This is a genomic window from Acinetobacter sp. XS-4 (genome assembly GCF_023920705.1).
Taxonomy (GTDB): domain Bacteria; phylum Pseudomonadota; class Gammaproteobacteria; order Pseudomonadales; family Moraxellaceae; genus Acinetobacter.
The window spans coordinates 3,285,981-3,343,651 of sequence record NZ_CP094657.1 but is presented as its reverse complement, the minus strand read 5'-3'; the positions used below and the strand labels follow the sequence as shown (position 1 = coordinate 3,343,651).

General features: G+C 38.7%; 54 protein-coding genes, 4 tRNA genes and 1 riboswitch (2 of these 59 cut by a window edge). Of the genes, 31 read left to right on the top strand and 27 right to left on the bottom strand.

Annotated features, from left to right (window positions below; translation table 11 throughout):
• Positions 1–564: the 3' portion of a 5'-methylthioadenosine/S-adenosylhomocysteine nucleosidase gene (locus tag MMY79_RS15525; RefSeq protein WP_252610048.1), read on the top strand. It extends 312 nt beyond the left edge of the window; 564 of the gene's 876 nt are visible here — the last part of the coding sequence; its start codon lies off the left edge, out of view; it ends in the stop codon at positions 562–564.
• A gap of 31 nt (positions 565–595) precedes the next feature.
• On the opposite strand, the gene MMY79_RS15520 is transcribed toward MMY79_RS15525, so the two are convergent.
• Positions 596–1,165 (bottom strand): DUF2062 domain-containing protein, encoded by a 570-nt coding sequence (locus MMY79_RS15520; RefSeq protein WP_003653419.1) that lies wholly within the window; start codon positions 1,163–1,165, stop codon positions 596–598.
• Between the two features lie 361 nt (positions 1,166–1,526).
• Here MMY79_RS15520 and MMY79_RS15515 point away from each other — a divergent pair, with 361 nt between their 5' ends.
• From MMY79_RS15515 to MMY79_RS15485, 7 genes are all read left to right on the top strand, one after another.
• Positions 1,527–2,120: a LysE family transporter gene (locus tag MMY79_RS15515; RefSeq protein WP_252610045.1), complete on the top strand. Its 594-nt coding sequence runs from the start codon at positions 1,527–1,529 to the stop codon at positions 2,118–2,120.
• 114 nt (positions 2,121–2,234) lie between these two features.
• Positions 2,235–2,804: a dCTP deaminase gene (gene dcd, locus MMY79_RS15510; protein ID WP_003653416.1), complete on the top strand. Its 570-nt coding sequence runs from the start codon at positions 2,235–2,237 to the stop codon at positions 2,802–2,804.
• Between the two features lie 305 nt (positions 2,805–3,109).
• Complete coding sequence (locus tag MMY79_RS15505) at positions 3,110–4,585, top strand: hypothetical protein (protein WP_252610043.1); 1,476 nt, start codon at positions 3,110–3,112, stop codon at positions 4,583–4,585.
• 231 nt (positions 4,586–4,816) lie between these two features.
• Entirely contained in the window at positions 4,817–6,859 is a 2,043-nt protein-coding gene (locus MMY79_RS15500) for a hypothetical protein (RefSeq protein ID WP_252610041.1), read from the top strand.
• Positions 6,860–6,874: 15 nt separating this feature from the next.
• On the top strand, positions 6,875–7,600 hold the full coding sequence (locus tag MMY79_RS15495; protein WP_252610039.1) for a DUF6160 family protein: 726 nt from the start codon (positions 6,875–6,877) through the stop codon (positions 7,598–7,600).
• A 32-nt stretch (positions 7,601–7,632) separates the two neighbouring features.
• Positions 7,633–10,044, top strand: a complete 2,412-nt coding sequence (locus MMY79_RS15490) for a DUF6160 family protein (RefSeq protein WP_252610037.1) — start codon at positions 7,633–7,635, stop codon at positions 10,042–10,044.
• A 159-nt stretch (positions 10,045–10,203) separates the two neighbouring features.
• Complete coding sequence (locus MMY79_RS15485) at positions 10,204–11,157, top strand: DUF6160 family protein (RefSeq protein ID WP_252610036.1); 954 nt, start codon at positions 10,204–10,206, stop codon at positions 11,155–11,157.
• Between the two features lie 80 nt (positions 11,158–11,237).
• Here the strand turns inward: MMY79_RS15485 and MMY79_RS15480 are convergent, their stop codons facing one another.
• On the bottom strand, positions 11,238–12,182 hold the full coding sequence (locus MMY79_RS15480) for a tRNA-dihydrouridine synthase (RefSeq protein ID WP_252610034.1): 945 nt from the start codon (positions 12,180–12,182) through the stop codon (positions 11,238–11,240).
• An 84-nt stretch (positions 12,183–12,266) separates the two neighbouring features.
• Entirely contained in the window at positions 12,267–13,076 is an 810-nt protein-coding gene (gene ccsA, locus MMY79_RS15475; protein WP_252610032.1) for a cytochrome c biogenesis protein CcsA, read from the bottom strand.
• A gap of 140 nt (positions 13,077–13,216) precedes the next feature.
• Between ccsA and ffh the strand changes: the two genes are divergently transcribed.
• Positions 13,217–14,632, top strand: coding sequence for a signal recognition particle protein (gene ffh, locus MMY79_RS15470; RefSeq protein WP_004794257.1), 1,416 nt, complete (start codon positions 13,217–13,219; stop codon positions 14,630–14,632).
• Positions 14,633–14,681: 49 nt separating this feature from the next.
• On the opposite strand, the gene MMY79_RS15465 is transcribed toward ffh, so the two are convergent.
• Both MMY79_RS15465 and MMY79_RS15460 read right to left on the bottom strand, forming a co-directional pair.
• Positions 14,682–15,416, bottom strand: a complete 735-nt coding sequence (locus MMY79_RS15465; protein WP_252610018.1) for a pantothenate kinase — start codon at positions 15,414–15,416, stop codon at positions 14,682–14,684.
• 14 nt (positions 15,417–15,430) lie between these two features.
• Positions 15,431–16,183, bottom strand: a complete 753-nt coding sequence (locus MMY79_RS15460; RefSeq protein WP_252610015.1) for a biotin--[acetyl-CoA-carboxylase] ligase — start codon at positions 16,181–16,183, stop codon at positions 15,431–15,433.
• 30 nt (positions 16,184–16,213) lie between these two features.
• Between MMY79_RS15460 and MMY79_RS15455 the strand changes: the two genes are divergently transcribed.
• From MMY79_RS15455 to MMY79_RS15425, 7 genes are all read left to right on the top strand, one after another.
• The gene (locus MMY79_RS15455) at positions 16,214–17,017 is read left to right on the top strand and encodes a sulfite exporter TauE/SafE family protein (RefSeq protein WP_252610014.1); all 804 of its coding nucleotides are present in this window, start codon (positions 16,214–16,216) and stop codon (positions 17,015–17,017) included.
• Positions 17,018–17,273: 256 nt separating this feature from the next.
• Positions 17,274–17,969 carry a GntR family transcriptional regulator gene (locus MMY79_RS15450; RefSeq protein WP_252610012.1) on the top strand — a complete coding sequence of 232 codons (696 nt, stop codon included), beginning with the start codon at positions 17,274–17,276 and terminating at the stop codon, positions 17,967–17,969.
• 10 nt (positions 17,970–17,979) lie between these two features.
• On the top strand, positions 17,980–21,429 hold the full coding sequence (gene smc, locus MMY79_RS15445; RefSeq protein WP_252610010.1) for a chromosome segregation protein SMC: 3,450 nt from the start codon (positions 17,980–17,982) through the stop codon (positions 21,427–21,429).
• Position 21,430: 1 nt separating this feature from the next.
• Positions 21,431–22,468 carry a cell division protein ZipA C-terminal FtsZ-binding domain-containing protein gene (locus MMY79_RS15440; RefSeq protein WP_252610008.1) on the top strand — a complete coding sequence of 346 codons (1,038 nt, stop codon included), beginning with the start codon at positions 21,431–21,433 and terminating at the stop codon, positions 22,466–22,468.
• A gap of 94 nt (positions 22,469–22,562) precedes the next feature.
• Positions 22,563–24,602, top strand: coding sequence for an NAD-dependent DNA ligase LigA (gene ligA / locus MMY79_RS15435; protein ID WP_252610006.1), 2,040 nt, complete (start codon positions 22,563–22,565; stop codon positions 24,600–24,602).
• Between the two features lie 252 nt (positions 24,603–24,854).
• A complete protein-coding gene (gene bfr / locus MMY79_RS15430) occupies positions 24,855–25,319 on the top strand; it encodes a bacterioferritin (protein ID WP_004794241.1) in 465 nt (154 codons plus the stop codon).
• A 288-nt stretch (positions 25,320–25,607) separates the two neighbouring features.
• Positions 25,608–26,801, top strand: coding sequence for an MFS transporter (locus MMY79_RS15425; RefSeq protein WP_252613541.1), 1,194 nt, complete (start codon positions 25,608–25,610; stop codon positions 26,799–26,801).
• A gap of 67 nt (positions 26,802–26,868) precedes the next feature.
• Here the strand turns inward: MMY79_RS15425 and MMY79_RS15420 are convergent, their stop codons facing one another.
• Together MMY79_RS15420 and otsB are read right to left on the bottom strand one after the other, a co-directional pair.
• On the bottom strand, positions 26,869–28,302 hold the full coding sequence (locus tag MMY79_RS15420) for a trehalose-6-phosphate synthase (RefSeq protein WP_252610004.1): 1,434 nt from the start codon (positions 28,300–28,302) through the stop codon (positions 26,869–26,871).
• Positions 28,290–29,141, bottom strand: coding sequence for a trehalose-phosphatase (gene otsB, locus MMY79_RS15415; RefSeq protein WP_252610001.1), 852 nt, complete (start codon positions 29,139–29,141; stop codon positions 28,290–28,292). Before otsB ends, MMY79_RS15420 begins: the two co-directional genes overlap by 13 nt.
• Before the next feature lie 356 nt (positions 29,142–29,497).
• Here otsB and MMY79_RS15410 point away from each other — a divergent pair, with 356 nt between their 5' ends.
• From MMY79_RS15410 to bioD, 5 genes are all read left to right on the top strand, one after another.
• The gene (locus MMY79_RS15410) at positions 29,498–30,229 is read left to right on the top strand and encodes a hydrolase (RefSeq protein WP_252613539.1); all 732 of its coding nucleotides are present in this window, start codon (positions 29,498–29,500) and stop codon (positions 30,227–30,229) included.
• Between the two features lie 93 nt (positions 30,230–30,322).
• On the top strand, positions 30,323–31,603 hold the full coding sequence (gene bioA / locus MMY79_RS15405) for an adenosylmethionine--8-amino-7-oxononanoate transaminase (protein WP_252609986.1): 1,281 nt from the start codon (positions 30,323–30,325) through the stop codon (positions 31,601–31,603).
• A gap of 1 nt (position 31,604) precedes the next feature.
• Complete coding sequence (locus MMY79_RS15400) at positions 31,605–32,762, top strand: 8-amino-7-oxononanoate synthase (protein WP_252609982.1); 1,158 nt, start codon at positions 31,605–31,607, stop codon at positions 32,760–32,762.
• Positions 32,759–33,508, top strand: coding sequence for a malonyl-ACP O-methyltransferase BioC (bioC, locus tag MMY79_RS15395; protein ID WP_252609979.1), 750 nt, complete (start codon positions 32,759–32,761; stop codon positions 33,506–33,508). Before MMY79_RS15400 ends, bioC begins: the two co-directional genes overlap by 4 nt.
• Positions 33,509–34,153 carry a dethiobiotin synthase gene (gene bioD, locus MMY79_RS15390; protein WP_252609977.1) on the top strand — a complete coding sequence of 215 codons (645 nt, stop codon included), beginning with the start codon at positions 33,509–33,511 and terminating at the stop codon, positions 34,151–34,153.
• Positions 34,154–34,216: 63 nt separating this feature from the next.
• On the opposite strand, the gene rluB is transcribed toward bioD, so the two are convergent.
• The 5 genes from rluB to MMY79_RS15365 form a co-directional block, all read right to left on the bottom strand.
• Positions 34,217–35,140: a 23S rRNA pseudouridine(2605) synthase RluB gene (gene rluB, locus MMY79_RS15385; RefSeq protein WP_252609975.1), complete on the bottom strand. Its 924-nt coding sequence runs from the start codon at positions 35,138–35,140 to the stop codon at positions 34,217–34,219.
• Positions 35,141–35,181: 41 nt separating this feature from the next.
• Positions 35,182–35,775, bottom strand: a complete 594-nt coding sequence (gene scpB, locus MMY79_RS15380; protein ID WP_252609973.1) for an SMC-Scp complex subunit ScpB — start codon at positions 35,773–35,775, stop codon at positions 35,182–35,184.
• The gene (locus MMY79_RS15375) at positions 35,772–36,563 is read right to left on the bottom strand and encodes a segregation/condensation protein A (RefSeq protein ID WP_252609971.1); all 792 of its coding nucleotides are present in this window, start codon (positions 36,561–36,563) and stop codon (positions 35,772–35,774) included. Before MMY79_RS15375 ends, scpB begins: the two co-directional genes overlap by 4 nt.
• A 223-nt stretch (positions 36,564–36,786) precedes the next feature.
• Positions 36,787–37,404: an L-threonylcarbamoyladenylate synthase gene (locus tag MMY79_RS15370; RefSeq protein ID WP_252609969.1), complete on the bottom strand. Its 618-nt coding sequence runs from the start codon at positions 37,402–37,404 to the stop codon at positions 36,787–36,789.
• A gap of 89 nt (positions 37,405–37,493) precedes the next feature.
• Positions 37,494–38,156: an elongation factor P hydroxylase gene (locus tag MMY79_RS15365; protein ID WP_252609967.1), complete on the bottom strand. Its 663-nt coding sequence runs from the start codon at positions 38,154–38,156 to the stop codon at positions 37,494–37,496.
• Between the two features lie 96 nt (positions 38,157–38,252).
• On the opposite strand from MMY79_RS15365, the gene MMY79_RS15360 reads away from it, so the two are divergent.
• The 6 genes from MMY79_RS15360 (at position 38,253) to lysM (ending at position 41,926) form a co-directional block, all read left to right on the top strand.
• Positions 38,253–38,813: a YceD family protein gene (locus MMY79_RS15360; protein ID WP_252609964.1), complete on the top strand. Its 561-nt coding sequence runs from the start codon at positions 38,253–38,255 to the stop codon at positions 38,811–38,813.
• Positions 38,814–38,887: 74 nt separating this feature from the next.
• Entirely contained in the window at positions 38,888–39,073 is a 186-nt protein-coding gene (gene rpmF, locus MMY79_RS15355; protein WP_000290730.1) for a 50S ribosomal protein L32, read from the top strand.
• Positions 39,074–39,224: 151 nt separating this feature from the next.
• A complete protein-coding gene (gene fabD / locus MMY79_RS15350) occupies positions 39,225–40,211 on the top strand; it encodes an ACP S-malonyltransferase (protein ID WP_252609962.1) in 987 nt (328 codons plus the stop codon).
• Positions 40,208–40,942, top strand: coding sequence for a 3-oxoacyl-ACP reductase FabG (gene fabG / locus MMY79_RS15345; protein ID WP_016139079.1), 735 nt, complete (start codon positions 40,208–40,210; stop codon positions 40,940–40,942). Before fabD ends, fabG begins: the two co-directional genes overlap by 4 nt.
• 84 nt (positions 40,943–41,026) lie before the next feature.
• Positions 41,027–41,263, top strand: coding sequence for an acyl carrier protein (acpP, locus tag MMY79_RS15340; protein ID WP_004641570.1), 237 nt, complete (start codon positions 41,027–41,029; stop codon positions 41,261–41,263).
• A 189-nt stretch (positions 41,264–41,452) separates the two neighbouring features.
• Positions 41,453–41,926: a peptidoglycan-binding protein LysM gene (lysM, locus tag MMY79_RS15335; RefSeq protein WP_151818183.1), complete on the top strand. Its 474-nt coding sequence runs from the start codon at positions 41,453–41,455 to the stop codon at positions 41,924–41,926.
• A gap of 43 nt (positions 41,927–41,969) precedes the next feature.
• On the opposite strand, the gene MMY79_RS15330 is transcribed toward lysM, so the two are convergent.
• Positions 41,970–42,737 carry a hydroxymethylpyrimidine/phosphomethylpyrimidine kinase gene (locus MMY79_RS15330; RefSeq protein ID WP_252609960.1) on the bottom strand — a complete coding sequence of 256 codons (768 nt, stop codon included), beginning with the start codon at positions 42,735–42,737 and terminating at the stop codon, positions 41,970–41,972.
• Between the two features lie 97 nt (positions 42,738–42,834).
• Between MMY79_RS15330 and MMY79_RS15325 the strand changes: the two genes are divergently transcribed.
• On the top strand, positions 42,835–43,509 hold the full coding sequence (locus MMY79_RS15325) for an HAD-IA family hydrolase (RefSeq protein WP_252609958.1): 675 nt from the start codon (positions 42,835–42,837) through the stop codon (positions 43,507–43,509).
• Positions 43,510–43,568: 59 nt separating this feature from the next.
• Here the strand turns inward: MMY79_RS15325 and ribB are convergent, their stop codons facing one another.
• Positions 43,569–44,228, bottom strand: a complete 660-nt coding sequence (ribB, locus tag MMY79_RS15320; protein WP_252609955.1) for a 3,4-dihydroxy-2-butanone-4-phosphate synthase — start codon at positions 44,226–44,228, stop codon at positions 43,569–43,571.
• Positions 44,229–44,318: 90 nt separating this feature from the next.
• Positions 44,319–44,469, bottom strand: a riboswitch (FMN riboswitch).
• A 176-nt stretch (positions 44,470–44,645) separates the two neighbouring features.
• On the opposite strand from ribB, the gene MMY79_RS15315 reads away from it, so the two are divergent.
• Positions 44,646–46,427, top strand: a complete 1,782-nt coding sequence (locus tag MMY79_RS15315) for a DUF2157 domain-containing protein (RefSeq protein ID WP_252609952.1) — start codon at positions 44,646–44,648, stop codon at positions 46,425–46,427.
• On the top strand, positions 46,427–46,987 hold the full coding sequence (locus MMY79_RS15310; RefSeq protein ID WP_252609950.1) for a GDYXXLXY domain-containing protein: 561 nt from the start codon (positions 46,427–46,429) through the stop codon (positions 46,985–46,987). Before MMY79_RS15315 ends, MMY79_RS15310 begins: the two co-directional genes overlap by 1 nt.
• Before the next feature lie 46 nt (positions 46,988–47,033).
• On the opposite strand, the gene panD is transcribed toward MMY79_RS15310, so the two are convergent.
• The 11 genes from panD to MMY79_RS15255 form a co-directional block, all read right to left on the bottom strand.
• Positions 47,034–47,414, bottom strand: a complete 381-nt coding sequence (gene panD / locus MMY79_RS15305) for an aspartate 1-decarboxylase (protein WP_002120296.1) — start codon at positions 47,412–47,414, stop codon at positions 47,034–47,036.
• 134 nt (positions 47,415–47,548) lie between these two features.
• Entirely contained in the window at positions 47,549–48,130 is a 582-nt protein-coding gene (pth, locus tag MMY79_RS15300) for an aminoacyl-tRNA hydrolase (protein WP_003653332.1), read from the bottom strand.
• Between the two features lie 20 nt (positions 48,131–48,150).
• Positions 48,151–48,447 (bottom strand): 50S ribosomal protein L25, encoded by a 297-nt coding sequence (gene rplY / locus MMY79_RS15295; RefSeq protein ID WP_252609949.1) that lies wholly within the window; start codon positions 48,445–48,447, stop codon positions 48,151–48,153.
• A gap of 96 nt (positions 48,448–48,543) precedes the next feature.
• A complete protein-coding gene (locus MMY79_RS15290; protein ID WP_151767209.1) occupies positions 48,544–49,494 on the bottom strand; it encodes a ribose-phosphate pyrophosphokinase in 951 nt (316 codons plus the stop codon).
• A 37-nt stretch (positions 49,495–49,531) separates the two neighbouring features.
• Positions 49,532–49,606, bottom strand: a tRNA-Gln gene (locus MMY79_RS15285).
• Between the two features lie 91 nt (positions 49,607–49,697).
• Positions 49,698–49,772, bottom strand: a tRNA-Gln gene (locus MMY79_RS15280).
• A gap of 20 nt (positions 49,773–49,792) precedes the next feature.
• Positions 49,793–49,867: transfer RNA gene (locus MMY79_RS15275), tRNA-Gln, on the bottom strand.
• A 26-nt stretch (positions 49,868–49,893) separates the two neighbouring features.
• Positions 49,894–49,968 (bottom strand) — tRNA-Gln (locus tag MMY79_RS15270).
• Positions 49,967–50,800 carry a 4-(cytidine 5'-diphospho)-2-C-methyl-D-erythritol kinase gene (gene ispE / locus MMY79_RS15265; protein ID WP_252609948.1) on the bottom strand — a complete coding sequence of 278 codons (834 nt, stop codon included), beginning with the start codon at positions 50,798–50,800 and terminating at the stop codon, positions 49,967–49,969. The genes MMY79_RS15270 and ispE overlap by 2 nt, the downstream gene beginning before the upstream one ends.
• A gap of 18 nt (positions 50,801–50,818) precedes the next feature.
• On the bottom strand, positions 50,819–51,397 hold the full coding sequence (lolB, locus tag MMY79_RS15260) for a lipoprotein insertase outer membrane protein LolB (RefSeq protein ID WP_252609947.1): 579 nt from the start codon (positions 51,395–51,397) through the stop codon (positions 50,819–50,821).
• A gap of 4 nt (positions 51,398–51,401) precedes the next feature.
• Entirely contained in the window at positions 51,402–53,111 is a 1,710-nt protein-coding gene (locus MMY79_RS15255) for a tetratricopeptide repeat protein (RefSeq protein ID WP_252613538.1), read from the bottom strand.
• Between the two features lie 88 nt (positions 53,112–53,199).
• Here MMY79_RS15255 and hemA point away from each other — a divergent pair, with 88 nt between their 5' ends.
• Positions 53,200–54,483: a glutamyl-tRNA reductase gene (hemA, locus tag MMY79_RS15250; protein WP_252609946.1), complete on the top strand. Its 1,284-nt coding sequence runs from the start codon at positions 53,200–53,202 to the stop codon at positions 54,481–54,483.
• Here the strand turns inward: hemA and MMY79_RS15245 are convergent.
• Both MMY79_RS15245 and MMY79_RS15240 read right to left on the bottom strand, forming a co-directional pair.
• Entirely contained in the window at positions 54,480–56,354 is a 1,875-nt protein-coding gene (locus MMY79_RS15245) for a DNA primase (RefSeq protein ID WP_252609945.1), read from the bottom strand. The genes hemA and MMY79_RS15245 overlap by 4 nt on opposite strands.
• A gap of 157 nt (positions 56,355–56,511) precedes the next feature.
• Positions 56,512–57,671, bottom strand: the 3' portion of a protein-coding gene (locus MMY79_RS15240) for an outer membrane protein assembly factor BamD (RefSeq protein ID WP_252609943.1). The gene runs 4 nt beyond the window's last position; 1,160 of the gene's 1,164 nt are visible here — the last part of the coding sequence; the start codon falls outside the window, past its right edge — the gene reads right to left on this strand; it ends in the stop codon at positions 56,512–56,514.

The following is a 57,671-nucleotide window of genomic DNA, read 5'->3' as shown; positions in this document are numbered from 1 at the left end:
ATTGAGCGTTATAAACCGATTGCAATTATTAATCAGGGAACAGCAGGTGGGCACGACCCAAATCTACACATTTACGATATTGTTTTAGGAAAATATGCGACCAATATTGGTGCATTTAGAACTCCTAAACAGCCAGTGGGTGCTGGGTCAAATTCACTCACTTGGGTTGAAGCGTTTGATGTTTTACCAACAGATGAGTCTGATCCGGAACCAATTGCAATACGCAAATTTGAAGGTGATCAAGAGCTATTAATGGCGGCACATAAAGTCCGTTATGACAAAGGTGAGGTGGTTGAGGGAACGATTGGTTCAGCAGATGTTTGGAATAACGAACTTGATCGTATTCAATTTTTCCATCAGCGTTATGGCACTTCAGTTGAGGAAATGGAAGCGGCATCAGTTGCACAAATTGCCAGTCAGTTGAATGTTCCGTTTTTAGGCATTCGAATCTTATCTAATAATATTACGAATAACGGAGCTTATGACCCTGGTACAGGAGAGGCTTGCCAAGAGTATGTGCTTAATGTGGCCGAAGAGTATATGAAATCAAAACTACCAAAATAATAATTTAAGACTTAGCAAGAAACTTGGAGTTTTATAAAACTTCTTCTTCTTGCTTTTTATGACGGTGTCTACTTTTCCAGTTTTTAATAACCATCCAACGCCAGAAAATTTCTGTAGATAGATATAAAATGACGGCAAATACGAAAGCTTCGACAACTAGACCCGTCATCAAAATTTTCGCGAGACTAAAATCAATGTGCCCGTGCCCGAAATGAGTAATCCAGCGAGAAATTTGATGCAATACACCTAGCAGCATTTCTTTGTTGATCATATGCACATGAAAAATATGCGCACCAAACCAAAAACCAATATACAGGATAGGAACTAAAGTAAGAGGATTACTTAACCAAGCCAGCATTAAGCTAATTGGTAAATTTACTTCGAATAGTAAGACCGCCATCACAATAAATACACTGTGAAAAGGGATAGGCAATAAACCAAAAAAAGTTCCGACAAAAACAGCTCGGGTAATTGATTTTCGATTGACGTACCAAAGCACAGGATTCAAGGTCTTTTTACCAAAAATCCTTAGAAATTTCATATTTGAAACTTTCTCGGGTGAGGGAAGCCAAGATTGAAAAAAGTGCTTTGCCATAATCATTAAGGTAGTAGAGCGCGGTGCTCTATATAAAAAAATCAGAAACAATATATGAATTGAAACTTATTAAAAGCTTAAAATTTAAACTTACCATCACTATATATTTTTTATTATAAAGGCTTTTGATGGAAAAATAGACTTAAAATAAAAATACTTATGTTAATTAAGTACGAAATTATTTGAAAAGTATAGCAACTGACCGTAAAGTTTTCTTTACTGCTTTCTATAGTAATTTTATAAGTGTATGTTTTTAATGTTTTTGTCTGAAATTAAAAAATATTTTAAAAACTTTGTCTTACAATTACTTTTTGCCATGTGACAGGATATCTATTAATCTGAGATGACTATATTGTGAGGTCATTCAATGATTTCATGGCTTTTTATTGGCTTAGTAGCCACAATTTTACTTACACCTGGCCCAACTAATACTTTACTCGCTTCTTCAGGCGTGCAAGTAGGACTACGAAAGTCAGTAAAACTTATTCCAGCAGAAGTTTTGGGTTACGTGATCTCTATTTCTGCATGGGGAATGCTAATTGGGAAAGTGTCCACCACATTGCCATTGCTGCCACCTATTCTTAAGCTATTGAGTGCCTGCTATATTATTTTCTTAGCCATTAAGTTATGGCATACAGCAAATCAAGAAGTTGAATTAAATCAGCCTACGATCCGTGCTCGTGAATTATTTTGTGCAACTTTATTGAACCCCAAAGCCTTGCTCTTTGCTTCAGCAATTTTTCCTGTGGCTGCATGGAGTAATTTTCATATTTATTTGGTTCATATGATGGCTTACTTAGCACTCATTACACCAATTGCATTGTTCTGGATTTTCTTGGGTTCGGTTTTAGCGTCTAAGAAAGTAGGTTGGTTAAATCAAACTAATTTACAAAGAACGGCTTCACTTGTTTTAGTCAGCTTTTCAATTCCAATTAGTTATTCTGCTTTACTGAACCTTTAAATGTACAGCTGAGCTATTCTTATTTATTTGAGTAGCTCTGTGTTGTTTTCATAATTGGTTTTTTAAGTTAAAGTACGTCGAAATCAATGAAATTACCTTTTGGATAGAAAATACATGGCTATTAAGTCTGATCGTTGGATTCGCGAGATGAGCGAAAAACACGGCATGATTGAACCTTATGCAGAGAATCAAGTCCGTTTTGATGAAAATGGTGAAAAGTTGATTTCCTACGGGGTCTCTAGCTATGGCTATGATGTACGCTGTGCCCGTGAATTTAAAGTTTTTACTAACGTACATTCTGCAATTGTCGATCCAAAGAATTTTGATGACAAAAGTTTTATCGATATTGAGTCTGACGTTTGTATTATTCCGCCAAACTCATTCGCTTTAGCACGTACAATTGAATATTTCCGTATTCCTCGTAATGTGTTGACTGTATGCCTAGGTAAGTCGACCTATGCTCGCTGCGGTATCATTGTGAATGTGACTCCGTTAGAACCGGAATGGGAAGGTCACGTAACTTTAGAATTTTCAAACACCACTAATTTACCTGCGCGTATTTATGCAGGGGAAGGTGTAGCACAAATGCTATTTTTTGAAAGTGATGAAGTATGTGAAACATCTTATAAAGACCGTGGTGGTAAATACCAAGGCCAAACAGGTGTTACACTTCCTAAAACATAATATTTCTTAGATAAAGAAGAGTTTTAAAATAATGGGTCGCTTAGGTGGCCCAATTTTATAAATAAAATTTACATAAGGTACGTTTATCGGAATAGTGATAAATGAGAGTTTCCTTTTGTAAAAAATAATATAATATGATCAATAATTGATTTGTTTTTTTGTTCTGCGTCACAGTATTAAAAAACAAATGTATTGGATATAGGTTGTCTTTTTAGTCGTAATTGTTTAGATATCTACTAAATTTAGGCAAACCAAATAAAAAGAAATTAAACAGGATTATGCCCCCAAGGATACGGAGGTCGGTCATGCGACAGTTTACGTCTCTTCATGTAGCGATAGCGCTTGGAAGCTTATGCTTTTCTTCAGCGTATGCTGCTTCTACATTAGTCCCTATGTCAGATTCGGAACTATCCGCAACTCGTGGCCAAGCTTTAATGAGTATGTCTTATATTGCGCCTACGGACTCTGCAAATTTAGAAAAACTACGCGACAATAGTAGTAATATTGGTTTCTATAAATTAGGTTTGGAAGCTGAATTAGAACTTAACACCAATATTCGTAAATTACAGTTAGGTTGTGGCGGCGTTAATGGTGCTGGTGGCTGTGATATTGATATTGATAATCTGAGCTTAAGTGGACAAAAGTTCGATGCGAATGGCAATCCTTTGGCCATGACTAGTGAAGAGCGGGCTTCGTCTTCTGCGGTTTTAACAAATCCGTTCATAGAATTTGCAATTAAAAATCCTAATTCTGCATCAACCCGTGAAGTCGCCGGTTTAAGATTAAGTGCTGAGAAATTTATCGGCTTGCTTACAGCAGGTACTGAAAATACATCTAGGCCAAATGGGATCAACTCGATTTCTGGTTATATGCAGGTTCAATCTGATAGCAGTGGTTTAATTAAAGGTTATGCGACAACTTCTGCTACACGCGACAATTTATATGGAACAAATGCAGTTACAGGTCGTTTACAAGCTTTAGGTCTGGGAGGGGCAGCTGAGGTAAGTTTTGTTACTTCCGATGGCGGATTTAATATTCCAGGCATTCAAAATAACTATTTTGAAATTGCTCCCATTCAGGTTAATGGTAATAGAGTTAGCTCCAAAGTTTTATCTGCTCCAGTGAAAGTCCCTAATATTTATGTCGGACATAGTAGTTCGTACCCAGTAGATGGTGTTGTGCAATACAATGCCGCAGGTCCACACGATCCAGCTTATCCTGAACCAACAGGTATTTATACTCAGGGTGGTAAGGTTGAAGCCACAGTAACAAGCTGTAGTGTATTAGCATGTCTCATTGCAGGCCAAGGTTCTAAATTTTCTAATGTATATATGAATGGTACAATTTCAAATATTACAGCGAATTTAAATTTAACTCAGTCATTGGGACTTATTCATAATTTACCAATTAATTCACCCATGTACCTGGCTCTACAAAATCAAATGCTTCAATGGCCAGGCGCTAAAGCAGATGACGTGGCTCAAAAGGGTTGGTGGATGTCTTTTGCAAATCCAGTTAACGTCGGTAACATTATTCCACAAGATGCGATTGATATTTCGCCACTATTTCCGCAAATTTCAACAGCAGTTTCAGCCTATTTACAAGCTAACCCAGCACAAACCTCTGATTTAGGAGGATTATTAAAGCTGGGGGATTTAGATGTAAATATTGGTACAGTTGATTTGAAAAATAGTCCGCTCACATTAAATTTAAGCAACTTGCAGTTAACGAATCAAAACTTTAAGCCAAACTGCCATGGTTCAGGTTTAACTTTTTGTTAAATGCCGAGAAGGCAGCTTGAGTTGCTTTACATTCATCGGAAAAGTAATTTTTTACATGCTTTTTTTTGCATTTGTGCAAATATTCCGCATAATAGAAATGTGGAAGGGTTGGCAATATCTTTTAGATTTGCCTCTTTGTCTAAGGTGAAAAGGATAGATTCACCTGGCATCAAGGATTGTTAAAGAAAAATAAATATGGTGCGCGGCATCGTATAAAACAGGAAGGTCAAGATGACTACACTTAATTATACGGTAAGGTTTCAAAAAACCGTTTTGGCAAGTTTAATCGGGCTTTGTATAAGCCAAGCTAGTTTCGCACTCGAAGAACTTTCTGATGCGGGCTTAAGTGAAACTACAGGTGAAGGTATTGCTATTTTGCCGCAGAATGCCTATATGGTATTTCGTGGTGCAGGCGCTAATGAAACCTCAAGTCAGATATTAACCGATCGTACCAAAGACACAGGTTATATCAATTATGTGCCTGTTGGTCCTTTGAGTATGACAGCAGCAGATACCAATAAAAATGGCTCGATTGATTCGGGTGATCGCGCTGTTGGTAAAGCAGATATTTTTCTTTATGGTTTAGCGCTTTCTAAATCTGATAATGATACAAATACCCGCATCGCGTCTACTGATACAGCCGCTGCAATTTCGAGTTGGGGTACTGCGGTTAACCCGTGGATTTTTAAAGTTGCGACAGCAAATTCAGTACCTAACTTCAGTGCAGCTACTTGTAGTGGTGCGAGTGACCCATCTTGCCAAGTAACTTATTTAGCTTTGGAAGCTCCTTTATATGAGGTTGGAACGAAAGATTCCGCAGGTATAGATGCCTATAAGCTGAAATTAGGTTTATGGTCAGATATCTTTGTCCGAAATCCAAATAAAATAAATGGTGCAGCAGACCAATTTAATTATGGTGACTCAAATGGCTTAATTGGTACGAGTACGGATGCAAGCCGTGCAAACCGTCTTCGTTTACAAGGGGTTTGGAATAACTTTAGCTTAAATGGCAGTCGTTTACAGCTTTTCCAAACATTAGGGGGCGCAACATCTGCTGGTGGAATGAGCCCTTTTTATAATGATACTTTAGGTTTTGCTGGTGTTATTCGTTTAAACAGTGGTGATGCATCTAATTTAAGAGCGACAATTACTGCAAATACTCCAACGTCTTCGGTAGGGCCTTGGGTAAATCGGTATAGTACGCAATATGCGGGTGCCCCAAGTAATAACTCTCCAAGCGCGGATTGGTTATATCGAATTCGTAGTCAAACTACGACGGTTACTTCAACGGGTTCATGGACCGCGCCAACCGATAGTGCTATGAATAACGTATTACGTTTGAGCACACGTGAAACAGGAACTACTCAAGGTAATTTGGTAACACCTGCAATTAATGGTGGGCTTGCTCCAACTTTTGATGCAAATGAAGGTTTATACCTCTATAACCCGAATATTAACCTTGTTTTGGGTTCTTTATATCAACCACTAGTTTTAAGCTCAGATGGTAAAAACTTTAGTTTAGAACTTGCTCGTATTCCAAATAAACCAGAAATTTATAAGAAAATTTATACAGATTATAGTGGTGCCGATACGAGTTATTTAGGCTCTACTTGTAATATTTACCAATGTGGTACCAGTGTAACTTTAGGTGGTAAAACCTACCAAGGCTCTAGTGCAACACATAGCAGTATTTCAATTGGTTCAACAGTTTATAATGCAACGAACAATACTTTAGAAGCATTTAAAGGGAATAGTACACAAGATGCGGTCGGTATTTCATTTGGTAAACTACCAACGGGCACTGTGTCAGCGATAACGCAGACCAAGAACTTCTACCAATTGCAAAATCAAGAACGTCGTGCAGGCAGTTATAGCTGTGGATTTTTGAACTTAAGTACTTGTTATGATACTTGGCAGTACCGTACAGCAACAGGCTGGACTGGAAATGCAGGCACAGGTTTAAAATTTGATTCTCAAGGTGCGAACTGGGCTAGTATTGACAATACCTCTTATTATAACCCGACAGTAAATAATACAGGTTATACCTTAGCTGATGCTGGGAATGGCGCTCAGTTTGTTGTACCAACTGGCACACCTTTACCAGATGCACTTTATAACAATGGACGTTGGTCTACCACCACGCCAAATGCAGATTTGAACACCTATAAATTATCTGGGGCACAAATTAGCTCAGCCATTAGTAATAACATGGGTTCAGGTGTTATTGACGGTGTATTAATCCAACATTTAAAACTGACAACTAAAGGCTTATAAGAGGAGGATAATGATATGAAAAAATTAAGTACTTTGATCCTCGCTCTTTGTGCAACAGTTACTCATGCGGAGCTGCAAACTTTAGATAATGATGCTTTGCAGGCGATTAATGGTCAGGCTGGTGCTGATTTATCTTTGATGCTCAATTTAAACCAGACCTCTAATGGTATATTTGACAATGGTAGTGGTGGTGTCTGTGAGAACGTAGAGTTCTGTCATTTAGGCTTGGCGATTAACAAACGGTTTGTGCAAGCAGATGCGACTAAACCAAGTGGTTGGGCAGAAAATAGTGATAGTGGTAATAAACTTTGGCTAGTGTTTAAAGGCGTACAAGGAACTTTAAATATTCAAAAAATGGGCTTGGATGGTGCTGATTTAAAGTATCTTGATAAAAGTAATACTGAAATTATTAAGCCTGCTATTCAGCTTAGTTTTAGTGCAGCTCAACCGATTTTATTCCGTAATTTTGGTTTCAATGCTTTATCGATTGAGCAAGATAACTTTACCAGCTCAACAACAACTCAGGGGTCGAGTGCAAATATGTATGATTATGCATATTTCAAAAAACCGACATATGCTGCGACTGCTAATAGTGCTGCACAGCAAGTTGCTACAGCAACTCCATCAGCCTATGACTATGGGCGCGAAACTGGTTTTATGGGCTTGATGATGAATGGAAACTTAGCTATTCAAGGAAAAGTCATGGTCTTTAGTTGTGATGGTAGTCATCCTCGTTGTTAAGGGTTAATGTAGATTTCAAAGGAACTGAAGTGATGAAAAAAAATAAAGAAAATCACAGCTCAAAGTTTATTTTAAATACATTAGCAACCAGCATGTTGTTAGTGAGTGGTCAAATTTATGCTTTAGAAGCTTTAACAGATGCTGATTTGAGTGCCGTCAATGGACAAGATGGGATCTCTATTCAAACTACGTTTAACGAAATTAATATTGATAATGCTTATTGGGATGACCATGCAGGCACACCAACAAGTGCAGATCAGGTCTTAAGAGCTCAAGCGAGTGGTGTAAAAGTCCAAAAAAGTAATGCATCTAGCCAAACTTTAAGCACTAATTACCGTTTAGATGTAGGTAGTAATCCGACTACGGGTAAAACCGGACTCGACTTTTCTATGCAAAGCAGTCCATCACTTATTACCGTAAATAGTTTTAAAGTATGTAATAGCTCTGCTATTTGCTCACCGACAATGGGGCAGTTGGCTATTCAAACGACTTCTCCTTTAAATTTGGCACTTACAACCCAAGATGGTCTATTTAATGCAAATAGCCAGTCAAGCATGACACTTGGTATTAATAATGCCAATATTTATTTAGGGCAATTGGATGCTCGCAGCCAGCTAAATCAGTTAATTTTAAGAAATTTTAACTTTAATTTTGTTGGTAAAGGAGCCATGTTGATTGATCCAACTCGTGGCTTAGTTTTACAGACAAATACTGGAACTAATGTTGCTGGTGTAGGGCAAACTCCGAATACTACCTATGGCTATGTTGATTTTAACCGTGTAGCAGATTCAGCTTCTGGTTTAACTGCGGGTACGTATGTTGACAGTAGTGGCAAAGTAACCAATTCAGGCCTGAATATTGAAGTGATGCTCAGTTCGAATGTAGATAAAGCTAATCCTTATGCTTTAGATGCAACTAATAGTCCACAAAATGCGAAAGGTTTGATTCGTTTAGGTGCTAGTGGACGTATGGTAAATAGTTATTTACAAGTCCGTGGTATGGATGGTACTGCGGATACCACCACTTTAGGTACGGCAAATACTGCGGCGGGTACAGGTTCAAGTAATAGTATTTTAGGTAATTCTGGCATTGCCTTTCGTATGAAAGGTGAATTCACTAAAGATAATGATTCAATGCTAGGTGCAGATGGTAAAGCAACTACTTTAGAAATTGGTGGAGCAGGTCTTAATGCTTATGGTTTCGAGTTTGGCAATTTAACTGGTCTTAACTCAGCTACGCGTGGTTATTTCGACAGCGGAAATATTTATCTAAATCTTGCTGATACAAAAACCTTATTAATGCCAAACAACGCGACTTTAAATGCAATCCGTTTAGGGAGTGGTACTTTAACGACAGCTGCTGATTATCAGCATAATATTCATCGTGATACGGTTACTAATCCATTCAGTTTAATTCTTGCGATGCGTGGAGCAGAGTTTCAAGCATTTTCAAGACGTGGTCGTTTTACGACAAGTGCGAATGTCGCTCCTGCAAATCAGTTTGCAGACAATGGTGCAAACAACCAGTGGGGTTTAGCACTACCTTTCTATAACTTAAATGCTAATGCTGCTGTTTATGGTTTAGATGCAACAGCAAATAGTGCTTATTACTATACAAAAGATGCCAATGGTAAACCTGTTCAGAATGTTGTTGCTACATCTGGAACGACTTCGCGTTTAGGTTTTGGTATTGCAGCTGGAACTACAGGACGTGATGCGACTGGAACCAAAACGACCTCAATTTTATTAATTGATGGTTCTCCAAATGCCAATAATGCAGGTAACCCAACTGATTATTATATGGGGCTACGTAACATCGATATGTTCGTCAAAGGCAATGGAAGTATTGGCTTAGAAAATGGTAGCCTCAATATTAGTTTAAAAGAGATGCTACTTGCTTTATCAACTGAAATTGCAGCAGGTTATTTACCAGGGGCAAAGTATAAAACTTGTCCAGCTACCGGTTCATGTACCTCACCAATTGATAACTTTGCCAGAAATAATGATGTCTTATTTGGTCTAAAACTGCGTTTAGGTGGTGATCTAAACTTATCGATCGTGCCAAACAGTTCAATTGCAGATGGTAGTGCTCTAACAGTACTTGGTGATTTCACCATGCCTGCCACAGCAACTGGAAATACGGTTCAAATTAGTGATCCGATCGATGGTTCTGCAATTGGCTTTGATAATATTACTGGAAAGCTTGCATTTAATACCGCTTTAGTTGTTGGTAAAGACACTGCAAGTGGTTTAGGTAAAGTTGGCGTAAATACGGCGGTTTATTTTAATCCTGATAAGAGTATCGACGGCGCATTACGTGTTAAAGATATTAACTTCTATCCACCTTCAACTGGTGCAGGTGCACGTTTAGGTGAGCTTGCGATTACTGGTGGCCGTTTAAATAGTAGCTTTAGTATTGTGCCGAGAAATGGTGCTTTTAACTAATAAAGAAAAGTGGCGATATCGCCACTTTTTACATGGTTTTTATTTTAATGTGATTAGATTTGCATTCGTCGGGTTATAGGGATAATTACTTTGTACTTGAATATTATTCTGATAGTCTGAACAAATAATAAGCGTTTGTCTCTTAAGGATTAGAGCGACATGAAGAATAAAAATATAGGGTGCTGGTTGTTACTTGCCAGTAGTTCAAGTGTTTTTGCAATGCAACCTTTAGATGACCAAAGTCTTGCAGCAGCAACGGGTCAAAATGGTTTAACCTTAGGTATTCAGGCTGATAAAGTTAAATTTAATCAAGTCACTCTGATTGATACAAACGGTATTGCCTCAACTTCGTATAATAGTAAGGCTGGCTTTGTCATTGCAGGGAATTCTACTAATCCAGTTCCTGGCATAGAGTTTATTAAAGCTGCTGTATCGAGTAATCCTTCTTTTAATATTGCAATGGATGTCGATGCTGGTGGTGGAAATCCTTTTTTAAATTTAGCGGTATCTATGGGGAGTGATGTAAACGGTATTCGACTTTTACCTTTTTCAGTCTATATGGCCCCTAGTGCATCTTTATCTAGTCCATCCGATTATGCATTAACAAGTTATGCGCCAAAATCAATTTTTAGTTCGGGAACGACAGTAAATACGGGCGTAAAAGAACTGATCCGTTCTACTGGCAATCTAGATATTAACTTTGTACAAACCAATAAACCTCGTTTAAATATTCAGCTTGGCCATGCTGCTCAATCAGTTATGGTTAAATTTGGAGGGGCAATTCAATCTATTTGTTCTGCTGCTGCAGGTTGTCCAATTACTTTAGTGTCCGATAATACGGGTGCTACATTTGGATTTAAATTTGCGGGCACAAATACCTCAACTGGTTTTGTGCTTGATGGTTTCTATGCAGGTGTTGATCCAACTGGATTAACTTTTGGAAATACAGGCGTATCAAGTAAATTTGATGCTTCACTTAACAATGTCACTTTAGGAAATATGGGTACCCAAAATACAACAACGTTTAATAATTTACCGAATGGCTCAATGGGGAGTTTTGGTGTCACTGGCGTTTCTGTAACCGACTTTAAAATGAAAGTAAGCGGCTTTTAAAAAAGAATAATAGCTTAACCTGAAATACGAAAGAGGGCGGTTGTAAAAACAATCGCCCTCTTTTTTTTGACTATACTGCGTTAAATGGTTTCTGATCTGGTATGTTCTAACTGTTGGACAATTTCATCCAAAGCTTTAATACGTTTTACTTGGTCCCATAAATTTTTAGCTTGTGGGTAGGCTTTTGTCATCATCCCTAACCATTGCTTATAACGACCGACCATACCAATTTCTGTTTTTGCCTGACCGTTTAAAAAACGAATTTGTAAATCAACCAGTTGTTCCCAACTAAATAACGCTTCATTCATATTTTCACGAATACATTGGGTTAAATCAGGGGTCGTCACAGCACCACGTCCAATCATTAAATCTTCACAGCCAGATTGTTGCTGACAAGCTCTAGCATCAGCATTGTTCCAGATTTCACCATTAGCAATGACATTAATTTTTAAAGCTTCTTTAATGGGCAGAATTTTTTCCCAATAGGCAGGTGGCGTATAACCATCTGCTTTAGTACGTGCATGAACCGTCAACCAGCTTGCACCAGCATCTTCAACAGCATGGGCATTTTCCATGGTGTGGTTTTCATCGAGATAACCTAAACGCATTTTTGCTGAAATAGGGATGTGTGCAGGCACCGCATCTCTCACTGCTTTAATAAGCATATGTACAACATCAGGTTCATCAAGAAGAACAGAGCCGCCTCGGTGTCGGTTTACAGTTTTTGCAGGACAACCGAAATTTAGATCAATTGCTGGTGCACCAAGCTCTACAACTTTTGCTGCATTTGCTGCCAGCATCTCGGGATTATTCCCTAGGAATTGAACATGTACCGGTGTACCAGCTGCTGTTTTACCGTCATTTTTTAATTCTGGACAAAAACTATAGTAAATATGGTCTGGCAAAATGCTGTCAGTAACTCGAATAAACTCGGTCACACACCAGTCGAAATGACCAACAGATGTGAGTGTATCCCGCATGATCGGGTCAGTTAAACCTTCCATTGGAGCGAGTATGAGTTTCACAGTCTGTGTCACCTGAGCAAAAAGAAAACAGCGTTATACGGGATATGTATAACGCTGTCTAGTATCGAAGAAATTTTAATTTATTTAACGGCTCAAGATCATCTCAAGCACAAATTTACTACCAATAAAACCAATCGCCAAAAGTACAAAACCAATTAAGGTAAAACGAATCGCTTTTTGACCTCGCCATCCGAGTTTGTAATGGCCAATCAAGAGTGAGCCATAGATAAACCAAGAAATAATACTAAATACGGTTTTATGAGCGAGATGCTGTGCAAAGAAGCTATCGATCGTCAAGAAACCAAAAGCGAGTGCAATCGTTAATAAAATGAACCCAGTAATGATCAGATCAAATAACAAAGACTCCATCGCTTGAATTGGCGGAAGTAAATTGACCCAAAAACGTTTTTTTTGTTTCTTTTTGAGTTCACGATTTTGGAACCATAGCAAAATAGCGTGAATGGTTGCCATAAGCAAAACTGCATAGGCAGAAAGTGAAAGAATGATATGAGTATCTAAGCCTAGCGAATGCTGCTCAATAAATTGATCTGGTCGGCTGAATCCAAAACCTAAAATTAGACCAATAGCCGCTACAGGAATGCCTAACAAGTTTAACGGTACAATGGGACGGAAAATACTAAAAATTAAACTTAACAACAGCATAAGCCACGATGTAAAAGATACTAAATTAAAAACATCGTAGTTAATTCCGGCTGGTGTCAGCATAGCGTGACATAAAACTGTACCGTGCAATAGGAGCGCCAAAGTCGCAACAAAAGCAAATAACCATGGGTTTGGTTCACGTTTTGACATTAAACGAATAAACAGATACCAGAAAGAAGTGGTATATGCGATGAGTGCCAAAATTGTGTAAACCAAGGGGAGGCTAATCATGTCAAACCTTTTTCAGGATTAATTCATCTATATAAGATATAAATTCGCTGCGAACTAAAGTATCCTATAGCATTCTATGCATAAATTTTCTATTTCGAGAAAGATTTTTTTGCAACTAGCCATTTTAAGCGGATTTTGCAATGTTTGATACCTTAACAGAACGACTCACACAGAGTTTAAGAAATGTTACTGGCTCAGGGCAGCTGACCGAAGACAATATTAAAGATACCTTACGTGAAGTACGTATGGCACTTCTTGAAGCCGATGTCGCGTTACCTGTAACTCGTGAATTTATCGCGAAAGTTAAGGAAGAGGCATTGGGCCAAGAAGTGATGACTCAGTTATCACCAGGCCAGGCATTTGTAAAAATTGTCTATGACGAACTTACCAAGATGATGGGTGAGGCGAATGAAACACTTGATTTAAGTGCTAAGCCTCCCGTTGTTGTATTACTTGCTGGTTTACAAGGTGCGGGTAAAACGACAACTGCCGCTAAGTTGGCACGATTCTTAAAAGAACGTCAAAAGAAAAAAGTAATGACAGTTTCTGCCGACGTTTATCGTCCAGCAGCGATTAAACAGTTAGAAACTGTGTCAGCAGAAGTTGGTGCAGGCTTTATTGCATCAGATGCTTCAGAAAAGCCAATTGATATCGTTAATCGTGCAATTGAACAGGCAAAAATCCAGTTTGCTGATGTGTTAATTGTCGATACTGCAGGTCGTTTACATGTCGATGAAGACATGATGGACGAAATTAAAGAATTACATGCTGCTGTTAAGCCAACTGAAACCTTGTTTGTGGTTGATGCCATGACAGGTCAGGATGCTGCAAATACAGCTAAAGCGTTTAATGATGCATTAGCACTTACGGGTGTGATTCTTACTAAAACTGACGGTGATGCACGTGGTGGTGCTGCGCTTTCTGTACGTGCAATTACGGGTAAGCCAATCAAGTTCTTAGGTATGGGTGAAAAGCTTGATGCTTTAGAACCATTCCATCCAGATCGTGTTGCTCAACGTATTTTAGGCATGGGTGACGTACTTTCTTTAGTCGAGGAAGTTGAACGCAAAATCGACAAAGAAAAAGCCGAAAAAATGGCTAAAAAATTGCAAAAAGGAGGCAGCTTCAACTTTGAAGATATGCTGATGCAATTTGAGCAAATGAAAAGTATGGGCGGTATGATGGGCTTCTTAGATAAGTTGCCTGGCATGAGCGGTGCAGGAATTCAGCAGGCTATTGAGCAAGCAAATCCTGAAAAACAGGTCAAGAAAATGGAAGCTATTATCCAGTCAATGACCGTTAAAGAACGCCGTAATCCAGACTTGATGAACCCAAGCCGTAAAAAACGTATTGCGGCAGGTTGTGGTATGGATGTTGCTGAAGTGAATAAACTCATTAAGCAACAAGCACAAATGGCTAAAATGATGAAGAAATTTGCGAATCCATCTGGTATGAGCAAAATGATGCGTTCATTAGGCAATATGCAAAAACAATTTGGCGGCGGCGGTGGCGGCGGAATGGGCCCACTGTTTGGTAACAACGACCAAAAGAAATAAACTTATAAAATAAAAGGCGCATATAGCGCCTTTTATTTTGTTCTGTATTTTAGTCTTTAGGATAATGAGCAATATATTGTTGTAGTCCTTTGAGCAAAAGATCAGTTTCTACGACTGGATCATATTTTTTCAAGAACTTAGCAAAAAGGGGAGCATCCCCACCTGTAAGGAGCAACTTTTTAGGAGATTGCTGTATGATGCTTTCAATCGTACTAATAAGGCCTAACAAAATACCGTGATGCACTGCATCGACTGTGTTATTACCTGGGTTCAGGTTATCAAAAGCTGAGTCTGGAATTTTAATGCCCTTTGTATTTTGAATGAGTGCATCGCGCTGCAAATATAAATTAGGGAGGATGTAACCTCCTAAATGTTGTTTACCTTGCGTTAGATCAATCGTAAGCGCTGTTCCGCAACCAATAATGCAATAGTTTTCATTAGCCTGAGCTACAGCTAATACTTGTAACCAGCGGTCAATCCCGAGCTGACTTGGTACTTCATAGCCACACTTTAACTCAGCATATTCAGCATGAACTTTGGCAAAAACAACAGGAATTTCGAGCCATTTTAAAATCTGCTGAATACGTTGGTTGTTTTCAGTATCGAGAACTGAAGAAATCCCAATACGATGCAGACCTTGGTGTTTAAAGTGTTGAATTAAACCAAGTAGCAGATCGGCAGGGGACTGTAAATGTAGCTCAGCTGCATGCTCAATAATTTGCTGATTTTCAGTAATCCAATACTTTAAACGGGTGTTCCCGATATCAAGCCATAAACTTTTCATGGAAGAACACCTGTTTATTGATTCACTTGTGGTCTTAAGCGACCTTGATAAAACTGCTGAGGTTCTGGGGTTTCAAGAATTACTGCACCTTCATTGGATATTCCAACAAAACGGCCATGTACCAGTCCCTGACTATGTTCGAACTGAACTAACTGATTAATCCATGCAGCGTGGTGATTAAAACGTCCTGCCAAGTTGTAGCAACCATGATCAAACCAGCGAGCTGCATTTTGAATAGCGACATATAGCTCTGAAATGAGTTCAAGACGACTCATTTGTTCTAAACCTAAATCTTCTAATGAGGTAATTGGTTGGTCATTGTCGGTTACTGGCGGTGTTTTTAAATTAATGCCTACACCCACAATAGCTTGATGCTGGGAAAGCGGTTCGACCAAAATTCCACCCCATTTACCTTGAGCACTATACAAATCATTTGGCCATTTCACTTGTAAGCTTAAAGGCTGCAACTGCGGAATTTGCAGAATATTTAGAGCAACTTCAAGTGCTAAGCGACCATCTAAGGGTGTTCGAGTTTGCACCAATGTGCTTAAATAAATGTTTCCTTCAGGTGAAATCCATTGCCGTTGATGTTGACCTCGCCCTTGAGTTTGTTGAGCACTGCAAACCAAGCCTGTTGTAATGCCTTTTTGGGCAATTTCACGAATATCATCATTGGTCGAAGTTGTGGTTGCTTTTAATAAAACCACTTCTGGAAGCTGGTTTTTTGCGCTTAAAAGTTGTTGTAGTTGGCGAGTCTCTAAATCCATGTTGAATATGAGCAGAGTGGTAAAACATTTATGGAGTTAATCATATATTTACTCATTGGCGCAATTGCTGGTTTTACTGCCGGATTGTTTGGAGTTGGTGGTGGACTAATTATTGTACCAATCCTCTATGTGGTTTTTACCCAGTTGCACTATGACCCTGCGGTAATCATGCATATTGCAGTTGGAACATCACTTGCAACCATTATCGTAACGTCTTTTAGTTCAGTTTCTGCCCATCATAAAAAGGGTGCAGTACTCTGGCCTGTTTTTCGTAACTTGGCGCCTGGGCTGATTATTGGTTCATTTTTGGGTGCTGGTATTGCCGACCTGATGTCTGGTCAGCATTTACAGCTCCTTATAGGTGTCTTTGCTGTTTTCATGGCTTATCGTATGTTTAAAGGTGCTCATGTTATGGTCGATCCAAACAGCAAGCTTCCTTCAACATCAATGCAATTCATGGCAGGTGGTGGTATTGGGGTTGCTTCAGCAATTTTTGGTATTGGGGGCGGTAGCTTAACTGTTCCGTATTTAAACCGTCATGGCGTCGTCATGCAAAAAGCAGTCGCAACTTCTGCTGCTTGTGGTTTACCCATTGCTATTGCAGGTGCAATTGGTTTTATGTGGTTTGGTGCAAAAGAACACATCTCTGTACCTAACACGATTGGTTATGTGCACATCTATGCTTTTATTGGCATTAGTGTCATGAGTTTTATTACAGCCAAATTTGGAGCAAAAGTTGCTCATGCATTGTCACCACAAATGTTGAAAAAATGCTTTGCCTGTTTGTTAGTCGTGGTGGGTAGTTATTTTATTTATAAAGGGATTATGAATTAGAGAATAAAATATTAATCTTACTAGAGCTACGACTTAAGAGCTTGAATTTTTAGAAATTCGAGCTTTTTTTATTAAATAATATAAGAACATTCGGGGCTTTTATTCATCCGATTTTGGTGTTGTTTTTAAATGGGTTGGCTTAAAATGCAATAAAATTGTCAGACAATGACATAGTTTTTAATCGGTACGATCAGTTAAAAACAAGGATGCGAAAGAAAAGCATGGATTAATGCATATAAAAAGTAGCGGGTGATTTATGAATCTCGAAGAGACAGAAAGTCTTTCTGAGCAAATTGTCAAATATATTAGCGAACAGATCATTAGTGGCGAGTTGGTTGAAGGCGAGCGTATCCAAGAATTGCGTATTGCCAAAGAGCTTGATGTGAGCCGTGGGTCAGTTCGTGAAGCATTGTTATTATTAGAGCGTACTCATTTAATTGAGATATTTCCACGCCGCGGGGCAATTGTTTCAGAAATGTCAGCACAGCAGGTTAAAGCACTGTTTGACACAAATATGATGTTATTGGGGCATATTGTTCAACGAATAAGTGAAACATGGCGCGCACATGAAGCAGATCAATTACAGCTATTGTTAGAACAACTTCTTGAGCATGTGAAAGCGGGCGATATTGAAAAGTTTTATGATGGTGTTTTCCAATATCTCGCTGAACAGCAAGATATGGTCGGAAATCCTTATCTAATGAAGTTTTATAAAGAGTTACTACCTTCACTGCGTCGTAGTTATTTTTTGACCTTAAATACCTCTAAGCGGGAACTACAAGAAGCATTTGAATTATTTAAACTCGTGACTGATGCAATTTTGATCCGAAAATCACAACAAGCCGCTTTATTTATGGAAGATTTTTGTCGACACTTACGTAACCTTGTGTTGGAATCGCTGACACGAATGAAACAGATTGAATTGGCCTGGGCAAGACGCTCACGCCGCTAGTTAGGGCATTATGCGTTTAAGCAGTTTAAAACTTTCCGGCTTTAAATCTTTTGCAGATAGTACAACTTTAAATTTTAAGGCGAACCGCACAGCAGTGGTTGGTCCAAATGGTTGTGGCAAATCAAATGTAATTGATGCTATTCGTTGGGTGATGGGCGAATCAAATGCTCGTCAACTACGTGGTGGTAGCATGCAAGATGTTATTTTCACAGGAACTTCCAAGCGTAAGCCAGTGGGCGTGGCGAGTGTTGAGCTACGTTTTGATAATACCTATGGCAAATTGGGCGGGTCATATAATGCTTATAATGAGCTCGCCGTTCGTCGTCAGGTCACCCGTGAAGGTAAGTCCGAATATTTCTTAAATGGCACACGTTGCCGCCGTCGTGATATCACCGATATTTTCTTAGGAACTGGGTTAGGGCCGCGTTCTTATGCAGTGATTGAACAAGGCATGATTAACCGTCTGGTTGATGCCAAACCTGAAGAAATGCGTATCTTTATTGAAGAGGCAGCAGGTGTTTCACGCTATCAAGCTCGTCGACGCGAAACGTTGCAACATCTTGAACATACTGAGCAAAATCTTTCACGTTTAGAAGATATTGCCCTCGAGTTAAAATCACAGCTGAAGACGCTTAAACGTCAATCAGAAGCAGCGGTTCAATATAAAACTCTGGAAAGCCAGATTCGGACCCTAAAAATTGAAATTTTGTCATTTCAGGCAGATAAAAGCGTACGCCTTCAAGAAGAATATACAGTTCAAATGAATGAACTGGGTGAGACTTTTAAATTGGTTCGCTCTGAGTTAAGTACAATTGAACATGATTTAGAAGCAACCAGTGCTTTATTTCAGCGCCTCATTCAGCAATCTTCACCATTACAACAAGAATGGCAACAAGCTGAAAAAAAACTATCTGAACTGAAAATGACTCTGGAACAAAAACAGAGTTTATACCAGCAAAATAGTATGACTCTCGTTCAGTTAGAACAGCAAAAATTCCAAACTAAAGAACGTTTACAACTTTCTGAATTGCAACTTGAAACACTCAATAATCAGTTAGATGAACAAACTGAATCATTAACTGGAATTGAGTATACTGCAACGGAAGCTGAACAAAACTTTGCTGATTTACAATCTCAGCAAAAACAAGCACAGCAACAGTTTGAACAAGTAAAAGCTCAGGTTGAAAAACAACAGCAGCAAAAAATGCAAATGTCTGCTCAAATTGAGCAGTTAGGTAAAAATGTTCAACGCATTGAACAGCAAAAAGAAACGTTGCAACATCAAGCAAGTCAGATTCAATCACATGTTCATGAAGATGAGCAGGGTGAGCTTGAGCAACAGCAACAACAGCTTTGTCGTGATATCTCGACGCTAGAGGCTGAAATTGAGCAACAATTGCTACGCTTAGAGCAGTCTCAACAGCAACATCAGTCAAGTAAAAATCAACAACAAACGCTGAAAACAGAAATACAGGTTTTATTATCTGAGCAGAAAAACTTAAACCAGCTTGTTGCTAAGCAAAGCCCAAAGCAACATCAAGATGCACTACGTTTAATGCAGGCTCTACAGTTAACAGAACAGGGCAAGCCACATGCACAGATTGTTGAAAAGTTTTTAGCAAAATGGTTGCAGGCACATATTGTTGAGACCGAACAAACTTTTCAAGAAGGGGTTGCGCGTCAGTTAAAACCTTCAGAGCAAACAAGTCAATTTAAAGGTAATTTGGCCTATTTAAATGATTGGATTGCTTCGCCACAACTATCAATATTTTCGAATGTAGCGATTGCACAAGATTTGACTGTTGCTTTAAATGAGCAAAAGCAACTACAACATGGTCAGTCTATTTTGACTTTAGATGGTTATCATGTTGGACAGGATTGGGTCATTGCCCTTATGTATGATGACGAGAGTCAAAGTGCACAAGGTATGCTGAGCCATCGCATTCGTTTAGATGAAATTGAGCAAGCTCTTGAAAAGCAGCAACCTGAGTTACAAGCATTAGACCAAATTTTAGTTCAGCAAAAAGATGAACTAGGGCAGTTGCAGTCTGACTTGCAGCAGAAACAGCAAGTTTTTAAACACAAACAAAAAAACTTACAACAGCTTGATGTGCAAATTGCTAAACAGCAAACCGCAGCACAAGCATTTTTACTGCAAAAACAACAATTGAAAGATCAGTTAGCTCAGCTAGACATGCAGCTTGAAGAAGATGCAATGCAAAAAGATGATCTGGAGATTGATTTGCATGCTCTAGCAATCAAACTTGAAACCATTTTACCTGATTATAAAACTATGCAATTTCGGGTAGAAGAGTTAACGGAGCAGTTAGAAGAACAGCAACAAACTCTACAACATCAGCAACAAGAACGCGAGATTTTACGTCGTAGTAGTACGCAGACCACCCAACAAATTGAACTGCTTGAAAAAGATATCTCGTTCTTGCAGAGCCAATATCAGCAAATTAATGCTCAAATGGAGCAGGCGAAAAAATTTGTTGACCCTATTCAGTTAGAGTTACCAAATCTTGAGTCGGAGTTTCAGCAACAATTTGCTCAAACTGAAAAGTTGCAAAAGAACTGGAATGAATGGCAGCTTGAACTCAATAGTGTGCAGGAAAAACAACAAACCCTGACAGATCAGCGTCATCAATATCAACAAAAAGATGAACAGCTCAGAGAACAACTTGAAAACAAGCGTTTGGCATGGCAAGCAGCTAAGTCAGATCGTGAACATTACCAAGAACAGCTAAAAGAGCTAAATGCCGAGATCAAAAAATGCTTACAACTTGATTTAACTGAGCACCAGCAAAAACTGGAAAAAGTACAGAAGCAGTTTGAAAAAATCGGTGCGGTGAACCTTGCTGCTTCACAAGAGTTTGAAGAGGTTTCTCAGCGTTTTGATGAGTTGAGTCACCAGATCCAAGATTTGGAAAATACGGTAACTCAACTAAAAGATGCGATGAAAAGCATTGATCAAGAAACCCGTAAGTTGTTTATGACAACGTTTGATCAGATTAATCAAGAGTTGCAAAATCTGTTTCCAAAGGTCTTTAATGGTGGTGAAGCGAGTTTAAGCCTTGAAGATGACTGGCAATCTGGTGTTAAACTGATGGCAAGACCACCGGGTAAGAAAAATAGTTCTCTAGCATTACTTTCTGGTGGAGAAAAGGCTTTAACCGCGTTAGCATTAGTATTTGCGATTTTTAGATTAAATCCGGCACCGTTTTGTGTGTTAGATGAAGTGGACGCACCACTTGATGATGCGAATGTTCAGAGATATTGTAATTTGGTAAAAGAGCTTTCTGAACATGTACAATTCATTTACATTACACATAATAAGCTGGCAATGACCATGGCAACTGATTTGTTGGGTGTGACCATGCCTGAACCGGGTACATCAAAATTAGTCACTGTCGATTTAGAACAGGCAAAAGAATACGGGTTAGTTTCGGAGTCATAGAATGGAAATCAATACGATTATTGGCATCGTTGTCGCCATTGTTATTATGCTAATTGGCTTAAAAATGATTTTAAAAAAGTCAAACCATGCCGAACCCTCATTAGATAGTGATTTGCATATTAATCCTGATAGTAATCAGCCAGTTATACCTAGACATGTGCGAGATCAACTTGAGCAAACTGAAGCCGAGCGTGTATCTGCGACTAGCGCAGAGCGAGTAGAGCCGACTTTAAATGAATCTGCACCAGCACAAATCAGTGAAACAAAACAAACAGAAACCTTGGCTGTAGAACCTGCTAAATCAATTTCAGCCGAACCAACTCAACCAGTTGTTGAAAACTCTTCAGATGAAATTAAATCTGAAGAAAATGTAAAAAGCTCTACCATTAGCACAGATAGTTCAGTTGAGTTAGTTGATACAGTTTCTGTTAAATCAGAAGCTTTATCAGAAGAAAACTTGGAATCTGGAACTGAAAAAACTGAGCCGGAGTTGAGTTTGAACCCAAATATTGAAACTGCCGAAATTGCTGAATTTGAAGGCGAGAGTAATATTCTGGATGTACATTTGCATGAACAGCAACGTTATGATGATGAAAGTGCATTAGCGGTGGCGGAACAGATCATTGCGTTGAATGTCTATCCAAACCCTCGTCGCGCGTTATCTGGCGATAAAGCACTTAAAGTATTATTAAAATACGGTTTACGTTATGGCGAAATGTCATGTTTCCATCGCTATGAAAATACGGATGAGCCGAGCGTACTAATGTTTTCAGTACTGCGTATGACAGACAATGGCCCAGCAGGGTTTGATCTTGAAACTTTATCTAGTGAACAAGTTCAAGGGTTGGCATTTTTCCTTGCGCTTCCAAACAGTAAAGCTGTGACTGGTTTTGACATGATGGCAAGTATTGCCGGTTTAATTGCTCGTGAAATTGATGGCAAAGTTTATGATGAGAATAATCTTGAATTTACACCGCAGTTAAAAGAGCACTGGCGTCATCATGTGATTGATTATCGTCCGGCACATGCGACCGCCTAGTTTTAATTTTTTACGTTCGTTGCGATAATTGCAACATATCTAGTCGCAGCTCAGGGTGGAGAAATTTCCACCCTTTTTTATGGTGAATAACATAATGGCAACAACTTCCGTGATCGAACAGATGCGTCAGCTTATTCAACTGATTGCAAAGCATAACCATGCCTATTATGTAATGGATCAGCCGACAATCTCGGACAGTGAATATGATCATTTATTTCACCAGTTAAAAGCTTTAGAAGAGAAATATCCAGAACAGGTTCAACCAGACTCTCCAACAACAAAAGTAGGCGGACAAGCACTCTCTAAATTTCAAAGTGTGACTCATGTTGTTCCGATGCTTTCTTTGGGGAATGTTTTTAATCAGGAAGACTTATTTGCATTTGCTCGCCGTGTAGAAGAGCGACTACCAAATCAAAAAGTACAATACGAAGTAGAACTAAAACTTGATGGTCTTGCGATTTCGCTTTGGTATGAAAACGGTGTGTTAACACGTGGTGTTACACGTGGTGACGGTGAAACTGGAGAAGACATTACCCAAAACGTCAAAACGATTCGCAACTTGCCTAAAGTGTTACATTCAGATCATTTTGAAATTCCACGTTTGCTTGAAGTGCGCGGTGAAGTACTCATGCCAAAGTCTGGCTTTGAAAAACTTAATGCCGATCAGGAAGCAAAAGGTGATAAAACGTTTGCGAACCCGCGTAATGCAGCAGCTGGTAGTTTAAGACAGCTCGACCCGAATATTGCTGCCAGTAGACCTTTAGCGTTTTATGCGTATGGTATTGCCCAGTGCGAACCAAATCATAGCTTAATGACTATGCATGACAGTCTACAATGGCTCACACAACTTGGATTTGAAATTGCTGAGCGTCAATATCTATGTAATTCAATTCAAGAAGTACAGCAGCGTTATGAGCAAATCCAACAAGAACGACCAGATCTACAAGTTGAAATTGATGGAATGGTCGTAAAGGTTGATGACTTAAAACAGCAACAACAACTTGGTTTCCTAAGTCGTGAGCCACGTTGGGCAACGGCCTATAAGTTCCCTGCACAAGCTGCACTAACTACGGTTGATCAGATTGATTGGCAAGTAGGGCGTACAGGAACTTTGACTCCTGTAGCACGTTTAAACCCTGTATTTGTAGGGGGAGTAACGGTTTCCAACGTAACTTTACACAACATTGGTGAAATCCATCGTCTTGACGTGCGTGTTGGCGATACGGTTAGTGTATATCGTACGGGCGATGTTATTCCTAAAGTAGAAAAAGTTTGGCCAGAATTCCGCTCGGCTGACGCTGAAATTGTACATTTACCTGAAAGCTGTCCTGTTTGTGCTTCACCAGTTGTAATGCCTGAAGGTGAGGCTTTAGCACGTTGTTCTGGTGGTCTTTACTGTGCTGCTCAGCGAATTGAAGCCATTCGTCACTTCGTATCACGTAAAGCTCTCGATATTGAAGGTCTGGGTGATCGCTGGGTAGAGTCTTTATTGCATCTCGATTTGCTCAAAGATGTTGCCGACATTTACCATTTGCATGAGCACCGAGAAACTTTACTCGGTATTGAAAAAATGGGTGAGAAATCGGTACAAAATCTAATTGATGCCATTGAAGCCAGTAAGAAGACAACGCTTGCTCGTTTTATTTATGCTCTGGGAATTCGTGGGGTGGGTGAAACAACAGCTAGAATGTTGGCCAATACTTTCCAAACTTTAGAAGCGCTTAAAGCTGCTGATGTTGAAGCTTTAAAGAAAACCCCAGATGTTGGTGATATTACCGCAGAGTGGATTGCTGACTTTTTCTTGGCACCGCATAACATTGAAGTGCTTGATCGCTTAATTGCAGCTGGAATTCATTGGGATGCGCCAACAGCTCCAACACGTCAGCCGTTAAATGGTGAAAGCTGGGTTTTAACAGGTACATTAGAGCAAATGACTCGTGATCAGGCGACTCAGATGCTACAAGCATTAGGTGCGCGCGTAAGTGGTAGTGTATCAAGTAAAACCAAATGTGTTGTTGCAGGTGAAAAGGCTGGTTCGAAATTAGAAAAAGCAGCAAAACTTGGTATTGCAGTTATGAATGAGACTGATTTCTTATCACTTATGGCGAGCTATGGGCAGACCTTAAGCGAATAGATCTACCGAAATAAGAACCATTGATTTTAGTTACAAAATAATAAATTGATGGTTTATGTCATATTTTAACGCTTGTTTGAACTTATAAATCAGACAAGCGTTTCTTTTTGCAGAGGAAATTTAATTAACTTAAACTGTAAATGCGTATGTTTCTCATTTTAATTTGATAAAAATCATAAACTTAATGAATTTTTATTTTGCAATCATTTTTAAGATTGCCCATAATAGTTCACATACGATAGGAGATTTATTATGCGTGGCAATCCAGAAGTCATAGATTATTTAAATATGCTCATTGGCGGAGAATTGGCTGCCCGTGATCAATATCTAATCCATTCTCGTATGTATGAAGATTGGGGTTTAAATAAAATTTATGAACGTATTGATCATGAGATGCAAGAAGAAGCTTCTCATGCTGATGCGATCATTCGTCGTGTATTGTTTTTAGGTGCTAAACCAAACATGCACCGTGAAGATATCAATGTTGGTACAGACGTTGTAACTTGTTTAAAAGCTGATTTGGCGCTTGAATATCATGTTCGCGAAAAGTTAGCGACTGGTATCAAACTTTGTGAAGAGAAAGGCGATTACATTAGCCGTGATATGTTGCGTCAACAATTATCAGATACCGAAGAAGACCATACATACTGGTTAGAAAAGCAATTACGTTTAATTGAGTTGATTGGCTTACAAAACTATATTCAATCTCAAATTTAATAAAATGACCCAGCTTAAGCTGGGTTTTTATTGGCTTATTTTTATAAAATCAACTCATCTTTTAAATGTTAGTTTTGTCAAATTGAACATATTCAAAGCCTTACTATATAAGGCTTTGGCAGTTACAAAAAAGTCAGAAAAATTGTATCACACCCCCTGTTTTTTTTATGAAATTGTTTATAATTTCGCCAACAAAACCCTTGCCTAGAAATCTAATGAGGCAAGGGTTTTTCTATGGAAAATCGGTTGGTATGGATCGCCAATGATTTTATGGTGAGTTCGCGAAATATGTTATTTACCAAACCTGCTGTTTTAGACACAGCTGCTCTCTTAAGCACACAGCGTCTTGCAACACGACTCAGCTTTTTTAGCTTAGGGTTTGCGACCGCCGCTTGGGCACCTCTGATTCCTTTTGCACAGCAACGCTTAAATCTCAATCATGCTGATTTTGGTTTGCTTTTGCTTTGTATGGGGATTGGCTCAATGATTGCGATGCCTGCGACCGGTGCTTTAGTTAAGCGTTGGGGATATCGGCCATTAATTGCGTTGGCATTGATGCTATTAATGGTGTTATTACCAAGCCTCACGGTGTGGAGCAGCATTGTGATGATGGCTGTAGCATTATTTGTGTTTGGGTCGGCAGCAGGATGTCTTGGAGTAGCTATCAATTTACAAGCAGTGGTTGTGGAAAAACATAGCTTGCGAGCGCTCATGTCTAGTTTTCATGGAATGTGTAGTCTTGGTGGCTTAACGGGGGCTATGCTTGTGACTGCATTATTGGCAGTAGGGCTTTCACCCTTAATGAGTACTTTATCAGTCGTTATGATTTTGCTTGTTATTGGTGGTGTTGCTATTCCTTCTTGTTTAACGTCTTTTGAACAGGATGAAAAGCCACATGAAGATACAACACAAGCACTAAAAAAGTTTTATCGTCCCGATGGCATTATTCTGCTTATTGGTATGATGTGTTTTATTGCCTTTTTATCAGAAGGTGCGGCGATGGATTGGGGTGGTATTTATTTAACAAGTAAGTATCAGCTGAATCCAGCCTTTGCAGGTCTTGCTTATACCTTTTTTGCTCTGAGCATGACCACTGGTCGTTTTGCAGGTCATGTCTTGCTTAAGCAATGGGGTGAAAAAAATGTTGTAACTTATAGTGCAATTGGTGCCGCGATTGGTATGGCTGTTATTGTAACAGCACCAGTGTGGCAGGTGGTTGTATTAGGTTATGCACTTTTAGGATTAGGCTGTTCTAATATTGTGCCTGTGATGTTTTCTCGTGTTGGTCGACAAAACAAGATGCCTAAAGCAGCAGCACTTTCTTTAGTATCTACGATTGCCTATACAGGCTCATTAAGTGGCCCAGCTTTAATCGGTTTAATTGGTGAATGGACTGGTTTAAGTACAGTTTTAACAGGCGTAGCTGTATTGCTTTTTATTATTGCTTTACTTAACCGTTTTACATTAATCAAGACAAATTAATTTGTAAATAATAGATCCCCTCTAGCGAACATTGAGAAATTAAATTTCTCGATGTTCTTTTTTAGATTTATAAAACTTGATAGATAGATTGATAATTATCTTGTAATAATCGCTGAGGCTTCATCAGTAGAGTTGGTGTCTTTTCTAAATCATCCAAGAAGTTATTTCGCCAATTGGTAAGATCAGAAGTTGTTAATACCTCTATCAATTGCTGATAACGATTAATACGCTCAGTTTTAGACATTTCTAAAGCCATTTTTAAAGTATCCATCATTGCAGCTCTATCTTGTGGGTCAACAATCAGGGCTTGAGACATCTGCTCAGCAGCTCCAGCATATTTAGATAAAATAAGTACACCCGGATTTTCTGGGTCTTGGGCTGCAATATATTCTTTAGCAACTAGGTTCATACCATCGCGTAGTGAACTGATCCAGCAAATATCTGAATGGCGGTAAATGTGCATAAGATTATGGTGTTGAACCGTGTCATAGCAGCAATCTACCGGTCTCCAGTCTTCATGTGCAAACTCTTCGTTAATTAACTCAAGCTTGGTTTTAAAATGTTGATATAAACGTTGATAAGCCGGAATATCGGTACGAGATGGTATTGCAACTTGAAGATGTCGAACTAAACCATGATATTCAGGGCTGGTTTCCAAAAAGGTTGCAAATGCATTAAATCTTTCCAGTAAACCTTTTGAGTAATCAATACGATCAACCCCAATAATAGTTTTTTGACGTGGGATTTCTTCAAAATTAAACACGGAAGAGGTCGCCAGATCTTGTTGTGCTTGCTTTTGTATAATCTCTGGCTGAACACCAATTGGGTACGACTTAATTAATATTTGACGTTTTTTATAGCTAATACTGTTGCTTTGAATTTTCTGAGCTTCAAGTAAATTTAGACAAGTCTGCATACATGCATTTTGATCGATCTGAGTTTGTAAACCAATAACATCATATTGACTCAAGTCTTGAATTAATTCTCGAGCCACTGGAATTTTGTGCCAGATATTTAGGCTAGCAAAAGGAATATGTAAGAAGAAACCAATTTTATTCTGCATGCCTAATTCACGGCAGTAACGCGCCACACTAAAAAAGTGATAATCGTGTATCCAAATAAGATCTTCAGGCTGTGCAAGCTGTTTTAATTTTTCAGCGAATAATCGATTGACCTTTTGATAGGTACTATATTCTTGCGCATTATATTCAATCAGATCTTCTCGAGCATGCATTGCTGGCCAGAGAACCTTATTTGCAAATCCACAGTAATATTGCGCGTATTGTTGATGAGTAAGAGGACAGGTAATGTAATCAATTCCTTCAGAATAGGCCTGTTCAAATTCTGGCGCTTCGCTATCGGTGATTTGCTGACCATTCCAGCCTAACCAAATGCCATTACTATCATTCAAGGCATCTTGCACAGCCACGGCAAGGCCACCTGCTGAAGCTTTGCCTGATGGCATACTTATTCTGTTCGATAACACAATTAATTTAGACATAATTTTTCTCCATTCTGATTTTGGATATTTTTGACATATAAGCTTTTTATTCTGTTTTTAAATAAAAGAAGAAAATTAGCGACATTATCAATATCTTTTAATCTATAGTGAGCTTGTGTTTCACCAGAGCCTACTTTAATTGAAGTTCCAAGTTTCTGATTAATGGAAATAAAGCCAGACTCATCTGTTAAATCATCTCCTATGAAAATAGGGTGGGATGAAGATAGATTAAGGTGATTTAATATGGTTTGGATTGCTCTACCTTTATCCGCTTGGTTTGGTATTAATTCAATTACACACTTGCCTTTATTTTCTTTTAGTTGAGGGTAATATAAATTAATATTTTGCATAATGTTAATGGCATAATTTTCTAATTCAGGATTTTTTCGATAATGTAAAGCAATAGAATATCCTTTATCCTCAATTAATAATTCAGGATATTTCTCACAAGATTTTATAATATCTTGTTTTAATTCTTTAAAATTAATCGAACTTAAATCTGGTCGAATATAATGATCTGAGCCAAAATAAATATCTAAACCATGCAAGCCAGCAACAGGAATCTCGATAGGATGTAACAGCTTACGAGCTGTGTCTACATCTCGACCTGTTACAGCAATAATAGGTATATTTAATTGAGTTATTTCTTTTATAATTTCTAATGTAACTTTAGGGATAAAACTATGCTTAGGATTAATTTGGAATGGCGCTAACGTCCCATCAATATCCAAAAATAAGCAGTAATTTTTATCTAAAGATAAATTTTTTATAATATCATCTGGTGTAACAAAATATGTATTTTTTTCTCTCCCATCAGATATTGTACTTTGACTGTTCATATTAGCCTTCTCAGTATATTTTGTTCAATAATTAATCTTCTAACATTAAAATGAATTGATGAGTCATTTCTTTTAATAAAAAAACATAAGTATTAACATTAATTACATTGCATAATGGATTTATAGGCGAAGTGTGGATTATGTTGTTTTTTGAGTAGCTTCAATGTTTAGGTAATTAAAGTTTTGTATATTTACTATGAATAATGCAGGTATTATTTATCAATATATTTCAAAATATTAAGTCCTCATAAATGCTTGATTTTACTTTTTTGAAATTCAATTTTATATTGATTTTCAAAGATATTTTAAAGCGATATTATTATATAATCCTTATAAAATCGGCTTTGGGTAGGCATATGAAGTTACAAAATAAAATTTTATTAATTACGGGTTGGGGAGTAGGTGTGGAACCTTTGCAATCTATAAAATTGCATTTGGAAAAAATGGGTTTTGAGACTCAACTTATTAATATTTTTAATCTTTTAGATTGTAACTTTCAAGCACAGCTTGATTTAGTGGCTGAGGCTGATGTGGTAATAGGCTGGTCTTTAGGTGGACAGTTAGCAACTCAACTGGTTGATATTTTGTACAAGCAAACAGGCCAAACTAAAACTTTAATTACGCTCGCTTCTAATCCTTGTTTCGTAGCCAATGACAATTGGCAAACTGCAATGCCTAATGAGGTGTTCAGTCAATTTAAGGATTCTTTTTTACGAAACCAACAAGCCACTTTAAAGCGCTTTTATTATTTAATTACTCAAGGGTCAGCACAAGCTAAACAAGATTGGCTAAACATGCAAAATATTGCAAACCCGCCTTCTTATGAGTTGTTATTACAAGGGTTAGAAATGTTAGAGCATTTAAACTTGGTAGATAACTTAAAAAAATACTCTGGTCCACAGCTTCATTTATTCGCAGAGCAAGATGGCGTCATTCCTTGCAAAATTGAGGAAAATTTTGCACATATCGCGACAGAAAAGATAGAATACAAAGTGTTAAATGACGCTACACATGCTTTTCCCTATTTACAAGTTGAACGAACAATTGAAGAAATCTGCCAATTTTTAACAATTCATCAGCAAAGTTAATAAGCTTTGATTGATATCGCAATTTTCTTTCATTCTTAACAGGTTTAACATGTGTTCAATGAAAGATTTGAACGCTGTAAAAGGGTAAATAGGATGACCGATAATTTTGATTTGGAACATATTTGGCATCCTTATACTTCAATGACCCAACCTTTACCCACATTTAAAGTTAAACGTGCCTATGGGGCAACGATTGAACTAGATGATGGTAGGACTTTAATTGACGGTATGTCTTCTTGGTGGTGTGCGATTCACGGCTATAACCATCCTGAACTCAATCAAGCAGTGACAGACCAATTGCAAAACATGTCCCATATCATGTTTGGTGGACTCACTCATGATCCTGCAATTGAGTTAGGAAAAATTCTTTTAAAAATTACACCGCCTAGTCTCGATAAAATTTTCTATGCAGATTCGGGTTCTGTTGCCGTTGAAGTTGCTTTAAAAATGGCTGTGCAATTTTGGACTGCGCAGGGTCAATCGCAAAAAACAAATTTTATTACTACACGTTCTGGTTACCACGGTGATACATGGAATGCGATGTCTGTTTGTGATCCAGTCACAGGTATGCATCAAATTTTTGGTACAAGTTTACCAAACCGTATTTTTGTTGCACCACCTCAGACCAAATTTCATGAAGAGTGGAATCCAGAAGATATTGCCGAGCTAGAACAAGCCATTCAGCAAAATCATGAAAACCTTGCTGCACTGATTATTGAGCCGATTGTCCAAGGTGCAGGGGGCATGCGTTTTTATCATCCTGAATATTTACGTCAGGCTAAAGCGCTTTGCGAGAAATATCATCTGTTATTAATTTTTGATGAAATTGCCACAGGTTTTGGTCGTACTGGTAAGCTGTTTGCGTGGGAACATGCACAAGTTGAGCCAGACATTATGTGCATAGGTAAAGGCCTAACAGGCGGATATATGACATTGTCGGCTACTTTAACCACAAAGCATGTTGCAGAAACGATTAGTCGCGGTGAGGCTGGGGTATTTATGCACGGCCCAACCTTTATGGCCAATCCACTTGCTTGCGCAGTTGCTTTAAAAAGTACGCAATTATTGATTGAACAAGATTGGCAAGCCAATATTGAGCGAATTGGGCAACAACTTACTGAATATTTAACACCGCTCAATCAGCTAGAGTATGTTGCTGATGTACGAGTGCTGGGTGCGATAGGTGTAGTCGAACTCACCTTTAATGTTGATATGAAAACTTTACAGCAGCAATTTGTAGATCGTGGAGTCTGGATTCGTCCTTTTGGCAAACTGGTTTATGTGATGCCACCGTATGTAATTACTCATCAAGAGTTAAGCAATTTGCTTGAACAATTGGTTGAGGTTGTTCAAACGATGCAAGGAGCACATTAAGATGTCATTGCTTGATCATTTTGCTGCCGAGTTAGATGAGTTAAAACAGCAAGGTAATTTCAGAAAATTTACCCAAAATGTGCAGCAGGAACGTTTTATTACGATTCAAAATAAAACGATGCTCAACTTGGCTTCAAATGACTATTTGGGATTGGCAGCTGATATCAATCTTCGCCAAGAGTTTCTTGATAGCTTTCCAATCGAGCGTAGCTATTTTAGTTCTTCATCATCACGTTTATTAACGGGTAACTTTGAAGAATATGAACAATTAGAAAATAGCCTAAGCCAAGCATTTGGTGGTCGGGCGGCACTCTTATTTAATAGTGGCTACCACATGAATATTGGTATTTTGCCAGCTGTTGCCGACAGTAAAACTTTAATTTTGGCCGATAAACTTGTTCATGCCAGCATGATCGACGGAATCCGTTTGTCTGGTGCTCAGTATATACGTTATCGACATAATGATTTACAGCATTTAGAGCAACTTTTGCAAAAATATCATGATGACGACAAGATTGAACGAATCATTGTGGTGACTGAAAGTATTTTTAGTATGGATGGTGATGAAACGGATTTAACCGCTTTAGTACAGCTCAAAAAATGCTTTGCTAAAACCATGTTATATGTTGATGAAGCTCATTCAATCGGCGTGCGTGGTCAGCAAGGTTTGGGATGTGCTGAACAATATAATGTGATTCACGATATTGATTTTTTGGTGGGAACATTAGGTAAAGCTTTAGCAGCAGTGGGTGGTTACATTATTTGTGATCCAATTATTAAAGATTATCTCATTAATAAAATGCGCCCACTTATTTTTAGTACTGCTCAACCACCGATTGTCATGGCTTGGGCAAATTTTATATTCCAAAAAGTATTACAAGCTCAACCGCAACGTGAACATCTACAAAATATTAGCCAATATCTTCAACATGCTGTTGTGCAAAAGGGTTATGTAAGCCCATCGACCAGCCATATTATTCCAATTATTGTGGGAGAAAGTCAGGCTGCTATCGATAAGGCAAAACAGGTACAAGAAAATGGTTTCTATGCCATGCCAGTACGTCCACCAACAGTTCCTCAAAATAGTTCCCGTTTACGTATTTCTTTAACGTCAATGGTACAGCAACATGAACTTGAAGCACTGGTGAGTTTCCTGTGAGTTTGAATAAAAACTTGGTTGCCCAACGTTTTGCTAAAGCAGGGCAAAGCTATTCACAGCATGCGATTGTTCAAAAACAAATTTGCCAAAATTTAACGGTGTTCCTTCAGCAATTTTGCCCGAGTACGATGTCGCGCGTTTTTGAAATTGGCTGTGGTTCTGGCAATTTAACGCGTCTTATTCATTCATCTTTTCAAATTGAAGAATTAATTTTAAATGATTTATATTCGGATGTGCAGAAGCACTTCAATCACCAACAAGATTTGAAATGGTTGATTGGTGATATTGAAACTTTAGCGTTTCCACAGCATCTCGACATGATCGTTTCAGGTTCAGCTTTACAATGGATGCAGGATTTACCACGCTTACTCAAACGCTGTAATGAGTCTCTAATTGATCAAGGCTGGTTATGTTTTTCAACTTTTGGCCCTCAGAATTTAATCGAGATTAAAGAATTAACAGGTCAAGGTTTAACTTATTGGTCTATTGAAAATTGGAAAAGTGCTTTAACGCAAGCTGGTTTTGAGATTTTGCATTTGTCAGAGTCAGAAGCTCAACTCTATTTTGATTCGCCTAAAGCGGTATTACAGCATTTGAAAGCTACAGGTGTAACCGCAACTGCTCAGCATCGTTGGACTAAGCAAACTTTACAACAGTTTTATCAAGATTATGACCGGTTTAAACATACCGAGGGATATTCTTTAACCTATCATCCGATTTATTGTATTGCCCGGAGAATGAAGTAAATGAGTGGCCAGATCTATTTTGTCAGTGGGATTGATACCGAAATTGGAAAAACCTACGCGACTGGCGTTTTAGCAAAATTATGGACAGAGCAGGGTAAAAAAGTGATTACCCAAAAACTCATTCAGACGGGTAATGCTGATATTTCTGAAGATATTGAAAAGCATCGTGAAATTATGGGGCAGGGTTGGTTTCAGGAAGATCATGATAAGCTCACCATGCCAGAAATTTTTAGTTATCCTGCTTCACCTCATCTTGCAACACGTCTAGATAACCGAGCAATTGATTTTCAAAAAATTGAAAATGCAACTCAAACATTGGCGGAGCGTTTTGAGATTGTTTTACTCGAAGGAGCTGGTGGATTAATGGTGCCATTAACTACAAGTTTACTCACCATTGATTATATTGCTCAGCACCAATTTCCCGTTATTTTAGTTACATCAGGTCGTTTAGGAAGTATTAACCATACTTTGCTTAGTCTTGAAGCGCTTAAGTCTCGTGGGCTGAAATTAAAAGCTTTGGTTTATAACCTAAAAGATGAATCAAAAGATCCATTAATTTCTCAAGATACTTCAAATTATTTGAAAGATTATTTAGCAATTCATTTCCCTGAAACTGAATGGATTGAGCTGGAAAAAATGAATTAATTTTAAAAAAAGCTGTAAAAAACCGCTCTGATTTGAGCGGTTTTTTACATATGATTCAATATTTTAGAATTTCTTAGAGCTGCGGTTAAAACCAGTCGGTTTACGTTGGTTACCTGTGTTAACTGGAGCTTCTTTTTCTTCATCACGACGTTGCTGACGTAAATAACCGCCACGACGAGCTGCCATTGGTTTTTCGGTCATACGGTCAGTACGACGTTTTGCCATACCAAATAGACCTGTGCCTTGACGTGGTTTTAACTCAACAGATTTTGCTAAATTGTCGATGTCAGTTTTATCGAGTTCCATCCAGCGACCAGTGCGTAATTCGCGTGGTAAAATAACTGTACCATAGCGCGTACGCAATAAGCGGCTTACTTTAAGTTCTTGTGATTCAAAAATACGACGCACCTCACGGTTACGACCTTCTTTTACGACAACTTGGTACCAGCGGTTAATACCTTCGCCACCAATTTCCGAGAAAGACTCAAATTTAGCTGGACCATCTTCAAGTTCTACACCTGTTACCATTTTTTGGCGTATTTTAGGCGTTACTTCACCCATCACTCGAACAGCATATTCACGTTCAACTTCATTTGATGGGTGCATTAAGCGGTTAGCAAGCTCACCATCATTTGTAAATAGTAATAAACCAGTACTGTTAATATCTAGACGACCTACCATTACCCAGCGGTCATTCGCAATTTGTGGTAAATGATCAAATACGGTTGGGCGTTTTTCAGGATCATTACGTGAACAGATTTCACCTTCTGGCTTGTAGTAAATCAATACACGGCGACGAATTTCGTCTTCAATTTGAAACTGAACTTTACGGCCATCAATGCGTAATTCATCGCCTGGTTCAATGCGCTCACCCACTTGGGCAACACGACCGTTTACACTCACGCGTCCTGCGGCAATAACCTCTTCCATATATCGGCGGGAACCTAATCCGATTCGCGCTAATACTTTTTGCAATTTTTCACTCATGACAGCACAACCTTAGACATAATGATCAACAGTCCACCTCTTTATGATTTCGGTGCATTTGCATCGAGAGCCATAAAGGCTTCCTTGGCGTTCTGTAGGGGAGGCAATTGGCCTATCGAAGCTAGACCAAAAGCATTCAGAAACTGTGGCGTTGTAATTAACAACGCGGGTCTTCCAGGTAAATTCCTAAAACCGGCTTCTTTAATCCAGTTCCAGTCAAATAGTGTTCTAAGAATCTGACTATTATTAGACACACCACGAATTTGTTCAATATCAGCGCGGGTAACTGGTTGATGATAAGCAATGACGGCCAGTGTTTCTAGTAAAGAAGGCGACAGTTTAGTTGGTCGCTCTGGCCAAATTTGCGCAATAATACTACGATATTTAGATCTTACCTGAAAGCGAAACCCTTGCGCTGTTTCAATCAACTCAATAGATCGGCCGTGTTGTAATAGCGCGAGCTGTTGTAAAAGTTGACGAAGCTGTTGTTTATTATACTGATTATTAAATGCTTCTTTTAAACGGGCAATTGAAACGGGCGCATCACTGGCAAAAATAATTGCTTCAAGTTGTAATAAGACTTCGTGATGAATGTCAGCTAATGACAAATCAGTATTATTTTGTTCAAAACTCATATTGAAGATCCTTGAATTGCTAAAGGAGCTTCAATACCAGAGGCAATAATTTTAATTCGCTGTTGACGGGTTAACTCTAAAACAGCCATAAATGTAACAACCATTCCCATGCGACCCTGCAGAGGATTGAGTAATTCTTTAAAACTTAACACGTCACCAGACTCTAATTTCTCTTCAATATATGCAATGCGTTCTTCGAGTAATACAGGCTCTTGAGCCACGACATGAACAACAGGTTCTGGGCGGTTAAATACACAGAACAAAGCATCATGTAATGCTGAAATATCATAGCCTTCGTAAACAGGAGCGATATGACCTAAGCTCACATTTGCATTGAATGTATCACGCTCAAGAATTGGCATTTGACCTAAACGTTCGGCCGCTTGCTTAATACGTAGATAGGTTTCAAGTCGATCAATCAGTTCCTGCTTGGGATCTTTTTCAATACTGATCATTGTTGGCTTTGGTAAAAGTAGACGAGACTTTAAATCAGCCAATAACGCTGCCATCACCATATAATCGGCTGTTAGCTCAATATTTAAGGACTTCATACTATCCATATAGGTTAAATATTGAGTTGCTATAGGCGCAATATCGACTTGAATTAAATCGAAACCGTTTTTTTGAATCAGATAAATTAAAAAATCTAGCGGACCTTCAAACTGTTCGAGCAAAATCTCAAATGCAGCAGGAGGTATGTAGAGATCTTCAGGAATCTTGTCATGCCACTCATCTAAAACACGGATGTGTGGAGCGTCTTCCATGGATTGATGAAGTGATTGATTCATTACGATTATAAGCCACGCGAATTTTCAAAAGCATGAGACTTGTTATTCAAGTCAAAGAGAGCTGTAAATAGAAGAACAGCAGATAGTGGCAATCATTCTAAATGAATTGTGCCTTTTAATAAATTACTTAACGACTAAAGTGTAAAAAAAATCCAAAATAAATAAAGAGTATTTTTTTGAGTGATAATACTTTTTTTAAAACTATTGGTAAAATTGTAAGTGCTTATTCAAAAGCACTTACATCGCCAATACCACGGCGGATAATTTCAGGATGTTCACCCGATAAGTCGACAATACTTGTGCTTGTTAAAGTACCAAAGCCACCATCAATAAATACATCAATTCGTTTATCTAACTGATTTTCAATATCGTATGGATCATCTAGAGGGTCTTCTTGGCCGGGTAAAATTAATGTACTAGTGAGTAAGGGTTCACCAAGTTCTTTTAATAAAGCCTGACAAATTGGGTTGCTTGGAATACGTAAACCAATGGTTTTCTTTTTAGGATGCATTAACCTACGCGGAACTTCACTGGTTGCCGGTAAAATAAAAGTCGTAATGGCTGGGGTGTTCGCTTTCAATAATCGATAAGTTGCATTATCAACTTTTGCATAAGTTGCAATATCTGATAAGTCGCAGCACATAATTGCATATTGGTGCTTTGGCCCTAAACCGCGTATCTGAGCAATACGCTCCATGGCATTTTTATTACCGATCTGACAGCCAATTGCGTAGGCAGCATCGGTAGGGTAAACCACAACATCTCCGGCACGAATGCGTTCAACCGCTTGGCTAATGAGGCGTTGCTGTGGATTTTCAGGATGTATATGTAAATGCATCATATTTTAGAGACTCCATCACGCCAGTGTTAGAATAATTATTAGGCTTTTTAAATAACCTATGCAAGTGATTAACGTGGTTTTTTTGTCAATTAATCAAGGAGTTCACGTTTAAATTCATTTGATTGTAATGCTATGCCTGAACGTGTACATTGGCAAATAAAACCAATAAATGCTGCTGCATCACGTGGCAACTTGGCTTCACCTGAAAAGTAATGTTGTACTTGAGCATAAACATTATCTTTAAATATTTTGCCATCTCCGCCATCACCTGTCAGGTTATCAAGCGAGACTCTAAATTTTCTACCGAAAGACTGTGCAAATAACCATTCAATTGCCTGCGGCTTAATTTCTACTTGTTCAAATAGACTTTGCTGCTCTTGTGTACGACCATCGGGTGCATACCAATATCCTAGATCAGGTAGGAGACGACGTTTTTCACCAGCAATCGACCAATGACTGATTTCATGTAAGGCGCTGTTCAAAAAACCATGGGCGAATTGGATTTTAGCTGGACCTTGATTTGTTGCCGGGAAATATTCTGGTTCAAAATCTCCACGAACTAATGTCACATTATGGTGGGAAAACCAGTGATTAAAGTGTAAAATAAGCCAATCAACTTGCTCAGACTCCGATTTTGAGCTTGACCATGGTGAGAGTTGCACTATGTCAGGTACAAGAGTGTTCTGATCAGTTGAATGGGTGCAAACGAGTAATGAAGTGTTAACTTCAGGTTGCGGCTGCAACAGGTGCATTGCTTAATTTACCCCGAGTTCTGTCTAAAGAAGTGCAAAATTGTATCTTAATCTTTGACAGAGTACCGATGAATTTGTAGAATTGCCGCCTTAATTATGTCAGCAAATACCTTTCCGGCACAGATTGAGCCGTTTAAATGGGCTGAACAAGGCTTTACATGGTCAGGTAAACTGTCCTTGTCTCGCTTTGCTCGTATCGCTCGTGAAGCTGTTGGATCAATTGATAATCAATTGGTCAACATAGACTGTAAGCTATCAATGGATGCATATCATCGCATTGTGTGGATGGATGGTCATATAGACACGATAGTTCCAATGGAGTGCCAACGTTGTTTGGAACCTGTTGAAATACCTCTTGTCTTAGACTTCCATATTGCATTAATGGATGATGAGTCACTGATAGAGCGCTTGGATGAGGATGCTGATTTCATCGTTTTAGGTGAAAGTGAGTCTTCGACGAAAGGCGATTATGATACGCCTGCCTCGATTAACTTGCTCGCATTACTAGAAGATGAACTGTTATTGTTGGTGCCTTTATCTCCCAAGCATGATGCTTGTGAAAATAAACATCAACCTACCGTTCAAAATGTTGTTGAAGAAAAACGGGATAATCCGTTTGATGTTTTGGCAGGTTTGAAGGGTAAACTTAACTCATAATTTGTGATATAATTGTGAGATAAGACAACTGAATTTGTTCTGATCCATTTTTTCGATCTTTGTAAGGAGCCATCATGGCCGTTCAGCAAAACCGTAAAAGTCGCTCTCGCCGTGACATGCGCCGTTCACATGACGCTTTAACCGAGAATGCATTAACAGTAGACCAAGCAACTGGTGAGACTCATCGTCGTCACCACGTTACTAAAGACGGTTTCTACCGTGGTCGTCAATTATTCGCTAAAGCAGCTGATGCTGAATAATTGTATGATATGCATTAAGCGTGATGCTTAAGTATAGAAAAAATGGGAGCGAAAGCTCCCTTTTTTTGTTGTTTTTCGCAATTATAAAAATATAAATAACATGTTAAATTTCCGCTCCAGAAATGAGTGAAAACCCAAAAAAGGATTTCTTATGTCTGCTAAACGTCTTGAACAAGTAGCTTTAGCCACAAAAACTGCGTTTGTGTTTCCAGGTCAAGGTTCACAAAAAGTCGGTATGCTTGCTGAACTAGCAGAACAGTTTAGTGGGGTTGGGCAAACCTTTGCTGAAGCTTCGGATGCACTTGGATTCGATCTGTGGCATATTGCGCAAAGTGGCGAAGGCCTCAACCAAACAGAAAATACCCAACCTGTGTTATTAACTGCCAGTATCGCTCTATGGCGTGTATGGCTTGATTTAGGTGGTCTGGCACCTAAGTACCTTGCAGGACATTCTCTAGGTGAATACAGCGCTTTAGTTGCTGCAGGATCTATGAGCTTGGCAGATGCGGTGAAACTCGTGAATTTGCGTGGCAAACTCATGCAAAGCGCTGTTCCTCAAGGGGAAGGAGCTATGGCTGCAATCCTTGGTTTGGCTGATGAAAAAGTGGTTGAACTTTGCCAAATCGTGAATGCAGAAGGTCAAGGCTCAGTAGAAGCTGCAAACTATAATTCACAAGGCCAAGTCGTAATTGCTGGAAGTACAGCATCTGTACAACAAGTAATGGCTTTGGCAAAAGAGCAGTCTGCTAAGGCAATTGCTTTACCTGTGTCAGTTCCTTCGCATTGTTCATTGATGAAACCTGCTGCTGAAAAATTTGCAGAAGCTTTGGAACAAACTGCCATTGAGCTGCCTACCATACCTGTAATACAAAATGTCAACGCGGGAATAGCTACCGATGTTGCTCAATTGCGTCAGGCGTTAACTGCTCAATTGTACCAATCTGTACAATGGACAGACACGATGCAGTTTTTACAAGACGAAGGTATTCACTACGTTGTTGAGTGTGGACCTGGTACAGTATTGAGTAATCTCGCGAAGCGTTTACCAAATATAGAAAAAGCTTTTGCTATCGATAGCAAGAGTAAAATGGAAGATGCCCTAAATGCTGTTTTAGTGGCAGAAGGAAAAATTGCATGACACAAGAACGCAAAGTTGCATTAGTAACGGGCGCGAGTCGGGGCATTGGCGCTGCTATTGCTCAGCAACTTATTCAAGACGGTTATTTTGTTGTAGGTACTGCGACATCTGAATCTGGTGCACAAAAGTTAAGTGAAAGCTTTGGTGAGCAAGGGGCAGGTTTAGCTCTCGATGTGCGTAATCTCGATGAGATTGAAGCAGTCGTTTCTCATATTGAACAAAACTATGGCCCTGTGCTTATTTTGGTTAATAATGCGGGTATCACGAAAGACAATTTATTGCTACGCATGTCAGAAGATGATTGGGATGACATTCTCAATATTCACCTTAAAGCCGTATATCGTTTATCTAAACGTGTGCTTAAAGGTATGACAAAAGCGCGCTTTGGCCGCATTATTAATATTAGTTCTGTTGTTGCTCACTTTGCAAATCCAGGTCAAGCGAACTACTCTGCTGCCAAAGCAGGTATTGAAGCGTTTAGCCGTAGTCTTGCAAAAGAGATGGGTAGCCGCCAAATCACTGTGAACAGTGTGGCGCCAGGTTTCATTGCAACAGAAATGACAGATGCACTTAGTGAAGACATTCGCAAAAAAATGAGTGATCAAGTGGCTTTAAATCGCTTAGGTGAGCCACAAGATATCGCAAATGCGGTGAGTTTCCTTGCAAGTGATAAAGCAGGTTACATTACCGGTACGGTATTACATGTAAATGGTGGTTTATACATGGCCTAAGGCTGATGTATAAACTTTTAAATTTTTTTATATTCAATTAAACTAGTGGCAAATCAAACGCCACGAGCAATGAGGAGAATTCCTGTGAGCGATATCGAACTACGCGTTAAACAAGCAGTTGCAGAACAACTTGGTCTTAAAGCTGAAGAAATTAAAAACGAAGCATCTTTTATGGATGACTTAGGTGCTGACTCTTTAGATTTAGTTGAACTTGTAATGTCTTTCGAAAACGACTTCGACATCACTATCCCTGATGAAGATTCTAACGAAATCACTACAGTTCAATCTGCAATTGACTATGTAACTAAAAAACTTGGTTAATTCGCATATTGCTGAATAAAAAGAAGGCCACCGCAAGGTGGCTTTTTTTTATTTGAGAAAAATAAAAGAAGAGATACATATTTTTACAAGATCAACCTCAATTGATAGCAGAGGTATCTCTTTTTTCACGTATAACAATAATGGTCAGTTTAATGACTTTATTATAAACAAGAATATGAGGACTAAAAGATGGGTCTTTTTGATTTTGTAAAAGGTATTGGTAAGAAAAATACCGCTCCTGCAGAACCACAACCAGCTCCAGCAACACCAGCAGAACCTTCTGCACAAGAAGTTGCAAATAAATTATTGGGTTTAATTAAAAGTTTAGGCTTAGGGGTAGAGGGCTTATCTGTAACCTATAATGGTTCGACTGATACTGCGACTATTAATGGTCAAGTACAAAGCCAAGCGGATAAAGAAAAAATTATTCTTATTGTTGGGAATATTGATCATGTGGCACACGTAGATGATCAAATGACTGTTGCAACTCCTGAACCAGAAAGCAAATTTTATACAGTGAAATCTGGTGATAACCTTTCAAAAATTGCAAAAGAATTTTACGGTGATGCAAATCAGTATCCAAAAATCTTTGAAGCAAATAAACCGATGCTAAAAGATCCAGATGAGATTTTCCCTGGCCAAGTTTTACGTATTCCTCAATAATTGAGGGTAATAAAAAAGGCGCTTTTAGCGCCTTTTTTTCTTTTTAAAATCTTTTTGGTATTTTTTGCCCATTTGCTACTGGAGTGTCGGCGTTCTTTAAAACACCGAATAACCATGTTTCAGCATGCTGAACTGCAATTTTTAAAGAATCACCTAAAGCTAAACGACCAGCAATAAAACTCGCTAAAGAACAACCTGAACCGTGATACTCACCGTCTAAGCGCGGGCAACTACTACTCGCCGCAAGTTCACCATTAATATATAAAGTATTTTTAATATGATCTGGTGTATCTTCGTGTCCACCTTTGACTAATACAGCTTTGGCGCCCATTTCGAAAAGTTTTTGGGTTGCTTGTTCTAGATCATCAATGCCTGTTAGAGCACGTAATTCGACCGTGTTGGGCGTAATAATAGTAGCTAGAGGAATAAGCTCAACAAACGCTTTAACGAGAGTCGCCTGATCACCTAAAGAGCCACCACTGTTTGCCACTAAAACAGGATCAAGTACATATTGATAGTCAGGATGTGCGCGAAGAAACTCAGCTAGAGTAGCAATATTATCTGTAGTGCCAAGCATGCCTGACTTGACGCATTTAATTGGTAAATCATCTACAACGGCATTTGCTTGAGCTAATAATAGTTCTTTTGAGGTTGCTTCGAAGCCGAATACTTGTTGTGAGTTTTGAATGGTGAGGGCTGTACATGCAATTGCTGCATGAGCGCCACTTTGTCCAATCGCTTCAATATCAGCTTGTAAACCTGCACCACCTGAAGGGTCTAAACCCGAGAAACAAAGTACGGTTGGACGCACGGTTATTTCCTTTTCAATTTAAATTTACGTTAGTATAAGAGAGTTTGATTAAACTCTCGACCAATTGAATTAAATACTTTACTGGGTTAGTGATTGAATGGCTATAAAACATATTTTGATTGATTTAGATGGAACCCTAACAGACCCAAAAGTTGGTATCCATACTTCAATTCGCTATGCAATGGATAAACTGGGATATCCTTTAGCTGCCGATTTAAATATTGACTGGACTATTGGCCCACCTTTAAAAGCCTCATTAGCAAAACTATTAGCTACTCAAGATGATGCTTTAGCTGAGCAAGCTTTACTTGCTTATCGTGAGCGTTTTTCAGTTACGGGCTTATTTGAGAATGAAGTATATCCATCAGTTGCCCAAACGCTTAATGCATTAAAAGAAGAAGGATACAGTTTATTCGTTGCAACGGCTAAACCAACGATTTATGCAAAACGTATTTTAGATCATTTTGAATTAAGCCAATATTTTGTACATATTTATGGTAGTGAATTAACAGGTGAGCGGACCAACAAAGCTGAACTCATTCATTATATTCTTGAACATGAGCAACTAAACCCTGAAGAGTGTTTAATGGTGGGTGATCGCCAATATGACATTTTGGGTGCGCGTCATAATGGTATTGAAGCAGTCGCAGTGACTTATGGTTATGGAACGCCAGAGGAACTTGAACAAGCACAGCCTAAAGCAACGATTAAGCAATTCTCTGAACTTTTTGACTATATCGAAGAGCAGGCAGCACAAAAGAAAGTATCTTAAATATTATTAAATTTTAATTTAAAGGTTTGGCTTTAATGTAAAACCAAACCTTTTTTTATTTAAATACCATGTTGTTGGCGGTATTGAACAAGCTCTTCAATCGTAATCACGGTTAAGTGATGAGTTTGAGCATACGCCAAAACTTGAATGCCTGATGCCATAGTGCCATCTGGATTAGTTAATTCACATAACACGCCAGCAGGTTTAAGCCCAGCCAGTCTTGCTAGATCAATTGTTCCCTCAGTATGACCTCTGCGAGTAAGTACTCCACCATTACGGGCACGTAAAGGAAAAACATGGCCCGGACGGTTAAGATCACTTGGGACAGCACCATCTTTAATTGCGGTTTGAATGGTGGTAACACGGTCTTTAGCAGAAACACCTGTGGTAACACCTTGAGCAGCTTCAATGGTCACGGTAAAAGCTGTATGAAACTGGCTTGAGTTGTGAGAAACCATTGGAGGAAGTTCTAAATGATCTGCTAGCTCTTTTGTAAGGCATAAACATACGATACCTGAGCCATCACGAATCATACGTGCCATTGTTTCTACCGTTAATGTTTCGGCTGCAACAATTAAATCTGCTTCATTTTCACGGTCAAAGTCATCCATAACCAAGACTGGTTTGCCTTGACGGATATCTTCTAATGCTTGTTGAATGCGTTGCTCAGCAGGAGAGAGGGCTGAGAAAAAAAGTTCTGGTTGAATTAAGCTAGACATAATGAAACGCTCTCGTAAAAATACGGTTGAACATTTCAGGACTGATGTAAAAACAGGCTGGCACTGAAATAAAGCGGATTTATCGCAGTTCGTCGTCTTCTTTCATCCGGACTATACCGTCGGCTTTGGAGTTTCACCAAATCTGCTCAAATTACACAATTTAAGCTCGTGGGCTTGTTAATCTAATCATAAAAATTAACTTTACCACCGGTGGGGAATTACACCCCGCCCTGAAGCGATGGGTTTTATTATAGCGCGCTTAATAAAATTGGCTAGATGCATTTGTAGAATGCTAAGTCTCTTTATGAATAAGTATTTTCATAAACAGAATTAGGCTTTTTAACAAGAGCTTACTTGTTGATATGAAAATGGAATGCTATGTTTTTTATAGAAAATTATAAATAAAATAGGTGTTTCATGCAGATAAGAGACGATTATCCCTTTAGGAATACTTTATTTATTCAGCATCTCCATATTTTCAGTTATGTATTTATGGCGGTCAGTATTCTTTATTTAATTGCTGCTAACTGGTTAATGCTTCCAGACAGTATTCAGCTAGCCATCCCACCACTTATATTACTTGTGACAGCATGGTTCAGCGTAAAAGATACCTTAAGTGAAGGAGTTAGGCAGACTTTACATGGTGTTTGCGGTTTGATGGTAGGCTTAAGTTTGGCTGTAATCGGGCAGGTTTATCAAACAGGTGCAGACAGTTATTTGCTTTTCTTACTTTGGACGTTACTTTTATTACCATGGCTATATCGACCGAATATAGGAATCTTTGCTTTAATTTGTATTACCAGTCAGCTCACACTTTTTTTATTTTTTAAGCAAACTTTCTGGTCAGAAAAATTTCCTTATTTATATTTATTCGCTCTAAATTTATTAAGCCTTATCGAGTTTTGGGTATGTATAAAGAGGTATCGTGCTTTAAGATTTGTTTTTATCGCTTGGTTTGCCGTTATTTCAATAACGGGAATGATCCAGTTTTTATCAAGTGAACATATTCCTTACCTGATCTCGGCTTTCTTTGCTGGAATAATCGCTTTTTATTATTTTTTTAAAAAAGATGATCAGCTATGTGCAAGTTTAATGGCTGCGGTTCTCGGTGTGACCGCAACAATATGGCTTGTAGATGGCATTAATAACTTGTTTAAAGATTCTAATGAATTCATCTTTTTATTAATTGCGGGCATTATTTTTATTTGGTTTGCATTAATTAGTTATTTTCTAATAAAAATCTTTCGTCAAAGCCGCTTTTATGTGATCCCTTTAGCAATTGGGGCTTGGCTTGCGGGTCTGGCACTTGCGGCTTTTACGCTGGTGTTTTGGGAGGCTATTTCTTTAGTTATAGGAGTTATTTTTGTTTTTATAGCTGCCATTTTATTGAAAAAATCCCACCATCACTTCATTCGCCAATTTGCCTATTGTTTATTTATTAGCGGGCAGACTGCTTTTTTATTTCATCTTGGTTCAGAAACAGATCAAATTTTATGGGTTTTAATTGCGCAGATTTTTATTTTATTTGTGAGTTATTTTCTTAAACCGCACTGGTTCTTCATTTTAATTCAAATGCTTGCTACATATGGCATAGCTTTTATCTATTTGCTGCAACTAGATCATTCATTGTGGTCAATACATTCTACTCAGATCTATTTAAATTTAACTTTGCTCAGCTACTTGGTTTTTAGCTTGGTACTCTTGCCTAAGAGTGGATCAATAGCTCTATATGAGCGTAGTATTTTGTTATGTGTACTTGCAGTAATTTTGGTAGCTTCTTTCTTTGATGCTTTTGTGGGTTTAGTTCCAGAAAGCTCGCTAGATCAGCAGCTATGGATTTTATATTTACTGCCTAGTATCTGGTTGTTGTGCTTTAGTATTTTTCATTTATATAGACAACTTCATGGAGTCACTTTTTTCGCCTTTTTAATTTTTGGTGTAGTACTTATTACACTTGGCTATTTTGAAATTTTCATTCTGCTTATTATTTTAACGTGGGCATTAAAACAGAAAGATTATATTGTTTATGGAGTTAGCTTAGCCGTATTTGTTTTAGTGTTCTGGCAGCTCTACTACAATTTACAAGTAACTTTTCTAGCCAAGAGTGCATCAATTTTTATTTCTGGCATTGTATTGTTGGCTTTATATTGGTTACTTGACCATGAAAATCAACTCAATTTGATTGAAGGAGAAAAATAATGAAGAAATATTTTTCTCCTATTCTTGCATTAGTCACTATCTTATTCTTTGCTGGATTAGTGGCGAAAAACGAATGGCATCTGCACCATAGTAAAAGTATTTTTATTGAGCTTAGACCTGTTGATCCGCGTTCAATTTTACAAGGCGATTATATGGCACTGGCTTATGAATTAAATTTACAATCTCTTAAAGCTCTTGTAGGAAGTGAGAGTGATGCTCTAGATCGGGTGATTTTTAATCGTTCGTCTGTTCCAGCAAAAGTTATTTTGGATTCGCGAAATCGCGTTGTTCGTACAGTTTTAGATATCAATAATTCATTTGCTGGGCAAAGGTTAATTTTAAAAAATCCTGAAAATCGTTTACAGGCTTTATATCCCGCTTCACGAAGTTTCTTGTTTGCCGAAGGTCTAGCTCAATGCTATGAGAAAGCAAAGTATGCTGAATTTAAGGTAAATACAAAAGGAGAGGCGATTCTGTTTGATTTACGAGGAGAAGAACTCCAGCCTTTAAATTGCAAACAGCAAAAGAACTGGTGGGAAGGAACGATTAAGGATTTATAAAATTATAAAAGCCCGTCAATGCGGGCTTTTATATTCTTAGAATAAATTAGGCAACTTGAACAGGTATACAATTCGCTGTGTGGTTGACTGTATTATTTGGATTTGCATAGACCAAACGTGGTTTATGAATGTTTGCTTCAGCTTCAGTAAAATCACCAAATGTAGCAATAATGACTAAATCACCAACGTCTGCCTGATGTGCAGCACCGCCGTTTACTGAAATAATTCCAGAGTTATCTTCACCACGAATCGCATAGGTCGTGAAGCGTTTGCCATTGGTTACATTCCAAACATGAATTTCTTCATATTCACGAATACCAGCTAAGTCCATCAATACGCCATCAATTGCACAAGAACCTTCGTAGTGAAGTTCAGCATGTGTTACAACTGCACGGTGAATTTTGCATTTTAATAAACGAGATAGCATGGCTAGCGTCTCCTAAGTAGACCTAAGAAGATTAAGATCTTATGGTGAAATCTTTAGCTTTTGCGGTTGGCAAAGTGGCTGATGCGCATTTTGCTCCTAAAAAAGCAAGATAGCAAGCTTGATTGTTCAACAATTTAAGTGGGTTTATATGCATTAATTTGATTCATGGCCTGTGGAACTTGACCTTGAACAAGTAGTTTCACTTTAGAAAGGGCATGATCAATTGCTGCATCCATCAGACTCTGTTCACTACTTGGTGCTTTGCCAAGTACATGACCTGAAACTCTCTCTTTCGAGCCAGGGTGTCCGATACCAATACGTAAACGATGAAAATTTGGACCAATATGAGGGACAATGTCACGTAAACCATTATGACCACCATGTCCTCCGCCTGTTTTTAGACGAATTACACCAGGGTTCATATCAAGTTCATCATGAGCAATCAAAATTGCTTCGGGAGCAATTTGATAAAATTTTGCAAATGGAACTACACTTTGTCCAGAACGGTTCATAAATGTAGTGGGTAGAAGTAGACGGACATCGTGCCCTTCTATATTACCACGTCCACTGATTCCGTGAAATTTCGGATCATTTTTTAATGTAATGCCATACTTATTAGCAAGTTGTTCGATGAACCAAAAACCTGCATTATGGCGGGTTTGGGCATATTCTGAACCAGGATTGCCCAAACCAACAATTAGCGAAATATTTGACACTAATCTACGCCTTTCAACACTTATGCGCGTTTGAAGTCAGCGTGCATAGGAGTGTTTTTAGATGGGTGACGTTGTAACGCTTGGATTTTAACGTTTTCAACTTTGTCGCCCACTTGGATTTCTACAACTTCTTCAAAGAAAGCATTGTTTTCTAAAGCTTTTACAAGCTGACGAAGTTCTAAAGTAATAGCTACAGGCTCAGCATTGCCACCATAAATGATAGCTGGAATTAATGCTTCGTGACGAAGGCGGCGGCTCGCACCTTTCCCTTGTTTGTCTTCAGCACGCGCTTGAGCGTTTAATACGAAGTTTGCCATGAGTAAATCCTCATTAAAGTTTAAATATACTAAACTTGCGACCAGTTTAGTGATAGAAAACCCCAGCCAAGGCTAGGGTTCATAAAAGCTGCGGTATTATAAACTATCGAACATCGCACTGATAGATTCTTCGTTATTAATACGACGAATCGTTTCAGCAACCATGCTAGCAACAGAAACCTGACGGATTTTGCCCAAGGTTAATGCTTCTTCAGAAAGAGGAATAGTGTCAGTGACAACTAATTCATCAATAACTGAATTACGTAAGTTTTCAATAGCCTTGCCAGAAAGTACAGGGTGAGTTGCATATGCAACTACACGGCGTGCACCAAATTGCTTAAGCGCATCAGCTGCTTTGCACAATGTACCAGCAGTATCAACCATGTCATCTACGATAACGCAATCACGATTTTTTACGTCACCAATTAAGTGCATAACTTGCGACTCATTGGCTTTTTGACGACGTTTATCAATAATTGCTAAATCGATGTCACCCATTTGTTTGGCAACGGCACGAGCACGTACTACGCCACCAACGTCAGGAGAAACAACCATAAGGTTATCATGCTGCTGTTGACGTAAGTCAGCAAGCAAAGCAGGAGTACCGTAGATGTTGTCGACTGGAATGTCGAAGAAACCCTGAATTTGGTCAGCATGTAAGTCAATCATTACGACACGATCAATACCAACAGTGGTAAGCATGTCTGCAACAACTTTAGCTGTAATCGGCACACGTGCAGAACGTGGGCGACGGTCTTGGCGAGCATAACCAAAATACGGGATAACGGCTGTAATACGACCAGCACTTGCACGACGCAAAGCATCTGCCATAACCAAGATTTCCATAAGGTTATCATTGGTAGGGGCGCAAGTAGGCTGAACGATAAATACGTCTTTGCCACGAACATTTTCAGTAATTTCTACTGAAATTTCTCCATCAGAAAAGTGACCGACTGATGCAGCACCTAGAGGGATATGTAAGTGACTTACGACTTTTTGAGCGAACTGTGGATGAGCATTTCCACTAAAAACGACAAGATTGGGCATGAAGCACCCTTGGCGGTTGGTATGTAATTAAATAAGATGGCAGGGGCGGCTGGATTCGAACCAACGGATGCCGAGATCAAAACCCGGTGCCTTACCACTTGGCGACGCCCCTAATGCGGCAGAACTTTAATATTTTTGCAATGCAATGTCAAGATCAATCAACAAAAAGCATAGCAATTAAGTCTGTCTTTAAAATAAGATAATGGCAGGGGCGGCTGGATTCGAACCAACGGATGCCGAGATCAAAACCCGGTGCCTTACCACTTGGCGACGCCCCTAAATTTGATGATATATATGATGGCAGGGGCGGCTGGATTCGAACCAACGGATGCCGAGATCAAAACCCGGTGCCTTACCACTTGGCGACGCCCCTAATATAATCATCATTACAGGTGAGGTTGGCAGGGGCGGCTGGATTCGAACCAACGGATGCCGAGATCAAAACCCGGTGCCTTACCACTTGGCGACGCCCCTAACGTGTAACCTTAAAATGATTAAGAGGAGATTCTTTTAAACTATTTACCAAGTAAGATTTACATGGTGAATGGTTGAGAATTTCATCAATATTCATTTCATTCGTTACTTCAATAAAAACACAAGCACCTGTACCTGTAAGCTTTGCTTGACCAAATTGATCTAAATATCGCATTGCTTCTTCTACTTCAGGGTATAACTGTCGAGCTAATGGCTCAAAGTTATTTCCAAAATTAGAAGGTTCTAACTGATAGGCGCAAAATTTAGTGGTCTTAGAGTCTCTTGTCAATGTTTTTTGTGAAAAAAGCAATTGAGTGCTGATAAAACAGTCAGGTTTTAAAACAATGAACTGTTTTTGATCTAAGTCTATGAATGATAAATGTTCACCAATACCTTCAGCCCATGCATTTTTACCATAAATAAAAATAGGAACATCGGCACCAAGCTTCACACCATAGTCCGCGAGTTGTTCTTGATTTAGTCCACATTCCCATAATTGATTTAACACAATCAGGGTTGTGGCAGCATTGGATGAACCTCCGCCGAGGCCTGCACCCATTGGAATATTTTTTTCAATTTTGATGAGTAGACCGCAGAATTTTTTTGCATGCGGTCTTAGTATTTGAGCAGCCCGATAAATTAGGTTTTCTTCAGGTCGGATTTCACTCAATCCATCAATTTCGATTTGTTCATCCAAAGTCGGCGTAAATATCATCCAGTCATATAAATCAATAAGTTGGAAAATGGTTTGTAACTCATGATAGCCATTTTCGCGTCGGCCTGTAATATGTAAAAACAGGTTGAGTTTAGCTGGAGAAGGAACTCGAATCATAGATTTATATAATTAGATTTAGCGGTTTTGGATGACCATTGTAATACGGTTTTCTTTATCTTCAGCAAGAGCTTGCTTTAAAACCAGTTTGTTTGGCAAAGTTTGTTCGCCATCATAGCTGAAATTAACTGTCCAGCCATCTTCAATAAGCTGGTTGACACGATTTTCATTATCTTTACTGATTTGAGCACTTAGAGTTGCGGGTTTGGCCAAAATCCAGCTCGTTAAATGAGTGATTGGTGCTTGCCAACCAGTTGCACGCTCTAAAAGTTCTTCTGGAGAGGTTGCCGTAATTAATCCAGTTTTTGCACTATTTAGCTTCACTTCACCAGGTTTACCCTGAATTTGAGTTTTTCCTACACCTAAAATACCGCTTAATTCAATATCAAAATTATCTTGTTGTTGAACCCACGTGAAAAAAGCACTACCTGTTTGTTGTGGTGTGCGAACCCCGATCTTACCTTGTAAATTAAAGTGCTTTTCATCTTGAATTTGCTGGGTAACCGCTGGTTTAGGTTGAGTAAAATGCTGACAACCGGTTAGAAATAATACACTTGACCCACAGATCGCTGTGCACAGTTGGGCAAATTTGCTCATATATTTAACTCTTTTTTGCAGATGTAGGTAAAATTAACGCATCAAGCTGTTGTAATTGTGGATCATTGGCATGTTTTTGTTTCAGTTGTTGTAACACAGCGCTAAATTGAGTTAATGATCCTTGCATATACAATGCTTTAGCATAACGAACGCCAATGTTTATATTGTGGCTAAGTTCATAAGCTTTGCCTAAAGCATCTGCCGCAGCTTCATAATCATTCTGTAAAAATGCAATATAACCAAGCGTATCAAGAATTGAGGCTTGTTCTGGCGCATATTCCAAAGCTTGCTCTGCATATTGACGTGCTTCTTTTAACCTACGGTTTTGCAGGGCTAGTGTATAGGCATATGCATTAAGGTAAGTTGGACTGTTAGGCTCAAGTTGTAATAATTGTTTTAAGGTTTTGTCGAGTTTATCTCGGTCAGTATATGGATCAAGTAATAAAACTTCTGCGTAAATGAGTTCCGGATCATCCGGTAAATTCTTTATCGCCTCATCTAATAAATTTAATGCAGCTTTTTTATTGCCCATTTTCTTTAAGATTTCAGCTTGAGCTTGATATAAGAAACTTGCATGTTGGGGGTAATTTACGCGTTCTTGAGTGAGGAACCGTAAAGCATCATGTAAATTTTCTTGCTTATCATATATTGCAATCAGATTGCGTCTAGAAACGACGTATAAGCTGCCATCAACTAAACGATAGTAAGCTTTTGCAGTTTCATAATGCTGTTTGCGTTCTGCATTAATGGCTAAATAGTAATAGGCTTCATTTTGATATTTTGCAGAGTTTCTTAGGTCAACAAGGTATTGTTCTGCTTTGTCATATTGCTTTAAATCAATACTGGTTAAGCCTGCAATAAACAATGCCTCTTCAGCTTTAGGGTTAGCTTCTATAACGTTTTCGAGCTTTTCTAAAGCGAGTTGAGATTGATTGAGTTGTATAAGATAGCGGATTTCTGCTAAACGAATGTCTAAATTTTTCTTATATTTACGGCTGGATTTTGCATACCATTTAAGCGCACCTTCTTGATCGCTAAGAGCAATGAGTAGGTTTGCTTTCATTAAAATAAAACTCGTCACTTTAGGACGTCGGCGTAATGCTTTGTTAATGTTGGTTAGAGCAGATTCTAATTGGCCATTTTGGGCTTCTAAGTTGGCGATGAGCGCTAAAATAGAAGGGTTGTCTTTTTCTGCACTAGAACGTAAAGCTGTTAATAATACATCTCGATCTTGAGCATTTTCTGGGGCAATACTCGCTAAAATTTGTTCTAAATCAGCAGTTGGATCTATTTTTAAAATTTTATCTAATGTTTCAGCGGCAAGCTGGTATTCATGTGTTTTTAAAGCAATATGTGACAAATAAAATAAAGCAGGTACATCTTTGGGTTCTTGGGCGACCCAATGTGTAGCAATGTTTAAAGCAGCTTGAAAATCATTATATTCAAGAGCAACGTCTAAAGCCCGCTGTTTAATTGAAGTAGAGTTACTTTTAATTGCGAGGACTGTGTAATTGTGCAAAGCATTAGGAATATCATCATAAGCCAGAGCAAATTCAGCGACCATAGTTTGCTCTAATGCCTGATCAAATGAATGCACGGCATAGGTCTCTTGCACAGGACGTGCATAGACATGCGAGGACATGCTACCTAACAATAAGAATGTGGTAGAATACTGTCTTATCGAAGCACCGTTAAAATTAATACGGCTATTCATTTGACGCAATTTTTATTGATCCAAAGTAATGCTTTTTATGACACCGATGTTGCACAATAGCATAAATTTAGCGAAATGATGATCTGATATGTCTTTCTTTGCATTGGGTGTCAACCATCAAACAGCTTCTGTCGAACTCCGCGAAAAAATTGCTTTCAATGCAGAGCGATTAAGTCGTTTGCTTGCCGAACAAAACCATCACCAAAACTTAAAGGATTTGGTGGTCGTTTCGACGTGTAACCGCACAGAAGTGTATGCCATGGCAGAAAATGCCGAAAGCCTTCTGAAATGGTTGGCTGATGTCAATAATATTGATGCACAGCACTTAATTCATCATGTTTATCGTTACGAGAACACGCAGGCAATTACACATTTAATGCGAGTAGCGAGTGGTCTTGACTCTCTCATGTTAGGTGAGCCGCAAATTTTAGGGCAGGTTAAAAGTGCTTTAGCATTGTCTAAAGAAGCTCAAACGGTCTCTCCTGAATTAAACAGTGTTTTTGAATATGCTTTTTATGCTGCTAAACGTGTACGTTCCGAAACGGCAGTGGGTAGTCATGCTGTTTCGATGGGGTATGCGGTTGCACAATTAGCTTTACAGGTTTTTAGTAAGCCCGAAAAACTTACTGTGATGGTTGTTGCTGCTGGTGAAATGAATAGTTTAGTTGCTAAACACTTGGCTGAAATGGGTGTCGCTAAAATTATTATTTGTAATCGTAGCCGTGAGCGTGCTGACCAATTGGCTCAAGAGATTTCACATCAAGTTGAAGTGGAAATTATTGATTTTGCAGCATTGGCTGAAAATTTGTATCGAGCCGATGTTGTGTCGAGTTGTACTGGTAGTTTATATCAGGTTATTGCTTATCCAGATGTTAAGGCTGCATTAAAGAAACGTCGCTATCAACAAATGCTAATGGTTGATTTAGCAGTGCCTCGTGATATAGATCCTAAAGTTGAAGCACTTGATGGTGTCTATTTGTATGGTGTTGATGATTTACAAAGCGTGATTGATGAAAACCTAGCTCAACGGCGTCAGGCCGCTGTTGAGGCAGAAGTCATGGTTAATCAGCTAGCTACCCAGCTTATTACTCATCAAAAGGTTAAAGAGGCTGGCAGCACAATTCATGCTTACCGCCAACATAGTGAAGAAGTTAGTCAACAAGAGCTTACGCATGCATTAGAGGCTTTGCATCACGGTGAAAATGCTGAACAAGTATTACAGCAATTCGCGCATCGTTTGACGCAAAAGCTTATGCATCCGACATCTATCTTGCTACGCGAAGCTGCCAAGGCAGAGAATCCTGATTATTTGGAATGGTTACAACAGCATTTACAGGACGTCTTTGATCATGAGCGTAAGCCAAAACATTAAGACAACAGCCTTAAGCTAATTTGTTTTGTTAGCTCATTGAGTTGCTGTCTTAAATTTCTTGATTCAATCAGAGAAATTGGCGATTTAAGCTTTTGACGTAAATATCTTTCTTTTAGGCCTAAAGCATATTCTTTGGCTAACTTGTCAGCGACTTCAGGCGCCTGTGTTAATGCCTGTATATTGGTTCTTTGCATAATATCGGCAATTTCATGACAATAACTACTACAAGCACCAAGCACATAATAAGTTGCTAACTCTTGATCATCCGGTAAGTCATCAAAAATACGATTTAAAATAGCCAGAACTTTTGCCAATAATTCATCTTGCTGAATATAGGCACGTAACCCTTCAAAATGAATATAAAGAAAAGGGTGATTCATCAAAATTGCAATCGCGAAGTCTTCATCTTTCGTGTGAATGTTAAATGAGAGCGAGGCATCATGGCTGATTTGTGGTGTAAAACGTTTACCCAGTCCAAGCTTTTCACGGAAAGATTGATTGAGTAAATAACGGAAAGAGCCCTGTTTGGGTAATAGTTCAGTCAGTTCTCTAAGTTCACCCATAACTAAGCTTTTGCCTTCTGGGGTGCTGATGTTGTGTTGACCTGTTAAATGAGCAAAGACAAAATCAGACAGAAGAGGTGCCTGTTGTAATAGTTTCTGGAAGTTTTCAAGCCCTTCACGGCGGATAAGAGAATCCGGGTCGTGGTCATTCGGTAGTACGAAAAATTTAAGTTCGCGGCCATCATTGAGAAGTGGTAAAGCAATTTCTAAAGTTCTGCGTGCTGCTTTTTGACCCGCAGCATCGCCATCAAAAGCAATGGTAATACGGCTATTTTGTTTAAATAAAATATTAAGATGTTCTGTATTACTTGCTGTTCCTAAAGTTGCTACGGCCCCTGTAATGCCATATTGCTGAAGCGCAATGACATCCATGTAGCCTTCAACCATTAACCAGTCGCTAGATTTGAGTTTTCTACCTTCATAAAGCCCATAAAGTAGTTGGTTTTTATGAAAGACCTCTGAGTCTGGAGAGTTAATGTATTTAGGCTTGATTTCATCATTTAAGGCACGACCACCAAAACCAACGACACGGCCTTTAGGGTCCCGAATCGGAAAAATGACACGGTCACGTAATAAGTCAAAATCACGACCACTATCACTTGAACGGATAAGCCCAAGTTGTTTTAAACCATCAATATCGTAAGGAAAAGCTTTTTCTAAGTGTTGCCAGTCTTCCGGAGCATAGCCCAAGCGCCAAAACTGAATAGTCTGATTAGTTAAGCCCCGTTGTTTAAAATAATTTTTTGCCTTTTGACTATTAGGTAATTGGTGCTCATAGAACTGAGCAATATTTTCCAGTAAGTCATATAAATTACCTTCTTGAACTGGTTCATCAAAACTAAAAGGTTGTTCAAACTGGGCAAATGGATCATCAAAGAATACAGGTTCAAGCGTGTTATAGCTTTCATCAGTTGGTTGTTGCGGCGTTGGAGTTACAGGCTCCACCGTATTTGCTTTCGCAACTGGTGGTTTTGTAACCTGACGGGTATAAGATAGCTTTTTATTTTCAGTATTATCTTTAGGTAGTTCGACTCCAGCGCTACTCGATAGCTCCTTCATTACATCTATAAAATTTCGGTTATCAATGTCCATCAGAAAACGGATTGCATTACCGTTGGCCTGACAACCAAAGCAGTGATAATACTGCTTGTCACGATAGACATGAAAAGATGGGGATTTTTCTTGATGAAAAGGGCAACAGCCGGAATATGTACGTCCCGTCTTTTTCAGTTTCACACGCTGACCAATCAAATCGACAATATCTGTGCGATCTAAAATCTGATCAATCGTATGTTGTGGAATTGCCATAATTCAGATAACCGTATTAAAACTGATGAGAGAGTGAGTCAGAATATTCTGACATGATGAGGCAAGATCTACACAATAAATATTTTAATATTTTATAAAAACAAACAGGCAAGTGGTATCACTTGCCTGTTTATTGGTGCTTTTTTAAATTTGTAACTTATTGAGCAGCGTCGCTAGTACCTTGGGTTGCATCATCTGATTGAGTGTCAGTCGATACATCTGTAGAACTAACAGCAGGAGCAACAGTTGTGTTTTCTGCTGGTTGTGGCTCAGGTTTATCTAATAAACCGAAGCTTAAACGATTTGTCCAACTACGATCTGATTTTGAGGTTTCAACAGGTGCTTGTTCTGGTTCTTCAGTTTCTTCTTTATTCGAATTACCAATTAAACCAAAGCTCACGCGATTGAGGAAACCACGTTTTGGAGCTTCTGCTTCAGCTGTACTTTCTGGAGTTGCAGCCGTAGATTCACGACCGAAAATACCTAGAGTCGCACGGTTAATCCAGTTGCCCTCTTTACGAGCAGCACGCATGTTAACAGTGCCATCTTTTTTCACCAAGTTAGGGTAATTAAGCTTTAAAACTTCAATATATTGTTGTGAAGTCGCTTTATCACCTAATTGGTTATAGCTATATGCCAAAGTCGCTAATGCTTCTGGAACTTGAGGCGTTTGTGGATAGTGTTCAATTACCCATTGAGAACGTTCGGCAGCAGCGATCCAAGCTTTACGTTTAATGTTAAAGCGTGCAGCAGTCATTTCATTTTCAGCAAGTTCTTGTCCAATGAACTTCATACGCTGAGCAGCATCAACAGAATATTGGCTACTTGGGAAACGACGAATTAAATCAACAAAATTCTGATAAGCAACTTTTAAATAACTCACATCACGATGAGATTGTTGCAAAGAGGTATAGCGCATCAAACTGTCGTAGTTTTGCTCCATATTCGCTACAGCACGAACATAGTACGCATAATCTACATTTGGATGTTGAGGATTTAAACGAATAAAACGTTCAGCTAAGGCAATCGTGCCTTCATAATCTTTTTGTTTAAATTTTGAATATAGAAGTTCAAGTTGTGCTTGTTGTGCGTATTGCCCAGTCGGATAATAAGTATCGATTGCTTCTAAAGACTTGGTCGCATCAAGATATTGACCACGGTCAAGCGACTTTTGGGCCTTTTCGAAGTAAGCTTGTTCACTAGATTGTGGGCCACTATCGACCACTTCTTTTTTACTTGGATTGCTGCTACAGCCCACAAATGCAGACGCTACACCTAAAGATAAGGCAAGCATCGTAATTTTATAACGTGGTAGCG

Bases quoted from the DNA above. Each gene is read 5' to 3' on its own strand.
- bfr (WP_004794241.1), top strand. From the start codon at position 24,855: ATGCGTGGCAATCCAGAAGTCATAGATTATTTAAATATGCTCATTGGC.
- lysM (WP_151818183.1), top strand. From the start codon at position 41,453: ATGGGTCTTTTTGATTTTGTAAAAGGTATTGGTAAGAAAAATACCGCT.
- hemA (WP_252609946.1), top strand. From the start codon at position 53,200: ATGTCTTTCTTTGCATTGGGTGTCAACCATCAAACAGCTTCTGTCGAA.
- MMY79_RS15505 (WP_252610043.1), top strand. From the start codon at position 3,110: ATGCGACAGTTTACGTCTCTTCATGTAGCGATAGCGCTTGGAAGCTTA.
- MMY79_RS15375 (WP_252609971.1), bottom strand. From the start codon at position 36,563: ATGAATCAATCACTTCATCAATCCATGGAAGACGCTCCACACATCCGT.
- MMY79_RS15290 (WP_151767209.1), bottom strand. From the start codon at position 49,494: ATGCCCAATCTTGTCGTTTTTAGTGGAAATGCTCATCCACAGTTCGCT.
- ribB (WP_252609955.1), bottom strand. From the start codon at position 44,228: ATGTCTAGCTTAATTCAACCAGAACTTTTTTTCTCAGCCCTCTCTCCT.
- MMY79_RS15490 (WP_252610037.1), top strand. From the start codon at position 7,633: ATGAAAAAAAATAAAGAAAATCACAGCTCAAAGTTTATTTTAAATACA.
- MMY79_RS15450 (WP_252610012.1), top strand. From the start codon at position 17,274: ATGAATCTCGAAGAGACAGAAAGTCTTTCTGAGCAAATTGTCAAATAT.
- MMY79_RS15425 (WP_252613541.1), top strand. From the start codon at position 25,608: ATGTTATTTACCAAACCTGCTGTTTTAGACACAGCTGCTCTCTTAAGC.
- rluB (WP_252609975.1), bottom strand. From the start codon at position 35,140: ATGAGTGAAAAATTGCAAAAAGTATTAGCGCGAATCGGATTAGGTTCC.
- MMY79_RS15455 (WP_252610014.1), top strand. From the start codon at position 16,214: ATGGAGTTAATCATATATTTACTCATTGGCGCAATTGCTGGTTTTACT.
- rpmF (WP_000290730.1), top strand. From the start codon at position 38,888: ATGGCCGTTCAGCAAAACCGTAAAAGTCGCTCTCGCCGTGACATGCGC.
- MMY79_RS15500 (WP_252610041.1), top strand. From the start codon at position 4,817: ATGACTACACTTAATTATACGGTAAGGTTTCAAAAAACCGTTTTGGCA.
- otsB (WP_252610001.1), bottom strand. From the start codon at position 29,141: ATGAACAGTCAAAGTACAATATCTGATGGGAGAGAAAAAAATACATAT.
- MMY79_RS15310 (WP_252609950.1), top strand. From the start codon at position 46,427: ATGAAGAAATATTTTTCTCCTATTCTTGCATTAGTCACTATCTTATTC.
- MMY79_RS15460 (WP_252610015.1), bottom strand. From the start codon at position 16,183: ATGGATTTAGAGACTCGCCAACTACAACAACTTTTAAGCGCAAAAAAC.
- MMY79_RS15485 (WP_252610036.1), top strand. From the start codon at position 10,204: ATGAAGAATAAAAATATAGGGTGCTGGTTGTTACTTGCCAGTAGTTCA.
- MMY79_RS15495 (WP_252610039.1), top strand. From the start codon at position 6,875: ATGAAAAAATTAAGTACTTTGATCCTCGCTCTTTGTGCAACAGTTACT.
- MMY79_RS15325 (WP_252609958.1), top strand. From the start codon at position 42,835: ATGGCTATAAAACATATTTTGATTGATTTAGATGGAACCCTAACAGAC.
- dcd (WP_003653416.1), top strand. From the start codon at position 2,235: ATGGCTATTAAGTCTGATCGTTGGATTCGCGAGATGAGCGAAAAACAC.
- scpB (WP_252609973.1), bottom strand. From the start codon at position 35,775: ATGAGTTTTGAACAAAATAATACTGATTTGTCATTAGCTGACATTCAT.
- fabD (WP_252609962.1), top strand. From the start codon at position 39,225: ATGTCTGCTAAACGTCTTGAACAAGTAGCTTTAGCCACAAAAACTGCG.
- MMY79_RS15315 (WP_252609952.1), top strand. From the start codon at position 44,646: ATGCAGATAAGAGACGATTATCCCTTTAGGAATACTTTATTTATTCAG.
- bioD (WP_252609977.1), top strand. From the start codon at position 33,509: ATGAGTGGCCAGATCTATTTTGTCAGTGGGATTGATACCGAAATTGGA.
- MMY79_RS15465 (WP_252610018.1), bottom strand. From the start codon at position 15,416: ATGAAAAGTTTATGGCTTGATATCGGGAACACCCGTTTAAAGTATTGG.
- fabG (WP_016139079.1), top strand. From the start codon at position 40,208: ATGACACAAGAACGCAAAGTTGCATTAGTAACGGGCGCGAGTCGGGGC.
- MMY79_RS15245 (WP_252609945.1), bottom strand. From the start codon at position 56,354: ATGGCAATTCCACAACATACGATTGATCAGATTTTAGATCGCACAGAT.
- panD (WP_002120296.1), bottom strand. From the start codon at position 47,414: ATGCTATCTCGTTTATTAAAATGCAAAATTCACCGTGCAGTTGTAACA.
- MMY79_RS15365 (WP_252609967.1), bottom strand. From the start codon at position 38,156: ATGCACCTGTTGCAGCCGCAACCTGAAGTTAACACTTCATTACTCGTT.
- MMY79_RS15515 (WP_252610045.1), top strand. From the start codon at position 1,527: ATGATTTCATGGCTTTTTATTGGCTTAGTAGCCACAATTTTACTTACA.
- bioA (WP_252609986.1), top strand. From the start codon at position 30,323: ATGACCGATAATTTTGATTTGGAACATATTTGGCATCCTTATACTTCA.
- ccsA (WP_252610032.1), bottom strand. From the start codon at position 13,076: ATGATTAGCCTCCCCTTGGTTTACACAATTTTGGCACTCATCGCATAT.
- MMY79_RS15400 (WP_252609982.1), top strand. From the start codon at position 31,605: ATGTCATTGCTTGATCATTTTGCTGCCGAGTTAGATGAGTTAAAACAG.
- rplY (WP_252609949.1), bottom strand. From the start codon at position 48,447: ATGGCAAACTTCGTATTAAACGCTCAAGCGCGTGCTGAAGACAAACAA.
- ligA (WP_252610006.1), top strand. From the start codon at position 22,563: ATGGCAACAACTTCCGTGATCGAACAGATGCGTCAGCTTATTCAACTG.
- ispE (WP_252609948.1), bottom strand. From the start codon at position 50,800: ATGATTCGAGTTCCTTCTCCAGCTAAACTCAACCTGTTTTTACATATT.
- lolB (WP_252609947.1), bottom strand. From the start codon at position 51,397: ATGAGCAAATTTGCCCAACTGTGCACAGCGATCTGTGGGTCAAGTGTA.
- MMY79_RS15420 (WP_252610004.1), bottom strand. From the start codon at position 28,302: ATGTCTAAATTAATTGTGTTATCGAACAGAATAAGTATGCCATCAGGC.
- smc (WP_252610010.1), top strand. From the start codon at position 17,980: ATGCGTTTAAGCAGTTTAAAACTTTCCGGCTTTAAATCTTTTGCAGAT.
- MMY79_RS15440 (WP_252610008.1), top strand. From the start codon at position 21,431: ATGGAAATCAATACGATTATTGGCATCGTTGTCGCCATTGTTATTATG.
- MMY79_RS15370 (WP_252609969.1), bottom strand. From the start codon at position 37,404: ATGATGCATTTACATATACATCCTGAAAATCCACAGCAACGCCTCATT.
- MMY79_RS15255 (WP_252613538.1), bottom strand. From the start codon at position 53,111: ATGAATAGCCGTATTAATTTTAACGGTGCTTCGATAAGACAGTATTCT.
- MMY79_RS15410 (WP_252613539.1), top strand. From the start codon at position 29,498: ATGAAGTTACAAAATAAAATTTTATTAATTACGGGTTGGGGAGTAGGT.
- ffh (WP_004794257.1), top strand. From the start codon at position 13,217: ATGTTTGATACCTTAACAGAACGACTCACACAGAGTTTAAGAAATGTT.
- MMY79_RS15360 (WP_252609964.1), top strand. From the start codon at position 38,253: ATGTCAGCAAATACCTTTCCGGCACAGATTGAGCCGTTTAAATGGGCT.
- MMY79_RS15520 (WP_003653419.1), bottom strand. From the start codon at position 1,165: ATGATTATGGCAAAGCACTTTTTTCAATCTTGGCTTCCCTCACCCGAG.